We start from the raw sequence: 56,390 nt of genomic DNA on the forward strand, positions 1-56,390 counted from the left end.
TAAAGTCATCCCATGTAGTAATGGGTGGTGGTAATGGTGGTGGTAATGGCATAAAATTTAATTTTTAAGTTAATAATTAATTATTCTAGAATAGAAATGAACATGTTCCGGATTTATAGGTCTGTTTTTAAAGAGGGAAAAGCAGATTAATTTTGTTAAAAAAGAATATGTTTTATAAAAGTTTGATACCTAACTTTGATAGTAATAAAAGCTAGTTTTGCTCTTCTGATCGGGGAAATATGCTCTTTTTAGGAGCTCTTTTTTAATTGTTTACCAGATTTGAATGAGAGATAAATCCGGTAGTTTTTTCAGGGAATAATTAGATAACGATAGGGAGAATTTTAGGTTATGAGGTGTTTTAACCGAATTCAAATTCATTTTAAAATTAATCTAATTTAATAATGGTTATCACTTTTCGAATGGAATTGGCCTGATCATAAAATAATTTGTCTTTTCTATGATAGTCGGTTTTTAGGGTTCCTGTTTTTTGATTTTTATGACATTAATACAGATCGAAAGGTTACAGGGTGTATGATGTTCAATGAAGATCAAAATTCAATCACAAGGGAAAGCGAAGGATGGTAAAAGTGGCTGTTGATGGCGTGTTATTGGGTGGGAGAAAAAAATAGAAAACGATAAAAGTTGATTAACTTTATGTAGTGGTAAAAATAACTATTTATCAATGCAATACTTGTTAATCAATAATATATGCCAAAATGAAAGTCGTAAGTTACATTCCAATCAGAAACTGGGCAACCGCAGATAAACCCAGAGAAAAACTAATCGAGAAAGGAAAAACAATCTTAAGCGATACCGAATTATTAACTATTTTAATAGGTTCCGGAAGCCCAAGAGAAAGTGCTTTGGATCTGTCTAAAAAAATCCTGGGCAGTTTAGATAATAATTTAAATGCCTTAGGGAAATTATCCATTAAACAGTTAATGTCCTTTAAAGGTATAGGAGAAGCAAAAGCCGTTACAATAGTAGCCGCCTTGGAATTGGGTAAACGGAGGAAAATAGAATCGAATCACGACAATGTTGAATTTATACTTTCCAGTAAGGCCGTTTTTACAATCATGAATCCGATTATAGGGGAATTGGAACACGAAGAGTTTTGGATTCTGCTTTTAAATAATTCCAATAAAGTAGTGTGTAAATATCAGATCAGTAAAGGAGGGTTGGTAGCTACTGTTGTCGATCCGAGATTAATTTTTAAAACAGCACTTGAATATAATGCAACTGGGGTAATTTTATGCCATAATCATCCTTCGGGCTCTTTAAAACCAAGTGAATCCGATCGAAATATTACATCGAAACTTAAAGAAGCAGGAGATTGCCTGGATATTAAAATTTTAGACCATGTTATTATAACGGAGAACGATTATCTTAGTTTTTTAGACGAAGGATTACTGTAAATCGTTACATATAGGGCAGATGCCGGTTATCAAAATCTGCTGTTCCTCAACAGTATAGCCGGACGGTAGATTTATTTTAATTGCAATGGAATCAATACAGGTGATTTTTCTACATTTTTGGCAACTGAAATGAACATGTTCATGATTGTGGAGCGATTGGTCTTTTGACTCACATTCCTTACAAAGTGCATATTGAATAACGCCGTCCCAATTGGTGATTTTGTGAATCCGTCCTTCATCTACAAGGCGATCGAGTGCTCTGTATATCGTAACCCTGTCACATGTGTCGCCAAAATGATTTTGAAAATCTTTATGAGCTAAAGCTGTATTACACATGGTCAATAATTCCAGAATTACTGTTTTCGTGTTTGAATTACGCGTTCTTTTAATCTTTTTTTCGATCATTTGAATTGCTCATTATTATAGGTTAATTGCAACCTAAGAGGTTGAATACAAAAATATAAAAAATGAAATAAACCGTTTACGACCGGAAAAGAGTATAAGCGAAATATTTTCAGATTGAATGATCGTCTTATAACAATGATAACCACCTTTTTCGTTATAATATTCATAATAAAAAGAGTGGACAATATTTTTTTGCTAATTTTGATCGAGTCATTAAAATAGCGCTTTAAATAAGGGCTATTTTTCTTTTTAAGAAAGCTCTTTTTATCTGTATACTAAAAGCATTTGAAATGATTATTACAAAAAATATTACTTTTTCATATGGAAAAGGGACTTCTTTCACGTTTCCCGATATCCATTGTTCCGATGGAGAAACAATACTGATAACCGGTGGATCCGGAAAAGGGAAAACAACATTGTTACATCTTTTAGGAGGACTCTTACGACCTCAGGAAGGCGAAATTCTAATTAATAATACAGATATTAAAACGTTGTCTGAAAAGAAATTGGATCATTTCAGAGGTAAAAATATCGGTTTGGTTTTACAGCAATCTCATTTTATTGCATCGTTTTCGGTTTTGGAAAATGTAATACTGGCTTCCTGGCTTGCTACGGGCAAGCATCTTACGGAAAAAGCAAAATTACTATTGGAGCATCTGGATCTGAAAGATCATATTCATAAATTGCCGACTCAGCTTAGTATCGGTCAGCAACAACGAGTTTCTATTGCAAGAGCATTGATCAATGAACCAAAAGTGTTATTGGCAGATGAACCGACATCGAGTCTGGATGACGAAAATGCTTTTAAAGTAGCGGATTTGCTGGATAATCTGGCTAAAGAATATCGATCGGCTTTGGTAATCGTTACACATGATTCCCGATTAAAGCAACGTTTTACCAATCAAATCGCCTTATCATGATCACAAAATTAGCTTGGAAAAATACTTGGTTTAAGCCATTAAATACAACATTAAGTATTATTTTGTTAACGGCGAGTGTGGCTATTATTACGGTTTTGATCTTGCTACAAAAACAATTTGAAGAGAAATTTTCCAGTAACGCAGATGGTATCGATCTGGTTTTAGGGGCGCAGGGAAGTCCGTTACAATTGATATTGTCTTCGGTGTATCAGGTGGATGCGCCTACAGGTAATATTGATTATCAGGAAGCGCATAAGTGGATGACGAATCCGTTTGTAAAAACAGCTATACCACTAGCTTTCGGAGATAATTACCACGGTTTTAAAATCGTAGGTACGACTGTGAATTTTATTGAACACTATGAGGCAATATTACGAACCGGCCGACCTTTTTCTGATAATTTTGAAGTAGTAATAGGTAGTGCGGTGGCAAAAAAAATGAATCTGAAAACCGGAGATAAATTTTTTGGTTCTCATGGTGATGCTGAAGAAGGTGAGGTGCACGAAGAGCATGCGTATCATGTGGTAGGAGTGTTGTCGGAAACCGGAAAAGTGATCGATAATCTGATTCTTTCCGATATTCCGAGCGTTTGGGCCATGCATGATTCACATGAACATGGAGAAGGCGAAATGCACGATCACGATCACGAAGGACATGACCATGATCATTCGGAGGCACATGAGCATCATCACGAAGAAGAAGGGCAAAATCTGGAAGGAAAAGAGATTACAGCCGTTTTCTTAAAATTCAGAAATAAAATGGGTATTGTAACCTGGCCGAGGATGATACCGCAAAATACCAAAATGCAGGCGGCCTCACCGGCTATCGAAATCAACCGACTTTTTACGCTGTTTGGCGTTGGACTTCAGGCATTGCAATATCTGGCTTATGGTATTATGCTGATATCAGGAATCAGTATTTTTATTGCGCTATACAATACACTGAAAGAAAGAAAATATGAATTTGCATTACTTCGGGTTAACGGAGCCACACGATTTCAGTTGTTGTATCTGGTTGTTGTGGAGAGTTTGATTTTATGTGTTCTGGGATTTCTTTTTGGTACTATTGTTGGTAGAATTGCGCTGATGTATATCTCGGGATCTTCCGAAGATGAATTTAAAATGACGTTTAACCCTTTTGAGTTTGTTTGGGAAAAAGAGGGATTTTTATTTTTACTAACTATATTTGTTGGAATTTTAGCCGCTGTTATTCCGGCGGTTAAGGCTTACCGACTTAATATTTCAAAAACTTTAGCTAATGCGTAAAAAATCAATATTATTAATAGCCCTGGCGGCGATATTACTGGTTCTGGAATATTTTTATACACCGGATAAAAAACAAAGTAATACAACATTTCCAACTGCTAAAGTTGAACAAGCCGGATTTATTCATTTTAACGGTAATGATAAAAATACGCTGATTCTGAGTAATCCGGATACGTTGAGCTGGAAATTACTTGGAGACATTAAATATGTGAAAAAACAGCATAAAACTTATGGAGAAGTGATGTTTCCACAGGTGAACGCTAAATTAAAATTAACCAATAAAAAACGTATTGTGATGAGCGGATTTATTATTCCGATCGATAACAAATCCTATGCGTTGAGTAAAAATGTATTTGCATCGTGCTTCTTTTGCGGTAAATCCGGTCCGGAAACCATTATGGGGTTAAAATTTAAAGGAGATACGCCGAAATTAAAAACAGATCAATATGTTACTGTGGAAGGTGATTTCCGATACAATGATACTGATGTGGAAGATTGGGTTTACCATGTAGATAATGTAGTAATCGTTAAAGGAGCTAAATAGATTAAAAGAATGAAGTTTACGAATAAAACCGATATTTTTTTCGACCTGGATCATACGCTATGGGATTTCGAGAAAAATTCAGCCTTAGCTTTTGATGCCATTTTTAAGAAACATGCAATGGCTATTTCGTTAGAAAATTTTCTGGAATACTATATACCGGTAAATTTTAAGTATTGGAAATTGTATCAGGAGGAAAAAATAACACAACAAGAATTACGTTATTCCCGTTTTAAAGAAGTTTTCGATTTATTGGATTATCCGATCGATGATGAACAGATTAACTTTTTAGCACAGGAATATATCCATTATCTACCAACGTTTAACCATCTGTTTGAAGGTGCGATTGAAATTTTAGATTATTTAAAATCAAAGTACAATCTGCATATTATTACAAATGGATTTCATGAAGTACAGGAAGGGAAACTGCGCAATGCTAATATTGCTCATTATTTTATAACGGTTACTAATTCAGAAAAAGCAGGTGTTAAAAAGCCGAACCCGATAATTTTTGAGTACGCATTAGATATTGCAAAAGCCGAAAAAGATAAAAGTATCATGATAGGAGATAGTATGGAAGCCGATATTCAAGGGGCTTTAAATGTAGGTCTTGATGCTATATTTTTTAGCGAATCGGATTATGGAGATGCTTTAAAAGTACCGCAGATACGCCATTTATTGGAACTAAAAAAAATACTTTAAATAGTTAAACCGAACAAAATGAGAAAAACAGGTCTAATGTTGTCAGTTATATTGTTTACTGCAACAGCGTTTTCACAAAGTCTTACGGATTATAAATATGTAGTGGTTCCGGCCAAATTCTCTTTTTTTAAACAAGCCAATAAGTATAATCTGAACGCTTTAACAAAAATGGTTTTTGAAAGGAAAGGTTATACCGTATTATACGATACAGATGTTGTGCCGGATGATCTGGCTCGGGATCGCTGTAAAGCATTGTATGCTAATTTAGTGGAAGATAATACAGTGTTTAGTACCAAAATTAAACTGGAACTGACAGATTGTAAAAATCAAACAGTATTCATTTCGAATGAAGGCTCCAGCAGAATAAAAGAATTGGAGCAAGCTTATATTCAGGCATTTCGTGTTGTCGGAAAATCAGTGGAAGAAACTTTACAGGTAGCCAAACCAATCCCAACTCCTTCCATACCGCCTACTACAAGTGTCGTGAAAACAACACCGGCAACCCCGAATAATCCCGAAACGGTAAAAGCACCGGAAGTACCGCCAACACCAATTTCCGGTCAGTTGTTTGCCCAACCTATTACTAATGGTTATCAATTAGTAGACAGTACTCCGAAAATAGTTTTAAAAATATTTAAAACCAGTAATCCGGAACTGTTTACCGCCAAAAATGATACCGCTGAAGGCGTGTTGATCAAAAAAAATAACGGATGGGTATTCGAATACTATTATAACGATAAACTAGTATCAGAGAAACTGGATATCAAGTTTTAGTATTTGTATTTATCTTTCCAACGATTCTTTAAAAATTCCCGGGTACCATTCTCCCGGGAATTATTTCCCGGTTCATAGAATACCGTATGTTGCAGTTCATCCGGAAGAAATTCCTGCTCTACAAAATTATTGGTGTAATCATGAGCATATTTATATTCGTCGCCATACCCTAATTCTTTCATTAATTTGGTAGGCGCATTACGCAAATGTAGCGGAACCGGCAAATCTCCGGTTTGTTTTACCAATTGTTGTGCTTTTCCAATGGCCATATAGCTGGCATTGCTTTTGGGTGATGTTGCCAGATAAATAGCACACTGACTTAAGATAATTCGGCTTTCCGGATAACCAATAGTAGTTACAGCCTGAAAAGTATTGTTCGCCATAATTAAAGCGGTCGGGTTGGCATTGCCAATGTCTTCCGATGCCAGAATCAGCATACGTCGTGCAATAAATTTTACATCTTCACCGCCTTCAATCATTCGCGCCAGCCAATATACGGCACCATTCGGATCACTACCTCGAATGGATTTTATAAATGCCGAAACGATATCATAATGTTGCTCACCGGTTTTGTCATATAATACCGTGTTTTTTTGAACAAGCTGCATGACCTTTTCATTGGTGATCTCAATTGTATCTCCTTCTGATGCATTGATGACCAGTTCGAAAATATTCAGCAATTTACGACCGTCTCCACCGGATAACCGCAATAAAGCTTCCGTTTCCTGTAAGTGAATATTTTTTGATTTTAAAATAGTATCTTTTTCCAGTGCTCTGTGTAGTAAAGCTTCCAAATCTTCTTTAGAAAAGGCATTTAGGATATAAACCTGACATCTTGACAATAAAGCGGGAATAACCTCAAAACTCGGATTATCTGTCGTAGCACCTATTAATGTGACCCAGCCTTTTTCAACGGCAGCCAATAATGAATCCTGTTGCGACTTACTAAAACGATGGATCTCGTCAATAAATAATATAGGATTACGAGCTGTAAATAAACCGCCGCTTTGTTTGGCTTTGTCGATTACCTCGCGTATATCTTTAACTCCGGAATTAATCGCACTTAAAACATAAAACGGGCGTTTGCTTTCCTGAGCCATGATTTGAGCTAAGGTCGTTTTTCCGGTTCCGGGCGGTCCCCATAAAATTAAAGAAGGGATAATGCCACGTGCAATCTGGTTCGTTAAAGAACCTTGTTCTCCAACCAAATGTAACTGACTAATATATTCGGATAAGTGTTGCGGGCGTATGCGTTCTGCTAATGGTGCTTCCATGTTGTAAAATTACAAAAAAGTAACTCCGGAACATAAACGCTATTCAATTTTGAAAGAAAGACTGACAAAAAAGCACGAAATTCTTTTTGGTGATGTTTTTGATGTTTCTCCGACAAATAAATGATATGAAAGAAATAGACTTTAAATTTTCACCTTCCGTACTGGCCTGGCCACTGTACTTTGTGTTGGTGCTCTGGCTGGTCTTTTGGGTCGAGGTCAAGTTTAAAATAAGCCTTTCTGATTATGGGATTTATCCGAGAACGCTATCCGGTTTAAAAGGAATTATTTTCAGTCCTTTTCTACATGGTGACATCAAACATTTGTATAATAATTCGATACCATTAGTAATGTTGGTGGCTGCTTTACGATATTTTTATCGGAAGCAGGCATTGGAAGTCATTATTCTCGGAATTCTGCTTTCAGGATTCGGGACCTGGTTAATCGGGAGGGAGAGCTATCATATCGGAGCCAGCGGTTTGATTTATGTTTTGGTTAGTTTTATTTTTTTTAAGGGGATACAAACAAAATATTATCGATTAGTTGCTTTATCATTGACAATTATTGTATTGTATGGCGGAATGATTTGGTATGTCTTTCCAAGTCCGGAAGAAAATATATCCTGGGAGGGACATTTAGCCGGATTTATTACCGGTTACTTATTGTCGTTCTTTATGAAAACACCCGAATATCAAAAGCCGATTCGTTATGAATGGGAACGCCCGGATTTTGATCCGTCACAGGATCCGTTTATGAAACATTTTGATGAAAACGGCAACTTTGTCAACTTACCGAAAGAAGAAGTTCCGGAAAAAAATGAAGCGGATCAATTTTTTGAGAATTATTTTAAATCGGATATGCCGGTCTATTACCGGATTATTTACAAACAGGATTCCGATGATAAGCCAACAGATGAAACACAAAAAAAGGATTAAGTAATTTTACTTAATCCTTTTTTATTATTGTTAAGGGATATATTAACCTCTTTGGCGAACGGTTTCATATAAAAAAGCACCGCAAGCAACCGAAACATTCAATGATGAGATAGTTCCGAACATCGGTAATTTTGCTTTTTCATCTACAATTTTAAGGACAGACGGATTTACACCTTTATCCTCGCTACCCATTATAATTGCCACAGGCTGATTAAGATCGATGTCATATAAAAGATTTTCTGTCTTTTCTGTTGCGGCTACTGTTTTTACACCGGAACCTTGCAGGTAAAAAATGGCATCTTTAATATGATCTACTTTGCAGATGGGAACATTAAATACGGCACCGGCCGAAGTCTTTACAGTATCACCGTTTACAGGAGCTGAACCTTGTTTCTGAATAATAATACCATCAACACCGGTACACTCGGCTGTTCTGATAATAGCGCCGAAATTTCGGGCATCAGACAACTGATCTAAAATAAGGAAAAGCGGATTTTTTTTGTTTTCCATTACCGATTCTATAAGCGTTTCCAGATTATAAAAAGAAACCGGTGCTATACTGGCAACAGCACCCTGATGATTATTTGATGTTAATCGGTTCAGTTTTTCAATTGGAACATATGAGAAATTGATACTGTTTTTTTTCAATGTTTTCATTAGTTCCTGCATAAGATCGCCTTGAGCCTCTTTCTGAATAAAAACTTTGTCGATTTCTTTTCCTGCGTTTACGGCTTCAATAACTGCTCTGATACCGAAAATTAGATGTTCTTTTTCCATAACGGCAAAGATAGAAAAAACATCAGATAAATCAGGATACTGCTTTGTAAACGAAATTAAATAAAGAGATTACCTAGTTCGTATCCCATATTAACTTTGTCTCTAAAGTATCACCACCTATATTTTGCGCAGCTGCCCGACAGTTTTCCGGATTCAGATCATATTGATTCACCGGATAGGGTAGTCGCGCAGGTAGTTCTGTCAACGGAACTAAAGGGGTAAAGGTATAGGTCAAACTACCGCCAATCGGATTGATCAAAGTTCCGGTTCCTTCCGGTTTAATCAGGATATTTGGAAAACCGGTTCTTCTCCATTCTGCCCAGGCTTCGTAAGGTTGCATAAATAAAGCAATATATTTTTGAGTCATTACAGTTGCTTCATTAGCATTTGGTAAATCACTAATGTAAGAGTTTATAGTAGCCTGTGGAATATTCCATTTCGTCATCGAGGCACGTACTCCTTTTTCATAGTGATTCTGATTCCAGCCATTTATTTCCGATAATATAAATTCTACTTCAGCATATTCCATTAGATATTCGGTATAGTCGGGTTTTAAAATAGCGTGAGATAATAGCGATACACTATTTACCTGACTAGTCGTTTGACCGGAAGTAAGACCATATGGCATGCCTTGATACTGAGTTAGATCATCGGTTTCCGTATATTGCTTATTGAGGATGTTAAATTTCGAGGTTCCAACCGGAGCTATCATTTTTTGTAATCTGGGATCAACAGCGAACGGACCGGTCTGACCTTTTAAAAGATCAATAAATGTTTTTGATGCTGTGTAATCTGTTCTGTTGTCTATAAAAAAGGCAACATAAGTTGGTGCCGGATTAACGCTATTAGCTTCGAATGTAACTCCAACACTGTCATCGGCAGATTCCATTACTCCGGAAACTATTGCTTCCTGTATGTGTGTATTAGCACCCGGAATAACGTGTTTCACTCTATTGGCAATTCGTAAGCGTAATGAATTCCCGAATCGTTTTAACTTTTCGGCACTACCGAAGTAATTATCCTGATTATCATAAAAAAGCTTGTCATTTGAATCAATAGATTCGACCGCTTCTTTCAGTTCTTTCAATAAATCGGTATAAATTTTCTCCTGAGAAGCAAATTTAGGAGTGGGATTATCTTTGTTTAATGCTTCAAAATCGGGATCGTCACTGCCAAAAGAGTAATAAGGTATATCACCGTAGACGTCAACCAGTTTATTAAAAATGTAAGCTAACATGATACGGGAAGCTGCAATCTGATTGGCTTGATTGCCATAAGCAGTCATCTCTGAAGCGGTTTCCGGAGCGGTGTTGAGATCGAGCACTGATTTAAAATTCTGAGCCTGTAGATAATATATGTTAAATAAAGCACTATTGGTTGTTTCTCTAAAAGCAAAACGGTCTTCATCCGTGTAGTTTAGCTGTGCAGAATATTGTATCCATGGTAATGCTAATCTTGCCGATCCGCTCATGCTTCTAGGGTAGGTGATAACAGCTCTCATAGCATTGTTAAACAAACCCGGTGTGGTAACCTTACCGGGTGCATTAGGATTCGTATTAATTTCGTCGAATCGATCAGTACAACTAAAGAAAGTTGTAGTTACTATTGTTAGTAAAGCTGCGAATAATGGTATCTTTTTTAATTTGTTTTTCATAATGTAATAACTTGAGTAAATCAGATTTTAATTTCTATGTTTAGGCCGTAAGATCGTGTAGAAGGAAGTGATCCGCTTTCAAGTCCCTGAATGTTTCCACTTGAATAGCTTGCATTTTCGGGGTCAAGTCCGTTCCATTTCAGACCCCAGGCGAAAATATTTCGGGCAAAAGCTGAAAAAGTTATCTGATTGACCTTTTTTGAGATGACTTTGCCGGGTAGACGGTAGTTTAAAGTGATTTCTCTCATTTTGATATAACTGGCATCAAAGACATTTTGAGCATCTACCCCTTTGGAATGTAATCGGGCCCATCTATAAGCAGAAATAACCTTAGTGTTTGGAGTTCCGTCTTCCTGAACACCTTCCAGAACAATTCCGTTTTCCCGGATGCCATTGGCAGCAGTTTCTTCAAAAAGACCGGAATAATGACCGTATACATGGGTAACGGAATGATAAGTACCTCCTTTTTGAATGTCAATTAAAAATCCGACATTAAGTCTTTTGTAGTTAAAAGAGTTTCGGATGCCTATATTGTAATCCGGTAGAATAGAACCTAATGCTTTTCGTTCGCCTATTTTATAGGTTCCGTCTGCAAGAATTATTTTATTACCATTTGCGTCATATGCAAAATCAGTTCCGTATATCTGACCGTATTTTTCACCTACAGTAGCTAATAATCCTATTCCTCCTATGGAAGAAGTAGCTAGCTGTTGTGACTTGGTGTCTTTGTATAAAGAAAGTAATCGGTTGTCGTTTTTTGAAAAGTTACCAATAATGTCCCATGTGAAATCATTAGATTTTACCGGAGTTAAAGAAAGAGATACTTCAATACCTCTGTTACGCATTTTACCGGAATTGATATATTTAGAGTAAAAACCGGTTGCAGATGTTACTTGTAAGGATGTAATAAGGTCTCTGGTGGTGTCTTCATAAAGAGCAATGTCAAAACCTAGACGACTATTTAAAAAGCGGGCTTCAAGACCTATTTCCTTACTGATTTTGGTTTCAGGAGTTAGGTTGGGATTGTTTACAATTGTATTGTTGCTGTAAGAAGGAACATTTTGGAACGGCTTCAAAATACGATAATAATTCTCTATAGAATATGGGCTTGCTCCGTTACTGACTTGTGCCCATCCGCTTCTGATTTTTCCATACGATAACCACGGAGTTGATTTTAGTAATTCGGAAAAAACAAAGCTACCGGTTACGGAAGGATAATTTGCCGGTTGATTAATCGTAGAAAACCAATCCTTTCTATTTGTCGCTTCCAGATATAACATATTAGCGTATCCCAATGATAACATAAGATAAGCACTGTTAATTCTTACTTCAGAAAATGCGTTAGAAGAGGTGGAAAGGTTTTTTGAGTTGGAAAGATTATATAGATTAGGAATGATTAGCCCGCCGGAAGTACTGCCGGATAAGGAATGATGATTGGTATTTCTGCGGTTCACTCCTATAAAGGAGTTGAAACTAAAGTTATTCCAACGTTTGTCGAAATGTAGCCTTCCTTCATAGTTTATTTCTGAAAATCGTTTTGTAGATTCTCCGTAACGTGAAATGTCTTGTGAATAAACCGCTTTTCTGTTTTGGATTAAAAAGTTATACTGGTCGCCGTATATATTTCCGATAGCATACAGATTTTTCGAAAAATTGTATTTAAGCTTGATACTTCCGATATAGCGATTACGTTGATCATTGGATGTGTTTTCATTGATGGTCCAATATGGATTGTCCGTATAAAGTGGAGTAGCATCAGACCAGGATGTTCGGTTCCATGTACGTTGTCTCCCGTTGGCTAGCTTATAATTTTTTAAGTTATCAAAATCCAGTTGTCTTTGACCCCATTGGAAAAATGAGGAAGCAACAGAATTACCGTATCCTTGTTCAGGTCTGTTAAAACCATTGGTACTGGTGTATGTTAGCATTCCGTCGAATCGCAACTTTTCATGAAGTAAAGCACCTCCGTTAATTGAAAATGAATTTTTCTTCAAACTGGAATTAGGAACAATACCGGTTGTATATTGATTGGATAATGAAACCCTTATGTTGTTTGTTTTAGTGCTGTGACTCAAGGATAAATTTGTAGTTGAAGTATAACCTGTATTAAAAAAAGAAGTAACATCTTTTTTAGGTGCTACCCAAGGTCGGGTAACTAAATAATCGTTTGCAAACTCCGGATCAAATGCACTCCATGGCAAATATCTGAGGTTAGGGTCGTATCTCGGTCCCCAGCTTTCGTCTGTTCGATAATCGGCAAGATTGTAGAGTTGCCCGTTGATTGTAGCAGTTGGTAGTTGGTTGGATGCGCCACCTCCGTATTCTCGTTGTAATTTAGGCATGATGTAAATATTCTCCAATGTCATTCCGGTTTTAAAAGAAATTTCAGATCTTCCTTTTTGACCGGATTTTGTAGTGTACATGATGACACCGTTTGCAGCTCTGGAACCATACAAAGCAGCAGCCGGCCCTCCTTTTAGAACTGAGACGGATTCGATGTCGTCCGGATTGATATCAGCAGAAGCATCACCATAATCTCTTCCTCCTGAAGAGCTGCTATAATTGTTGTTATTCATGGGAATGCCGTCAATGACAATAAGGGGGCGATTGTCTCGTGTTACTGAGCCTACTCCTCTAATCACGATTCTGGAAGAACCTCCCATGGATGAAGGTGCGGTTACCTGTACACCGGCAATGTTTCCGGACAATGCACTGATTGCATTGGTTTGGCCCGACCGGTTAATAACATCACCTTTTATTTCCTGTACGGAATACCCCACGGCCTTCTTTTCTCTTTTAATACCTAATGCGGTAACAACAATATCTTTCATTTGGGATGCCTCCGTTTCCAATACTATATTGAGTGTTGTGGAGACTACCTTGATTTCCTGTGTTTTCATCCCAATAAAAGAGAATGTCAGAATAGTTCCTTGTGGCACTTTTATAGAATAATTACCATTAATATCGGATTGAGTTCCGTTAGTAGTTCCTTTTTCAATAATGCTTACTCCCGGTATAGGAAAGCTGTTTAAATCTGTAATTCTGCCACTGACTTTTTGCTCTTGTGAAAACAAGGACTTAAAGGTTAACAGAAAGAGTAATGTGATAGTAAACGATATTCTCATAAATCGACTTTTTTTAAGTTACTGTTGCCAATTTAGAGTTTGTGATTGTGGTAGCCAATAAAACAGGATTGAGGTGAAATGATTGGTTTATTGTTTGTTTTGTGTGTGTTTGTGTGTGTTTGTGTGCGTATTTTGTATTTTTTTGTTGATGATAATTTAATGTTTGTGTTAAAAATGTTTTTTGAATTGTGTGTGCTTTTTTTGTTTCAAGTAGTTTTGAGTGTTATTAAGTAGCTTTTGAGTATTCTTAAGGATAAGGAGGCAAGTTTGTAGTGTATGGGATATTACGATAAGGTTGTCTTTTTGGAAAATAAAAAAAACCATCACAGAAAAGCTGTGATGGTTTTTCAATAAATAACTCAAATAAAGAACTAAGTTTTTCTAATTTACATCCCAGAATACTTTGCTGGTCAGTTTATCACCTCCTATAGCGGCTGATGCACTAACCCAGTTGGCATTATTAACTGTTTGCTCGTTTACTGGATATGTCATACGTTTTGGCACTTGTCCTTCGGCAGCTGTAACAGCATTTGTCGGAGCGACAAGATTCGGGAAGTCAAGTCTTCTATAACTCGTCCAGGCTTCGAAACCTCTATTGAAGAATGCGATCCAGGCCTGTCGGCCAATTTTTTCTTTATAAGTACCGGAAGCTGTTGCATAGTTAACACTTGGATTGGCCAGATAGGTAGTTGCATCACCTGCGGAAAGTCCCCAACTAAGAAACGAAGCTGTAATAGCATTTTGATAATAAGTGTCTGCCGTACCACCAACTGAATAACCTCTGGCGGCTGCCTCGGCTAAATAGAAATTAACTTCTGAAGCCTCCATTAAATAACTTGGGAAGTTATCTGCTTTTAAAGTGTTTCCAATCGGAGAGAAATTTTGGTATACGTTTGCAGCACCGTTAATTCCTCCGATATAGTTTCCGTTTTTAAGTTCAAAGTACACTGTTCTGCGCTGATCTCCCAAAGTATTCATTTCATCAACAATGGTTTTTGAAGCAACAAAATCGTTACGGTTACTGGCAACTAAATTAGCATAAATAGGATTGTACATCGGAGCGGCACCCGGATATGCAAATTTTGCATTATCACCATTATTTAAAATAACTCCGGCGTTAAAAGCATCTTGTATTGTTGATTGCGCCAAAGAGGAATTAACATCAGCAAGATTGATCGCAAGTTTTACTTTCAATGAATTAGCAAACGTTTTCCATTTGGTAACGTCACCTTCATAAATAAAATCACCGGTACTGAATGATATCTCAGAAGTATCCAGATTTGCAATGGCTGCATTTAGTCGGGTAATTAAAGCTGGGTATATGTCTAAATCATTGTCATATTTCGGCAAAACGATAGCAGCTTGTAATGATTCGGAATAGGGGATATCACCAAATGAATCTACCAGAATCTGGAACGTGTATACCTGAAGGATTTCAATAACTGCTTTTTTGTTTTTTTGCTGGATTTCCCATTGTGCCGTAGGTATTGTAGCCGGTTTTACTTCGGTGTCAATTACTTGTTTGGCTGTTTCCAGATTACCTAAAACGGTTCTGTATAAAGCATTCCAGTGGTTATTCGAAACATTTCGGGTTCTTAAATCATATCTTGATTCTTCCGGATATTGCGTAGCAGCCCAAAACTGAGAGAAAAAGCGGAAAGGATTTAAGTTAACACTTGGAGTTGTCATCTGATCGACCAACGCTTTTTGAGCATTCGTGAAAAGATTTTCCGCAGGAACGTCATATGACTTGTCTTTGTCATAATTGTAGGTTGAATCATCACTAATACATCCAACAGTAAGTAATGATACAAGTATCGAGGTATAAAATATCTTTTTCATCTTAGAAACTTGCTTTAATATTTAATGAATATACTCTTGTAGTTGGCATCACCCCGGATTGATATCCTTGTATGTTACCTGATGATGTACCGGCTTCCGGATCAGCATATGGAACGTTTTTGTCGATAATCCATAAGTTATTTCCAAGAAGACTTAATGATAGTGATTTGAAAAATGTTCTTTCAAGAAGTTTTGTATTGAAATTATAGGATAATCCAACTTCTCTCAGCTTAACATAAGAAGCATCATAAACAAATGCTCTTGCCGGAGCTGATTGTGTTCCAAAGGCAGATCCTACGTAGTTCGCTTCAATTCGTGTTGTATTCGGTGTTCCGTCTGCATAAACGCCTTCTAAAATAACACCACCACCATTTGCAATTGAATTACGAACCGGATTGCCCAGATCATTAAGACCGGCAGTTTCCGGATAAATACCGCTATATAGACCATAGGCCATGTCTAAGGAATATAAGTCACCGCCATGTTTTACATCGATAAGGAAATTCAAGGATACATTTTTATAGGTGAATCGGTTGGAAACTCCTCCGATCCAGTCGGCCTGAATATTACCAATTACTTTATTACTTGCCGTTAAATAGTATCCGTCACTGTCTACTACTTTGTTTCCATTGGCATCATATACGAAATCTGTTCCTCTAAGTGTACCGTATGGTTCTCCAACGGTAGCATTTAAACTTACACCACTTTGGAAAGTCGCTAACTGTAAGTTGTCTCTTCCCTGATTTAAGGAAACTACCTCATTTTTGTTTTTTGACCAGTTAACAGCAATCTGCCATTCAAAGTCTTGTGTTTTAATTGGTGACCCAAATACAGAAGCTTCGATACCTCTGTTACGCATTTCACCGGCGTTGATTCGCGATGTTGCATAACTGGTTGATGTAGATTGCGGTACGTTGTAAATCTGATCTGTTGTGTTACTCTGATATAAGGAAACATCAAAGTTTAAACGATTTTTAAACATAGCAGCTTCAATACCAAACTCCCAGCTTTTTAGCTTTTCTGCTTTTAAAGAGTTGAAGTCGGAATAAACTGTTCCGTTTGAAAACATCAGATTACCGCCAATGATTCCGTTATTTACTTTTGATCCGATTAATCCCGGCGTAGGGTCATTACCAACAACAGCATAGTTTCCTCTAAGTTTTAAATTGTTCAACCATGTTGCATTGATGAATTCTGAGGCGATTAAACTGGCACCAACGGAATAATAGTTGTATTTGTTGTTGTTTGTCGGTAATGCCGTTGACTGATCTCTTCGGAAGGAACCTTCAACAAAAATGGTTCTCTTGTAATCGAAAGATGCCTGTGCATATAGACCTAATTTCTGATAATCGATTTCGCTTTCAATTGGAGCTACAAACGATTTTGAGTTGGCCAATGTATAAAGATTCGGTGCTACTAATCCTCCGATAGTTGAACTTTCAAAAGAGTCGGCATTTGACTTGATGAACGTTGAACCGGCTAATAATTTTCCGGAGTAGTTATCACCCATGTTGAAATTATAAGTGGCAATGAAATCATAGGTTTGTTGAGTGAAATTTCGGGTATACAGGTTATATCCGGAAGTTTCATCAAGGTTTTGGATTCCGAATTCTTCCGCGTGGCTACCGATAGCTTTTCGTATTTCCTGACGGTCAAAAGAGTTATCAACGGTTACACGTGCCAAAACGTTTACATTTCGAACTACGTCGGCTGTAATAGATGCACCAGTAAGGAAACGCGTTCTTCTGTCGCTTGAATAGTTTTCATATCGGTCCCAATATGGATTGTTCCAATAGGCCGGAGAAAAATCACCATCAACGGGACCGTTCATATTCCAGGTAGAGTTTGTCATGTTTCTGAAATACGATTCTCTTAATTCTGCGATGTCAACATTCGTTGGCCACCATTGTCTGAATCCTGTGATGATGTTGTCGTTATATCCAATACTGTTACGACCTGTAGTATTTTGGTTAACATAGGTAAAGAAAGCCGTGGTTTTGATTTTATCATTCAGGTCACGACCGAAATTACCATTGATAATATTACGATTCAGAATACTGTTTGGTAGAATACCGGTTTCATTGTTGTTGGTATAGCTGAAGTTGTAGGTGCTCTTCTCGTCACCACCGTTGATGTTAATACTATTTACGGTACTGAAAGAGTTTTTAAAGAAACTACCTGGGTCATTTGCGCCGGCTACCCATGGTGTTGGTTTGCCAAAATTGGGATTTCCCTGGTCGAATGCACTCCATTGATAAACCATTAAACTTGGATTAAAAGCATTACCATAAGAGGCATCTGCCGTCATGTCTAATAGTAAGTCGGGTATACCGTCGCCGTTAACATCAGTTGTAATGAAGCTGTCATTGGCTCCGGAATAACCACCTGCTCCGTATCCTTTTTGATATTTAGCAAACGTTTTTTTGTCGTATGAACCGATAGAGGTAGTCGAGCTGATGCTAACTCCCAAAGCATTATTCTTTTTACCTTTTTTAGTGGTGATCATAATCGCACCATTAGCAGCCTGGCTACCATATAATGCAGTTGCAGCGGCCCCTTTTAAAACGGTAATGGATTCAATGTTGTTCGGGTCGATATCCGAAGCGGAGTTACCGAAGTCAAAACCTCTTCTTCCGCTTTGCGTATAATCTGAATTTAAGTTGGAGTTACTAACAGGAACACCATCAACAACCATTAAAGCCTGGTTGTTCCCGGTTAAACTTTTTGATCCTCTTAATACAATGTTTGTTGAACCTCCAAAATTTGAGTTAGTTTTTACTTCCAAACCGGAAACTTTTCCGGATAAATTGTTTAGGAAATTGGTTGTTGGTGAGGAATTTACGGTTCTGTCATCTAATTTTTGAGAAGAATATCCTAAAGATTTTTTATCTCTTGAGATACCTAAAGCTGTTACAACAACACCTTCCAGTACTTTGGCTTCATCTTCCAATTTTACATTTAACACAGTAGTGCTGGCTTTTGCTTCTTGGGTTCTCATGCCAATGAAGGTATATACCAGAGTTGCTGTCGGACCGACTTTGATTTTGTAATTACCGTCAAAATCGGTTTGGGTTCCGTTTGAAGTTCCCTTTTCTACTACGCTAACGCCTGGTAGTGGCAATCCGTTCGAGTCAGTCACCTTACCGGAAACGTTTCTTTCCTGTGCAATCAGATTTTGCACTAATAACACTAAAAAAAGTGTTAAAAAAGATTTGAATTTTACTCTCATTTTGGTTTTTAATTACGGTTATGCAATCAAATTTCTTAAAAAAATCATAACAAACCAAGTAAAGTGTAAAAAAAATGCTAAAATCTTGCTTTCTCGTTAGTGTGAATTATTTTATAAAAAAGTCATATTTCGTTATTTTTCGGGCGCTAACAGCGATTTTTTATGTTAAAATAGGAGTTGTTTGTTAGTAATTTAAATTAATGCTTGTTTTGTGTGAATTGATGTGTTTCCTTGTGATTTTATGCTATAAATGAATGAATTCTGTTATAGGGGAAACAAGGAGTTGGGGCTAATATGGGTGAGGTTGCAAGAAGGGATTCGTAATGTAGATTGGATTACGAGTTGTTTTTGTTGTGTCTTTTATGAGGCTGATTGCGTTGAAACGTGTGGTTCGTTTGTGGTGTGTTGGTGCTTTTGGAGGTAAAAAAAGCCTGACTTTGTAATTGGAATTATTTAACCGGTTGCGATGATGGTTGGTGTATGTTAAATAAATGAAATACGAATTGTTTTAAAAGTGTGAGAAAGCTAGAATCGTGCTTTTACACTAATGTGGATTATTGAATTTGAAAGCTGTATTTCGTTGTTTTTTGAACTTCCGTTAGCGTAAATTATGTTGAAAAGTCCGGTCTTTGTTAATAATCCGAAACCAAAGCCTAGTCCGAGTAAATTGTCTCGCATATTTGTGATTTTGTCTTCGAAATAAGCAAAATCAGTTATGGAATAAACGTAGATATTCGAGGCTAATATGTAGCGATATTCGAAAAGTAGTCCGGAATATAAATTGGCTTGCAGACTATTTTCGTTAAATCCTCTTATGGAATTGATTCCGCCGAAACGGTACAGTTCGTTTATGATGTAGTGATCGCTTTGGAGGTAGAAAGCTTGGCTTCGCAAGTTGAAAATATTGCGCCTGTTGAGGTAAATGTTGTGTGAAGCATTGAGCTGGATGAAATACTGATCGCTGCTTTCTATTTTTGATTTTCGACTACCGATACCGGATTTTAAGAAAAAACTGGTTTTTTCAGGAAATAAGAGATCTTCCGGATTGTAATGCGTGTATTCATAGGCTCCGGTTGTAAAAGAATTGTTGTAGTTGCTTAAAGTATTGGAATTGGCTTTTTGGATATCAACGGATTCTGTTTGCTGATAGCCTAAGAATACTTTTGAATTGTAATTGAAATAATAACCGAGGTTGATGTCGGATGAGGTGTTCTGGAAAGTACTGTCTTGTTTGAATATTTTTAGATTTCCTTTAAGGCCAAGCGGGCTTTTGAATAAATAGGGAAGTTCAGTACCTATAGTAAAGGTAGTCTGTTCTTTTCCGTCGTTTTTCCAGTAGAGGTTGAATTTTTCACCGGAATTCAGAATATTGTTTAATAATAAGTCAAGATAACCGTTGAATTTTACTGATCCGTTATCGTCGTTTGAAAAGCCGACAAATCCGTCAAAGCGATTCGGTTTGGCTTTTTCGAGATATACATAGACTTTGGTACTGTCGGTTGTGAATAGGATTTCAGGATATTTGATCTGATTGACAAACGGTAGAGCGTTGAAATTGCTGTGAATTTGTTTAAGATTGTCCTGATTGAAAATTCTTTTTCGATTTTGGCGTACAATGTTTCGGCGTATGCCTTCAGGGAATTTTGAGTATCCGGCAATGATGATATCATCAAGAATACGCTTCTTTTCGGAATCGATTTTTAGTTCAGCGTAAAGTTCGTTGTGAAGTTTTTTATGATTGGTTAGTTGAATGCTGCTTAAAGAGTATCCTTTTTTTTCGAGTAGCTGAATGTTGGTGTTCATGAAATCTTCTACATCGGAGAGGTTAATGAGGATGGTGTCATTTTTTATATTGAGTAATTCCCGAATGGAGGAAGCGGTTTTTCCTGTATATATATGTATGCGATTGGTTTTCTTTCCAATGTTGTAATGGAAGGTAAAAGTGCTGTCGTTGCTCTTTTTTTGCTCGGTAAGGTTGTTTTCTAAATAGCCGATTTTTAGAAGTTTGCTTGAAAAAGAGGTGCTTTCTTCTAAAATTGACTTCGTGTTGGAATGTTTGGTTTGGTAGCCGATACTGTCAATCACGGCGTTTTGTGAAGGGGTGTCTCCTTCGATTTTTAAATAAAGGTTCTGTGCCTTTCCTTGTGAGGAAAGAAGCAGGAAAAAGAGGAATAAAAATAGCTTTTTCAAAGACTAAATTGTTTTGGTAAAAATAACGTAAAATTTACAAAAAAGTATGTTGAAGTTATTTGTGGATTAATGTGGTTGAAAATTAATGTTTTATGATTTGATTTGTTGAAAATAATTTATACATTTGCAACCCCGTAAAAAGCGGGAATTTAATAACGTTAGAAATTTTATTAAACATTATGCCAACAATTCAACAATTAGTAAGAACAGGGAGAGCCCAGATAACTAAGAAGAGTAAATCGGCTGCTTTAGATTCTTGTCCTCAAAGAAGAGGGGTTTGTACGCGTGTTTACACTACTACACCAAAGAAACCAAACTCTGCAATGCGTAAAGTTGCGCGTGTACGTTTGACAAATGGTAATGAGGTGAATGCTTACATCCCAGGAGAAGGACACAATCTACAAGAGCACTCGATAGTATTAGTTAGAGGTGGAAGGGTAAAAGATTTACCAGGAGTTAGATACCACATCGTTCGTGGTGCTTTGGATACTGCCGGTGTTAACGGTAGAACTCAAAGAAGATCTAAGTATGGTGCTAAACGCCCTAAAGACAAAAAGTAATTTTTAAAAACTTTTAAAGAAAAGACATGAGAAAAAGACAGGCCAAAAAAAGACCTCTTTTACCAGATCCGAAATTTAACGATCAGTTAGTAACGCGTTTTGTGAATAACTTAATGTGGGATGGTAAAAAATCGACTGCTTTCAAAGTATTCTATGATGCTTTAGAGATCGTTGAAACTAAAAAGCAAGATGCAGAAAAATCCTCATTGGAAATCTGGAAAGATGCATTGACAAATGTTATGCCTCACGTTGAAGTTCGTTCTCGTCGTGTAGGTGGAGCTACTTTCCAAATCCCTATGCAGATTCGTCCGGACAGAAAAATCTCTATGGCGATGAAATGGATGATTCTTTACGCTAGAAAAAGAAATGAGAAATCTATGGCAGGGAAACTTGCTTCTGAAATCTTAGCTGCTGCCAAAGAAGAAGGTGCTGCTGTTAAGAAAAGAATGGATACTCACAAAATGGCGGAAGCAAACAAAGCATTCTCTCACTTTAGATTTTAATTCATAAGAAACATTAGAAATGGCTAGAGATTTAAAATATACTAGAAATATCGGGATTGCTGCTCACATTGATGCTGGTAAAACAACAACAACTGAGCGTATCTTATTTTACACCGGGAAAACACATAAAATTGGTGAAGTACACGAAGGTGCTGCAACAATGGACTGGATGGAACAAGAGGCTGAAAGAGGTATTACCATTACTTCTGCTGCTACTACTTGTACTTGGAATTTCCCTACTGAGCAAGGTAAAGCAACTGCTGATACTAAAGATTACCACTTTAATATTATCGATACTCCGGGTCACGTTGACTTTACAGTAGAGGTAAACCGTTCTCTACGTGTATTGGATGGATTAGTGTTCTTGTTTTCTGCGGTAGACGGAGTTGAGCCTCAGTCGGAAACGAACTGGAGACTTGCTGATAACTATAAAGTTCCTCGTATGGGATTTGTTAACAAGATGGACCGTCAAGGGTCTAACTTCTTAGCAGTTTGCCAACAGGTTAAAGATATGTTGAAATCGAATGCAGTGCCGTTGGTATTGCCAATCGGTGATGAAGCAGACTTTAGAGGAGTAGTAGACTTGATCAAAAACCAGGCTATTGTTTGGCATGATGATACTCAGGGAGCTACTTTTGATATTATTCCAATTCCTGAAGATATGGTTGCTGATGCGAAACAATACAGAGCTCAGTTAATCGAGGAAGTGGCTGCATATGATGAAAACCTTTTAGAGAAATTCATGGAAGATGAAAGCTCTATTACAGAGGAGGAAATCAACAATGCATTAAGAAGAGCAACTATTGATATGGCTATCATTCCAATGTTGTGTGGTTCTTCATTCAAAAATAAAGGGGTTCAGTTCATGTTGGATTCAGTTTGTAAATTCTTGCCTTCTCCGTTGGATAAAGAAGCTATCGAAGGTACAAATCCTGATACTGACGAGCCGATCTCTCGTAAACCATCCGTAAGTGAGCCGTTTGCTGCTTTAGCATTTAAAATTGCTACTGACCCTTATGTAGGTCGTTTGGCATTCTTTAGAGCTTACTCTGGACGTTTAGATGCAGGTTCTTACGTGTTGAACAACCGTTCTGGTAACAAAGAGCGTATCTCTCGTATTTACCAAATGCACGCTAACAAACAAAATCCAATTGAATATATTGAGGCTGGAGATATCGGAGCTGCTGTAGGATTTAAAGATATCAAGACTGGAGATACATTATCTGATGAGAAACATCCGATTGTATTGGAGTCTATGGTATTCCCTGATCCTGTAATTGGTATCGCTGTTGAGCCGAAAACTAAAGCTGACGTTGATAAAATGGGTATGGCTTTAGCTAAATTGGCTGAAGAGGATCCGACGTTTACAGTTAGAACTGACCATGCTTCAGGACAAACTATTATCTCTGGTATGGGTGAGCTTCACTTAGATATCATTGTAGATCGTATGCGTCGTGAGTTTAAAGTTGAGGTAAACCAAGGTGAGCCGCAAGTTGAGTACAAAGAGGCATTTACAAGATCTGCACAACACAGAGAAACGTATAAAAAACAATCTGGTGGACGTGGTAAATTCGGTGATATCGTATTTAGAATCGAGCCTGCTGATGAAGTTGATGGAAAAGTGCCTGTAGGGTTACAATTCGTTAACGAAGTTAAAGGTGGTAACGTTCCTAAAGAATATATCCCTGCTGTTGAAAAAGGATTTAGAGAGGCTATGAAGTCTGGTCCTTTAGCTGGATATGAAGTTGATAGTTTAAAAGTTACTTTATTGGATGGATCTTTCCACCCTGTGGATTCCGATGCGCTTTCATTCGAATTGGCTGCTAAGATGGGATATAAAGAATCTGCTAAAGCTGCAGGTGCTGTAATCCTTGAGCCGATCATGAAGTTAGAAGTATTGACTCCGGAAGAGAATATGGGTGACATCGTTGGGGATTTGAACCGTCGTAGAGGTCAGATCAACAACATGGACGACAGAAATGGTGCTAAAGTTGTTAAAGCTAGTGTGCCGCTTTCTGAAATGTTTGGATATGTTACAACATTGAGAACATTATCTTCTGGTAGAGCAACATCTACAATGGAGTTCTCTCACTATGCAGAGACGCCAAGCAACATCTCTGATGATGTAATCAAAAAAGCAAAAGGTAACGCTTAATTTTTAGGAAAATGAGTCAAAAAATCAGAATAAAATTAAAGTCTTACGATCACAACTTGGTAGATAAATCTGCTGAGAAAATCGTAAAAACTGTAAAAAGTACAGGAGCTGTGGTAACTGGTCCAATTCCGTTGCCTACGCACAAAAAGATTTTCACTGTATTACGTTCTCCACACGTAAACAAAAAATCAAGAGAGCAATTCGAAGTTAGTTCATACAAAAGATTATTAGATATCTATTCTTCGTCTTCTAAAACAATTGATGCTCTAATGAAATTAGAGTTACCAAGCGGAGTAGAAGTAGAGATCAAAGTGTGATAAAATTCGCATTCTAAAGTATTTAAGCATTAAGTTTTTTTATTTAAAACTTAATGCTTACTTTTGCGCACTCAAAAAAGAAATATTTTAAATAAGTAATTAATAATTAGTTTTATATGTCTGGGTTAATTGGTAGAAAAATCGGCATGACTAGTATTTTCGACGAGAACGGGAAAAATATTCCTTGTACTGTAATCGAAGCTGGTCCATGCGTTGTTACCCAAGTCAGAACCAAAGAGGTTGACGGGTATGAAGCGTTACAACTTGGTTTCGATGACAAAACAGAAAAACACGCTACTAAAGCTGAGTTAGGTCACTTTAAAAAAGCGGGAACTGTTGCGAAAAAGAAAGTCGTTGAATTCCAGGATTTTGTAACGGAACACAAATTAGGTGATGTGATCACTGTAGATTTGTTTGGTGAAGGTGAGTTTGTGGACGTGGTAGGCGTTTCAAAAGGTAAAGGTTTCCAAGGGGTTGTTAAACGTCACGGTTTTGGTGGTGTTGGACAGGCTACACATGGTCAGCACAACCGTTTGAGAGCACCAGGTTCTGTTGGAGCATCATCTTATCCATCTAGAGTATTCAAAGGAATGCGTATGGCTGGAAGAACAGGAGGAGAAAATGTAACAGTTCAAAACCTTAGAGTTTTAAAAGTAGTTGCTGAAAAGAACTTGCTTTTAGTTAAAGGAGCTATTCCTGGACACAAAAACTCTTACGTAATCATTCAAAAGTAATGGAAGTAAAAGTATTAGATATCAACGGAAAAGATACAGGTCGTAAAGTGCAACTTGCTGACTCTGTATTCGCAATTGAGCCTAATAACCATGCGGTATATCTTGATGTTAAACAATATTTAGCAAATCAAAGACAAGGTACTCATAAAGCTAAAGAAAGAGCTGAAGTGACTGGAAGTACTCGTAAGGTTAAAAAACAAAAAGGGACAGGTACTGCTCGTGCAGGAAGTGTTAAGTCTCCTTTGTTCAAAGGTGGAGGTACAGTTTTCGGTCCTAGACAAAGAAGCTACTCTTTTAAATTGAACAAAACTTTAAAGAGATTAGCTAGAAAATCAGCTTTCTCAATTAAAGCAAAAGAGTCAAATTTAGTAGTTCTTGAAGACTTTACTTTTGAAGCACCAAACACTAAAAATTTCATTAACGTATTGAAAGCTTTAGGGTTAGAGAATAAAAAATCTTTATTTGTGTTGGGTGAATCAAATAAAAATGTATATTTGTCGTCACGCAATTTAAAGGCTTCTAGTGTTGTAACTACTTCAGAATTAAGTACTTATGCTATTTTAAATGCAAATAGTTTAGTGCTTTTGGAGAGTTCTTTAGGAGGAATTGAAGAAAATTTAAGCAAATAATAGGGCTATGAGTATCATAATTAAACCTATCATTACTGAAAAAATTACCAAAGACGGAGAAGTTTTCAACCGCTTTGGTTTCGTTGTTGATAAAAAAGCGAACAAAATTCAAATCAAAAATGCTGTTGAAGCTGCTTATGGTGTGAATGTGGTTGCTGTAAACACAATGAATTACAGAGCTGATAGAACGGTTAAATACACTAAGAGTGGTTTGATCAGTGGAAAGACTAATGCTTACAAAAAAGCAGTTGTTCAAGTACAAGAAGGAGAAACAATAGATTTTTATAATAATATCTAATAGAAAATGTCAGTTAGAAAATTAAAACCTATTACCCCGGGTCAGCGTTTTAGAGTTGTAAATAGCTTTGACACTATTACAACTGATAAGCCGGAGCGTTCTTTGATCGCACCGAAAAAAAACTCTGGAGGTAGAAATAGTCAAGGAAAGATGACCATGCGCTACACAGGTGGTGGTCACAAACAAAAATATCGTATTGTTGATTTCAAAAGAACTAAAGTAGGGATTCCTGCTACAGTGAAAACAATTGAGTACGATCCGAATCGTTCAGCGTTTATTTCGTTATTGTACTATGCAGATGGTGCTAAAACGTATATCATCGCTCAAAATGGTTTACAAGTAGGACAAACTGTAGTTTCTGGTCCTGAAGCGGCTCCAGAAATTGGTAATACTTTACCTTTAAGTAAAATTCCTCTAGGAACTGTTATTTCTTGTATTGAGTTAAGACCAGGACAAGGTGCGGTTATCGCTCGTTCAGCTGGTACTTTTGCTCAGTTAATGGCGAGAGACGGTAAATATGCTACAATTAAAATGCCTTCAGGTGAGACAAGATTAATCTTGTTAACTTGTTCTGCAACAATTGGAGCAGTATCTAACTCAGATCATCAGTTAGTTGTATCTGGTAAAGCAGGTAGATCTAGATGGTTAGGAAGAAGACCGAGAACAAGACCGGTAGCTATGAACCCAGTAGATCACCCAATGGGTGGTGGAGAAGGACGTTCTTCTGGAGGACATCCACGTTCAAGAAAAGGTTTACCTGCTAAAGGTTATAGAACTCGTTCTAAAGTTAATCCGAGTAATAAGTATATCGTAGAACGTAGAAAGAAATAATAAGTAAGACATGGCACGTTCATTAAAAAAAGGACCTTTTGTACACTATAAATTAGATAAAAAAGTTCAGGAAAATATCGAGAAAGGAAACAAAGGAGTTGTTAAGACTTGGTCTAGAGCTTCAATGATTACTCCGGATTTTGTTGGGCAAACTATCGCAGTTCACAACGGTCGTCAATTTGTACCTGTTTACGTAACAGAAAACATGGTAGGTCATAAATTAGGAGAGTTTTCGCCAACAAGATCTTTTAGAGGTCATGCTGGAGCTAAAAATAAAGGTAAAAAATAATAAGAAGCTATGGGAGTTCGTAAAAGAGAAAGAGCCGAGCAGATTAAAGAAGCTAATAAGCAAATCGCATTTGCTAAGCTGAATAACTGCCCTACTTCACCTAGAAAAATGCGCTTAGTGGCAGATTTAGTTAGAGGTCAGAAGGTAGAAAAAGCTCTTAATATATTAAGATTTAGTTCAAAAGAAGCTTCTCGTAAATTAGAGAAACTGTTGTTATCAGCTATCGCTAACTGGCAAGCTAAAAACGCAGACGCTAATATGGAAGAAGCAGGCTTATTCGTAAAAGAGATCCGTGTTGACGGCGGTATGATGTTGAAAAGACTTCGTCCGGCTCCACAAGGTCGCGCGCACAGAATCAGAAAACGTTCTAATCACGTAACAATCGTGTTAGGAGATATTAATAACACACAAAGCAATTAATAAAGATGGGACAAAAGACAAATCCAATCGGAAATCGCCTTGGTATCATCAGAGGATGGGATTCTAACTGGTATGGTGGAAATGACTACGGTGATAAACTTGCCGAAGACCACAAAATCAGAAAGTATATACATGCTCGTTTATCAAAAGCTAGTGTATCAAAAGTAATCATCGAGAGAACTTTGAAACTTGTAACCGTTACTATCACTACTGCTCGTCCTGGTATCATTATCGGGAAAGGTGGACAAGAGGTAGACAAGTTAAAAGAAGAACTTAAGAAAATTACTGACAAAGAGGTTCAAATTAACATCTTTGAAATTAAAAGACCGGAACTTGATGCTTACTTAGTAGGTACAAGTATCGCTCGTCAGATCGAAAGTCGTATTTCGTACAGACGTGCAATCAAAATGGCTATCGCAGCTGCAATGCGTATGAATGCAGAAGGTGTGAAAGTAATGATTTCTGGTCGTTTGAACGGAGCTGAAATGGCACGTTCGGAAATGTTCAAAGAAGGACGTATTCCTCTATCAACTTTCAGAGCTGACATCGATTACTCACTTGCTGAAGCGCATACTACTTACGGTAGAATGGGTATCAAAGTGTGGATCATGAAAGGTGAAGTTTACGGTAAGAGAGATCTTTCTCCGTTAGTAGGTATGGACAAAAAACAGTCTAAATCTACAGGATCTTCTCCTGCAAAAGGAAATGGTAGACCAAACCAACGCAAAAGAAAGTAATTTTTAAACTAAAGAAAAATGTTACAGCCTAAAAGAACAAAATACCGTAAGGTACAGAAAGGTAAAATGAAAGGCATTTCTCAAAGAGGACATGAACTTTCTAATGGAATGTTTGGTATCAAATCTTTAGATTCAACTTTCATCACTTCTCGTCAAATCGAAGCTGCACGTATCGCTGCAACTCGTTATATGAAAAGAGAAGGTCAGTTATGGATTAAAATTTTCCCAGACAAACCTATCACCAAGAAACCTCTTGAAGTACGTATGGGTAAAGGTAAAGGTGCAGTTGAATATTGGGCTGCAGTTGTTAAACCTGGAAGAATTATGTTTGAAGTTGGAGGAGTGCCTCTATCTGTAGCAAAAGAGGCTTTACGTCTTGCTGCACAAAAACTTCCTGTTAAAACTAAGTTTATCGTTGCTAGAGATTTCGAAGCATAATCAATTTTTATTATGAAACAATCAGAAATTAAAAATCTATCTGCAGCTGAGTTACAAGGACAACTTAGTCAGTTAAAGAAGACATATGCCGACCTAAAAACAGCTCACGCTATTTCTCCAATTGAAAACCCATTACAGTTAAGAACTGTAAGAAGATCAATTGCAAGAGTAGCTACTGAGTTAAGCAAAAGAGAGTTACAATAATTGTATTCTGCTGAAAGATGGAAAAAAGAAATTTAAGAAAAGAAAGAATTGGTGTTGTTACTAGTAACAAAATGGAAAAATCTATTGTTGTTTCTGAAACAAGAAAAGTAAAACACCCATTATATGGTAAGTTCGTGTTAAAAACGAAAAAATACGTTGCACACGACGAAACAAACGATTGCAACATCGGAGATACTGTACGAATCATGGAGACTCGTCCGTTAAGTAAATCTAAATGTTGGAGATTAGTTGAAATCATTGAAAGAGCGAAATAATTATGGTACAACAGGAATCTAGATTAAAAGTAGCAGATAACACGGGAGCTAAAGAAGTTTTAACTATCCGTGTTTTAGGAGGAACGAAACGTCGTTATGCCTCTGTTGGAGATAAAATTGTAGTGTCTATTAAAGACGCAACACCTAACGGAAACGTTAAAAAAGGTGCTGTTTCTACTGCAGTTGTTGTACGTACCAAAAAAGAAGTGAGAAGAGCCGATGGTTCATACATCAGATTTGACGATAACGCTTGCGTATTGTTAAATGCTGCTGGTGAAATGAGAGGTACTCGTGTTTTTGGTCCGGTAGCCAGAGAACTTCGTGAAAAACAATTCATGAAAATTGTATCATTAGCACCAGAAGTGCTTTAATTCGTTGTAAAGATGATGAAGCTAAAAATAAAATCAGGAGATATCGTAAAAGTAATCGCCGGTGACCATAAAGGTGCTGAAGGCAAAGTTTTACGTGTACTTCGCGAGAAAAACAAAGCGGTAGTAGAAGGTGTTAACTTAGTATCTAAGCATACTAAACCAAGCGCTAAAAACCCTCAGGGTGGTATCGTTAAAAAAGAAGCTCCAATTCATATCTCTAACATCGCTTTAATCGATCCTAAAACTAAGTCTGCGACTAAAGTTGGGGTGAAAGTTGAAGGAGATAAGAAAGTGAGAATTTCTAAAAAATCTAATCAAGTATTATAGTGATGGCTTATATACCTAGACTAAAAGAAGAATATAAGAGCAGAGTAATTGCTGCTCTTACAGAAGAGTACGGTTACAAAAACGTTATGATGGTTCCTAAACTTGAAAAAATCGTTATTAGCCGTGGTGTTGGTGCAGCTGTGTCGGATAAGAAATTAGTAGATCATGCAGTTGAAGAGTTAACAAAAATTACTGGTCAAAAAGCGGTTTCTACTATTTCTAAGAAAGACGTTGCTTCTTTCAAATTAAGAAAAGGAATGCCAATTGGTGCTAAAGTAACTTTACGTGGAGAAAGAATGTATGAATTCCTTGATCGTTTGATCACGTCTTCATTACCACGTGTAAGAGATTTCGGTGGTATCAAAGCAACTGGATTTGATGGTAGAGGTAATTACAACTTAGGTGTTTTGGAACAAATCATTTTCCCTGAAATTGATATTGATAAAGTAAACAAAATTGCCGGATTTGATATTACTTTCGTAACTTCGGCGTCGACAGACAAAGAAGCGAAGTCATTATTAACACAATTAGGATTACCTTTTAAAAAGAATTAAGTTATGGCTAAAGAATCAATGAAAGCCCGTGAGGTGAAAAGACAGGCTTTGGTAGACAAGTATGCTGAAAAAAGAAAGGCTTTATTAGAAGCTGGAGATTATGAAGGCTTACAAAAATTACCAAAAAACGCTTCACCTGTACGTTTACACAATCGTTGTAAATTAACAGGAAGACCAAGAGGGTATATGCGTCAATTCGGTATTTCACGTGTAACTTTCCGTGAAATGGCTAATAGCGGATTAATCCCAGGGGTTAAAAAAGCTAGCTGGTAATATAAAAGAATTATAAATTGATTAAAGGTTCGGTAAATGAAAATTTACCGAAAACCATAATCGCAAATTAATAAACATGTATACAGATCCTATCGCAGATTTCTTAACAAGAATCAGAAATGCCGTAAGAGCTAACCACAAAGTGGTAGAAATCCCGGCTTCTAACATGAAAAAAGAAATCACAAAAATTTTATTCGATCAAGGATATATTTTAAGTTACAAGTTTGATGACAGTACTGTTCAAGGTACCATCAAAATCGCTCTTAAGTATGACAAAGAAACTAAAGAGGCTGTAATTAAAGATATCCAAAGAATTAGTAAACCAGGTTTACGTAAGTACGCAGGTGCTGCCAAACTACCTAGAATCTTAAATGGTTTAGGTATCGCTATCGTTTCTACATCAAAAGGTCTTATGACTGGGAAACAAGCGAAACAATTGAATGTTGGTGGTGAAGTTATTTGTTACGTATACTAATAAAAAGACTAAGCAATGTCAAGAATAGGAAAAAGTCCAATTGCAATTCCAGCTGGAGTAACTGTAGAGGTTAAAGATGCTGTAGTTACAGTAAAAGGAAAATTAGGAGAACTTTCTCAAGAGTTTTCAGATGTATCTGTTAAAATTGAGGAAGGACAAGTAATCGTAGAAAGATCTTCTGATGATAAAGGTCACAGATCAAAACACGGTTTATACAGAGCTTTAATCAATAACATGATTGTTGGTGTAGCAGAAGGTTTTACTAAAGAATTAGAATTAGTTGGAGTAGGATACAGAGCTTCTAACCAAGGTCAAAAATTGGATGTCGCTTTAGGTTTTTCGCACAACATCGTTCTTGAAGTTGTTTCAGAAGTAAAAGTTGAAACAGTTTCTGAGAAAGGTAAAAACCCAATCATTAAGTTATCTTCATATGACAAACAACTATTAGGGCAAGTAGCGGCTAAAATCCGTTCTTTCCGTAAGCCTGAGCCTTACAAAGGAAAAGGAGTTAAGTTTGTAGGTGAAGTATTAAGAAGAAAAGCAGGTAAATCAGCTTAAAAATTAAGACTATGTCATTAACAAAATCTGAAAGAAGACAAAGAATCAAGTTCAGAATCAGAAAGATTGTAAGCGGAACTGCTGCGAAACCAAGACTTTCTGTTTTTAGATCGAATAAAGAAATCTATGCGCAAATCATAGATGACGTAAATGGTGTGACACTAGCTGCCGCTTCTTCAAGAGAAGCTGGTGCAACTGGAACAAAAATCGAAATTGCAGCTGCTGTAGGTAAGTTAATTGCCGATAAAGCTAAAAATGCAGGTGTAGAGATTGTTTCTTTTGACAGAGGTGGTTATTTATATCACGGAAGAGTTAAATCATTGGCAGACGGCGCTAGAGAAGCTGGACTTAAATTCTAAGAATTATGTATCATAATTATAAAAACGTAGAACTGGTAAAACCAAGTGGTCTTGAATTAAAAGACCGTTTGGTAAGTGTTAATCGTGTTACTAAAGTTACAAAAGGTGGTAGAGCTTTCGGTTTTTCTGCTATTGTAGTAGTAGGAGACGAAAACGGTGTAGTAGGTCATGGTCTTGGAAAATCTAAGGATGTGTCTGAAGCTATTGCTAAAGCAGTAGAAGATGCTAAAAAGAACTTAGTGAGAATTCCTTTGGTTGGACACACTATCCCTCACGAGCAAAAAGGTAAATTTGGTGGAGCACGCGTATTCTTGATGCCTGCTTCTCACGGTACCGGAGTTATTGCCGGTGGTTCTGTGAGAGCCGTTGTGGAGTCTTTAGGAATCCATGATGTATTGTCAAAATCGCAAGGTTCATCAAACCCACACAATGTTGTTAAAGCTACTTTTGATGCTTTATTACAAATGAGAAGTGCACACACTGTTGCAAAACAAAGAGGTGTTTCTTTAGAAAAAGTATTCAAAGGTTAATTCAAGGAAATTATGGCAAAAATATTAGTAAAACAAGTTAAAAGTCAAATCAATTGTCCTCTTATTCAAAAGAGAACTCTTGAAGCTTTAGGTCTTCGTAAACTAGGGCAAGTTGTTGAGCACGATGCGAATTCTGCTATCCTTGGAATGGTAAATAAAGTTAAACACTTGGTTTCTGTAGAAGAAACTAAATAATAACAATAACAGTTATGAATTTAAGTAACTTACAGCCAGCTGAAGGTTCAGTACACAACCAAAATAAAAGATTAGGTAGAGGAGAAGGTTCTGGTAAAGGTGGTACAGCCGCTAGAGGACACAAAGGAGCTAAGTCTCGTTCTGGTTATTCTAAGAAAATTGGTTTCGAAGGAGGTCAGATGCCTTTACAGAGACGTGTACCTAAGTTTGGTTTTAAAAACATAAACAGAGTTGAATATCAAGGTATCAACCTGGATACACTTCAGTTATTAGTAGATAACGGAGTTGTAACCGATACAGTTGATTTCGCTGTTTTGGTAGATAATCGTTTAGCAACAAAAAATAGCTTAGTAAAGATTTTAGGAAGAGGAGAGCTTAAAGCAAAACTAAAAGTAACTGCTCACAAATTTACTGCTACTGCAAAAGCGGCTATTGAAGCTGCAGGAGGAGAAGCTGTAACTTTATAATCTTTATAGACAGATGAAGAAATTTATAGAATCATTAGTAAATGTTTGGAAGATCGAGGAATTAAAAAATAAAATTTTAATTACTCTTGGTTTATTGTTAGTTTACCGTTTAGGTGCTCAGGTAACCCTTCCAGGTATTGATGCTACTAAATTGCAAAGTTTATCTAGTCAAACAGATCAAGGAATTGGATGGTTAATCAATGTATTTACAGGTGGTGCGTTTTCGCAGGCATCTGTATTTGCATTGGGTATCATGCCGTATATTTCAGCGTCTATCGTAGTTCAGTTAATGGGAATCGCTATTCCTTATTTACAGAAATTACAAAAAGACGGTGAAAGCGGTAGAAGAAAAATCAACCAAATCACTAGATGGTTAACTATTGGTATTACCCTATTGCAAGGTCCAGGTTATATTTATAACTTGTATAAACAATTACCTGCAGATGCCTTTTTATTAGGATTTAGTTCATTCTCATTCTTATTCTCATCTGTAATCATCCTAGTTACAGGTACGATTTTTGCAATGTGGTTAGGTGAAAAAATTACTGATAAAGGTATCGGAAACGGTATTTCGTTGTTGATCATGGTAGGTATTCTTGCTCGATTGCCACAGGCTTTCATCCAGGAATTCTCTTCCCGTGTAACAGAAAATAACGGAGGGCCTATGCTTATCGTTTTAGAAGTAATTATTTGGTTGTTGATCATTATTGCTTGTATTTTATTAACCATGGCCGTTAGAAAAATTCCGGTTCAGTACGCTCGTCGTACAACTGCCGGAGATTTCGAACAGGACATGATGGGAGGTAACAGACAATGGATTCCGTTAAAGCTTAATGCTTCCGGAGTTATGCCGATTATCTTCGCTCAGGCAATTATGTTTATTCCTGCTGCTGTTGCTGGTTTATCGACATCAGATACAGCTCAAACTATTACTACCAGCTTCCAGAATATCTTTGGATGGCAGTATAATTTAGTTTTTGCTTTATTAATCATTATTTTTACTTACTTTTACACCGCAATTACAGTACCTACAAATAAAATGGCTGACGATTTGAAACGTAGTGGAGGTTTTATCCCGGGCATTCGTCCAGGAGTTGAGACCGGAGACTATCTTGATAAAATCATGTCGTTAATCACTTTCCCTGGTTCGTTATTCTTAGCATTGATCGCTGTGTTCCCAGCTATCGCGGTAAGTTTACTTGGCGTTCAACAGGGGTGGGCTATGTTTTATGGCGGAACATCGTTACTAATTATGGTGGGAGTTGCAATTGATACTATTCAGCAAATAAATTCTTATTTATTGAATAAACACTATGACGGTTTGATGAAAAGTGGTAAAAATAGAAAAGCAGTAGCTTAATTTTTATGGCAAAACAATCAGCAATAGAACAAGACGGATCCATCATTGAAGCATTATCAAATGCGATGTTCCGTGTAGAATTAGAAAACGGACACGTTGTAATCGCTCATATCTCTGGTAAAATGCGTATGCATTATATCAAATTATTACCTGGTGATAAAGTGAAGTTAGAGATGAGCCCTTACGATTTGTCTAAAGCAAGAATTACTTATAGATACTAAAGGCTATTAAAATGAAAGTAAGAGCATCAGTTAAAAAAAGAAGTGCCGAGTGCATTATTGTGCGTAGAAAAGGAAGATTATACGTTATTAATAAAAAGAATCCTAGATTTAAACAAAGACAAGGATAGTTATGGCAAGAATTGCAGGGGTAGATATACCTAAAAATAAAAGAGGAATCATCGCGCTAACCTATATCTTCGGAATTGGGAACAGCAGAGCGAAAGAGATTTTAGAAAAAGCTAACGTAAGCGAAGATAAAAAAGTTCAAGACTGGAATGATGATGAGATCGGAGCTATCCGTGAAGCAGTATCTTATTTCAAGATTGAAGGAGAACTACGTTCTGAGATTTCATTAAACATCAAACGTTTAATGGATATCGGATGCTACAGAGGAATTCGTCATAGAGCTGGACTTCCATTAAGAGGTCAAAGAACTAAGAACAATTCTAGAACAAGAAAAGGTAAAAGAAAAACTGTTGCTAACAAGAAAAAAGCAACTAAATAATAAGTAGTAGTATGGCTAAGGCAAATACAAAAAAACGTAAAGTTATCGTTGAGTCAACAGGCGAAGCTCATATTAATGCAACTTTTAACAACATCATTATTTCTTTAACAAACAAGAAAGGTGAAGTTATTTCTTGGTCTTCAGCTGGTAAAATGGGTTTCAGAGGTTCTAAAAAGAACACTCCTTACGCAGCTCAGATGGCAGCAGAAGATTGTAGCAAAGTTGCTTTGGAAGCAGGACTTAAAAAAGTAAAAGTTTACGTTAAAGGTCCTGGAAATGGTAGAGAATCTGCCATCAGATCACTTCACAACGGAGGAATTGAAGTTACTGAAATTATCGATGTAACTCCAATGCCGCACAACGGATGTCGTCCTCCAAAAAGAAGAAGAGTTTAATTTTATATAGTATAACCTAAGGTAGGAACAAGATTATCGGAGGAAAGACCTGAATTCATAATCCCTACCTTTTTTTAATTTTTAGCAATGGCAAGATATACTGGTCCACAAACTAAAATCGCTCGTAAATTTGGTGAAGCGATCTTCGGAGATGATAAATCTTTCGAAAAAAGAAACTACCCTCCAGGGCAACATGGTTTAGCAAAAAAAAGAGGTAAAAAATCGGAGTACGCTATCCAGTTGATGGAAAAACAAAAAGCTAAGTACACTTACGGAATCTTAGAGCGTCAATTCAGAAACTTATTCGAAAAAGCATCTGCTTCTCGTGGAGTAACTGGTGAAGTTCTTATCCAATTATGTGAAGCAAGATTAGATAACGTTGTATACAGAATGGGTATTGCTCCTTCTCGTCGTGCAGCTCGTCAAATCGTTTCTCACCGTCACATCACGGTTAACGGAGAAGTGGTTAATATCCCTTCTTACCACTTAAAACCAGGTGACAAAGTTGCTGTTCGTGAAAAATCAAAATCTCTTGAAGCTATCGAACGCTCGTTATCTAATTCTAGTACTGTTTACGAATGGATTACTTGGAACAATGATACTAAAGAAGGTACTTTCGTTTCTGTACCGGCTAGAATCCAAGTTCCAGAAAACATCAAAGAACAGTTAATCGTAGAGTTGTACAACAAATAATAATTAGACATCAGTCGAAATAAATATGGCAATATTTAATTTTCAAAAGCCCGATAAAGTTATCATGATCGATTCAACCGATTTTGAAGGTAAATTTGAATTCAGACCTTTAGAACCGGGATATGGATTGACTGTTGGTAACGCATTAAGACGTGTTTTGCTTTCTTCTTTGGAAGGATATGCAATCACATCGGTTCGTATTGAAGGTGTTGACCACGAATTCTCTACGATCGCAGGTGTGGTTGAAGATGTAACAGAAATCATCCTGAACCTGAAACAAGTTCGTTTCAAACGTCAGATCGAAGATATCGATAATGAATCTGTTTCTATCTCTTTTTCTGGTAAAGAGCAGCTTACTGCAGGTGATTTTCAAAAATTCATCTCCGGTTTCCAAGTGCTTAACCCGGAATTAGTTATCTGTAACCTTGATAGCAAAATTACCATTAACATGGAATTAACTATCGAAAAAGGTCGCGGTTACGTTCCTGCTGAAGAAAACAAAAAACCAAACGCACCTATAGGAACTATCTTTACAGACTCTATTTACACTCCTGTAAAAAATGTAAAGTATTCGATAGAAAACTTCCGTGTTGAACAAAAAACTGACTACGAAAAATTAGTTTTTGAGATCATTACTGATGGTTCTATTCACCCTAAAGATGCCTTAACAGAAGCAGCTAAAACGTTGATTCATCACTTTATGTTGTTCTCTGATGAAAGAATTACACTTGAGGCTGATGAAATTGCTCAAACAGAGTCTTATGACGAAGAGTCTTTACATATGAGACAATTGCTTAAAACCAAGCTTGTTGATATGGATCTTTCTGTTAGAGCACTAAATTGTTTAAAAGCGGCTGAAGTTGATACACTAGGCGATTTAGTATCATTTAATAAAAATGATCTGATGAAGTTCCGTAACTTCGGTAAGAAATCCTTAACGGAGCTTGACGAATTAGTAGCCGTTAAAGGCCTTACTTTCGGAATGGATCTGACTAAATATAAATTAGATAAAGAATAATCTAGTCCGCCCTGAAAAGCGCGATTAAATTGTATAGCAATGAGACACGGAAAAAAAATAAATCATTTAAGCAGACAGTCTGGACATAGAAAATCTATGTTGGCTAATATGGCTTGTTCTCTTATCGAGCACAAGCGTATCAATACTACTGTTGCTAAAGCTAAAGCTTTAAAGCAATTTGTAGAACCATTGGTAACAAAATCGAAAGAAGATACTACTCACAACCGTCGTATTGTTTTCGCTTACTTAAGAAACAAATACGCTGTTACTGAGTTATTCAGAGAAGTAGCTGCTAAAGTTGGTGATCGTCCAGGTGGATATACTCGTATTATCAAATTGGGTAACCGTCTTGGGGATAACGCTGATATGGCTATGATCGAATTAGTAGATTTCAACGAACTTTACAACGGAGGTAAAAAAGAAGTTAAAAAAGCAACTACTCGTCGTGGTAGAGCTAAAAAAACGGAAGCGGCTCCTGCTGCTGAAGCCCCTGCTGCTGAAACTACTGAGAATACAGAAGCTACTGAATAATCATGAAACAATTGATTCTTCAATAAAAATTAAGGATAAACTTTTAAAGTTTGTCCTTTTTTTTTACCCATTTTTCTGAAATCAATCAGCTTATCCCGGCTGTAACCGAAAAACTTCGGCTGATTTTAAGGAATAGTTTTCAGAAGAAAGAAATTAGATTAAATTTGCAAAATTCTACAACACAACAAAAATGAAATATTCAAATCGAAATCAAGCCATCCTTTTACTAAGTGACGGAACTGTTTTTTATGGAAAATCCATAGGAATCGAAGGAACTACCTTTGGAGAGGTTTGTTTTAACACCGGAATGACAGGATATCAGGAAATCTTTACTGATCCGTCTTATTTCGGACAAATCATGGTGGCAACCAATGCACATATCGGAAATTATGGTGTACATGAAGATGAAGTGGACTCCGATGGAATTAAAATCGCCGGCCTGGTATGTAAAAACTTTAGCTTTAATTATTCACGTCCCGATGCTTCTGAAAGCCTTTTGGAATACTTTGAAAAAGTAAATCTGGTAGCAATTTCAGATGTTGATACCCGTGCTTTGGTAAGTTATATTCGTGATAACGGAGCTATGAATGCAGTGATCTGTACTGACGGAACACCAATTGAAGAATTGAAAAAACAATTGGCAGCTGTTCCGGATATGAAAGGATTGGAACTGGCTTCTACAGTGTCGACTAAGGAACCGTATTATTTTGGTGATGAAAATGCAGCATATCGTATTGCTGCGTTGGATTTGGGAATCAAAACAAACATTCTGAGATGTCTGGCTGAAAGAGATTGTTATATAAAAGTATTCCCTTATAATGCATCCTTTGAAGCGCTATCAGCTTTTAATCCGGATGGTTATTTTTTATCTAACGGACCTGGTGATCCGGATCCGTTAAAAGAGGTGCAGGAAGTAGCACGACAAATTCTGGCAACAGATGTGCCGGTATTTGGAATTTGTCTTGGACATCAGATCATCGCCTTAGCTAATGGTATTTCAACTTATAAAATGTTTAACGGACACAGAGGAATTAATCACCCGGTAATGAATGTAATTACAAACAGAGGTGAAATTACTTCTCAAAACCACGGTTTTGCAGTTGTTCGTGAAGAATTGGAAAAACATCCCGATTTTGAAATCACACATGTACACTTAAATGACGGAACTGTAGCAGGAATGCGTATGAAAAACAAAAGCTGTTTTTCTGTACAGTATCACCCGGAAGCAAGTCCCGGACCGCATGACGCCCGTTATTTATTTGACCAATTCGTTGAAAATATTAAATTAGCTAAAAATTAATCTGTCCTTTAATAAAGGAAATCAAAAAGTATCAATTATGAGCATGATTATTAAAGTTCACGCAAGACAAATATTAGACTCAAGAGGTAATCCAACTGTAGAAGTAGATGTTTTTACAGAAAACGGTATCATGGGAAGAGCGGCAGTTCCGTCAGGAGCTTCAACCGGTGAACATGAAGCAGTTGAATTAAGAGACGGAGGAAAAGCCTATATGGGTAAAGGAGTTTTAAAAGCGGTTGAAAATGTAAACACAATTATCGCTTCTGAAATCGTAGGAATGTCTGTTTTTGAACAAAATGCCATCGATAAAGTGATGATCGAGTTGGATGGTACACCTAATAAATCCAACTTAGGAGCAAATGCTATTTTAGGAGTTTCGTTGGCAGTTGCTAAAGCTGCGGCAAATGAGTTAGGTATGCCTTTGTATCGTTATGTGGGTGGAGTATCGGCGAATACACTTCCGGTTCCAATGATGAACATTATTAACGGAGGTTCGCATTCAGATGCGCCTATCGCTTTCCAGGAATTTATGATCATGCCGGTAAAAGCACAAAACTTTACGCATGCCATGCAAATGGGAACTGAAATTTTTCACAACCTGAAAAAAGTATTGCACGATAGAAATTTAAGTACAGCAGTAGGGGATGAAGGAGGTTTTGCTCCTAATTTGGCCGGAGGAACTGAAGATGCTTTGGATTCCATCAAGTTAGCAGTGGAAAATGCAGGATATACATTCGGTGATGACGTAATGATTGCATTGGATTGTGCAGCGTCTGAGTTTTATATTGACGGAAAATACGATTATACAAAATTTGAAGGAGCTTCAGGTAAAGTGAGAACTTCTGAAGAGCAAGCGCAATATTTAGCTGATTTAGCAGCGAAATATCCGATTATTTCAATCGAAGACGGAATGTATGAAGACGATTGGAACGGATGGAAATTATTAACGGAAAAAATTGGCGATAAAGTACAATTGGTTGGAGATGATTTATTCGTGACGAATGTTCAGCGTTTGTCAAAAGGAATTCAGGAAAATATCGCAAATTCAATTCTTATTAAGGTAAATCAGATCGGAACTTTAACCGAAACGATTGCGGCAGTAAATATGGCACATAATGCCGGATATACTTCAGTAATGTCGCACCGTTCAGGAGAAACCGAAGACAATACGATTGCAGATCTTGCGGTAGCGTTAAACTGCGGTCAGATCAAAACAGGATCAGCTTCCCGTTCCGATCGTATGGCAAAATACAATCAATTATTAAGAATTGAAGAAGAATTGGTAGAAGTGGCTTATTTTCCGCAGGAAAGAGCTTTTAAGGTGAAATAAAAAACCTGACAGGTATTTTTGATAAAAAAAAGGCTATCCGAACCCGGATAGCCTTTTTTATGTAATATCACGGCAATTTTCTGTAACGAAATAAAGCCGGGGAAAATGCCGGAAAATAATCGGTTTTTTCTTTTTGAAAAAAATGTGAAATATGTAATTTTTATACCGGATTTTTACGGAATAATTAACGATTTCCTTGCGTGATTTTCTTTCCATTTCGGTTGGAATTGCTTAAATTCGCAGATAACAAAAATATTTTACATTTAATTCCTAATACAAACATGTCAAAAACTGCAATATTAGAAATTGATGGCAACAAATATGAATTCCCGGTAATAGTAGGAAGCGAGAACGAAGTTGCTATCGATATAGAAAAATTACGTGCTGCAACTGGCGCGATTACGCTTGACCCGGGGTATAAAAATTCAGGATCTTGTAAAAGTGATATCACTTTTCTGGATGGAGAACAAGGTATTCTTCGCTACAGAGGATACGCAATCGAAGACCTTGCGGAAAAAGCAAACTTTTTAGAAGTGTCTTATTTAGTTATTTTCGGAGAATTGCCAACTGCAGCGCAATTGGAGAAATTCGAGAATGATATCCGTAAATACACATTGGTTAATGAGGAAATGAAAAACATTATTGATGGTTTTCCTAAAACGGCACACCCGATGGGCGTTTTGTCTTCATTAACAAGTGCACTTACAGCTTTTAATCCGAAAGTAGTCAATGTGGAAAACGAAGACGAAATGTATACAGCTGTTTGTAAAACAATGGGTAAATTCCTTGTTTTAGCAACCTGGACATTCCGTAAAACTTCCGGTTTCCCGTTAAATTACTATGACAATACGAAAGGTTATGTGGAGAACTTCCTTCGTTTAATGTTCGAATTGCCTACAGGACCTTACACAGTCAATCCGGTTATCGTAGATGCATTGGATAAATTATTTATCTTACATGCTGATCACGAACAAAACTGTTCAACTTCAACGGTGCGAATGGTAGGATCGTCTCATGCCGGTCTTTTTGCTTCAATTTCTGCCGGAGTTTCCGCTTTATGGGGACCATTACACGGAGGAGCAAATCAGGCTGTATTGGAAATGTTAGAAGAAATCCAGAAAGACGGTGGAGATGCTGATAAGTATCTGGCTAAAGCGAAAGATAAAAACGATCCTTTCCGTTTAATGGGATTCGGACACCGTGTTTATAAAAACTTTGACCCGCGTGCGAAAATCATCAAAAAAGCAGCTGATGAAGTATTGGCTACTTTAGGTGTAAATGATCCGATTCTGAACATTGCTAAAAAATTAGAAGAATCTGCTTTACAGGATGAGTACTTCAAATCAAGAAATTTATATCCGAACGTAGATTTCTATTCCGGGATTATTTACCGTGCTTTAGGAATTCCAACGGATATGTTCACTGTATTATTTGCAATCGGACGTCTTCCGGGATGGATTGCACAATGGAAAGAAATGCGTGTTAACAAAGAACCGATCGGACGTCCGCGTCAGGTATACACCGGTTATGCGTTACGTACTTTCAAACCGATGAACGAAAGATAAAATTGTTGTCAACAATAAAAAAAAAATCCCGAAATGAACTTTCGGGATTTTTTTATTATTCAGGATGTCTCGTCCTGAAATAACGATACAAAAAAAAGCGTTATTATGGAAAAACAAACCACTTATGTTAAACGTACCCAAAAAGACTACTCCTTAAGTTTAAAGATTCAGATTACAAAGGAAATTGAATCGGGAGAATTGTCAACTTATGCAGCCCAGAAGAAATATGGTATCCAGGCACGGTCCACAGTTGTGAATTGGCTCAGAAAATATGGTAACTTTGATTGGGAGAACCAAACACCATCAAATATGCCAAAGACACCAGAACAACGAATTATGGAGCTTGAAGCCAAGGTAAAACTTTTGGAAAAGCAGAAAGCTCAGCTTGAAAAACAAAACCATATTTCTGATTCTAAAGCTATTATTTTTGATATGATGATAGACCTTGCGGAAAAGGAATACAATATCGATATTCGAAAAAACTTACCTCCCGGACAATCCAATCCTTTAGTCAAAAAAGGCAGGAAAACATAAGTTTTACCTGTGGTTTGTTCGGGATAAACAGGCAGGTTTATTATCGAAGTATTAAGCGCGCTAAATTCAGAAGAACCTTGGCAGAACAGGTTGTAACACTTGTAAAAGAGCAACGTATAGCTCAACCTCGGTTAGGAACACGTAAACTGTATCATATTCTTATAACTGAACTTAAAGCATTAAAAGTAGGCCGAGATAAGTTTTTTTCTATTTTAAAAGCTAATCATTTATTGATACACCCCAAAAGGAGTTATCATCTTACCACATGGTCACACCATCGTTTTAGAAAACATCCTAACTTGATAAAAGAGCTGGATATTACAAGCCCGGAACAAGTGTGGGTATCAGATATCACCTATATTGGAAAACGAGAAAAGCCTTGTTATCTGAGTTTAATAACTGATGCCTATTCAAAAAAGATAATGGGATATGATGTATCTGATTCTCTCAGTACACAAGGCTGTATCAGAGCCTTAAAAATGGCTCGTAAGAATAGGATATTTAAGTCTGAATCATTGATACATCATTCAGACAGGGGAATACAATATTGTTCGGATGAGTATCAGTATTTATTAAAGAAATACAGTCTAAAATGCAGTATGACACAAAACTCAGATCCGTATGAAAACGCAGTGGCTGAAAGAATAAACGGAATATTAAAACAAGAGTTTAGAATTGATACCTATCATCTTGAACTATATTTAATGAAGAAACTCATAGATGAGATTATTAAAAAATATAACCAGATTAGACCACATTGGTCAAACTATATGCTAACACCTAATCAAATGCATTTACAAAGAAGTATTAAAATAAAAACTTATAAAACAAAAAACAGAAGTAACTCGGAAGCTACTTCTGTCTAAAAAAGCTATTTTTACTAGTATTAATCCTGTATCGTTATTTTAGGACTAGTCAGGAGTCTTCCCGGTTTCATTTTCTCCGGAAAGATCATCAGCTTTATTTTCGGCTTTGTCAACCAGATCGGAAATCGATTCTTTAGCATCGGAAGCCTTTTCTTCCAGCCATTCTCCGGCATCCGTTATTTTTTCTTTTGCCTTATCGAGAAAATCGGAAACGGATTCGGATACGCCCATTTCATCGAGCTTTCCGGAAACGGTATCTCCAATTTCAGTAACAGTCTCGGCTACCTCTTTCGAAAAAGATTCAATTTTTTCAGAGGCGGCTTCTGAAGTGCTGTTCAAAGCATCTCCAACGTTTTCGGTAGTCTGTTTAGCTTTTCCGAAAAGTGAATTAAAAAAGCTTGATAATCCCATATTTTATATTTTTTTAAGTAAATGTATTAAAAAAATGCCATATGTTAACTTGTAAGAACTTTATTTTTAGGTTGTTATATTTTGAAATAATAATTGATCATTGAGAGTATATTTGATCGGGAGTTTTTTTATTATCAAAGCCCTTTGTTTATATTTGCCAAAAGCCAAAAGCTATGTTGAGTCTAAATGTAAAAAATGAAACGTCGCGGCTTAGAGCCGTTGTTTTAGGAACTGCAGTAAGTAACGGGCCTACGCCAACTCTTGATGAGGCCTATGATCCCAAATCGTTGGAACATATTAAAGCGGGAACCTATCCCGTAGAACCGGACATGATCAAGGAAATGGATGCTTTTAATGCCGTTTTTGAAAAATACGATGTTAAAGTATACCGCCCGGAAATAATTAACAATTATAATCAGATCTTTTCTCGTGATATCGGTTTTGTTATCGATGACACGTTTGTAAAAGCGAATATCTTACCGGATCGGGAACGCGAATTGGAAGCGATTCAGTATATAATTGATCAAATGAACCCGGCTAAAGTGGTTCGACCGCCACAGGAAGTGCATATTGAAGGGGGAGACGTGATGGTTTGGAATGATCATGTTTTTATCGGAACATATAAAGGAAGTGATTATAAAGAATATATTACCGCTCGAACCAATATGGAAGGGGTTGACTATATTAAAAAACTTTTCCCTCATAAAATTGTAAAAGAATTTGATCTGGTAAAGTCTAAAATTGAACCGAGAGATAATGCTTTGCACCTGGATTGTTGTTTTCAGCCGGTTGGAACCGATAAAGGAATCATCTATAAAAGCGGTTTTCGCGAAGAAGCGGATTATATGTATCTGGTGAACCTTTTCGGGATGGATAATCTGTTTCATATTGAAAGAGAGGAAATGTATCATATGAATTCGAATGTTTTTTCAATCGCACCGGATGTGGTCGTTTCGGAACGTAATTTTACACGTTTGAACAACTGGTTAAGAAGCAAAGGAATAACGGTTGAGGAAATTCCTTATGCTGAAATTGCGAAACAAGAAGGACTTTTAAGATGTTCAACCTTACCTTTGATCAGAGATTAACAATTTATGGAATAATGATATGAGACAAACAACAAATACCATTTTAATGATTCGCCCGGTTGCCTTTCGTATGAACGAGCAAACGGCTGTAAATAATTACTACCAAAAAGTATTGGATAACCTGTTGCCGGCTACGGTAAATGCAAAAGCACAGGAAGAGTTTGATGCTTTTGTTGAGAAACTGAAGAATGTAGGTGTTAATGTGATTGTAGTGGAGGACACTGTTAATCCGGATACACCGGATAGTATTTTTCCGAATAACTGGATTTCATTCCATGAAAACGGTGATGTTGCATTATATCCGATGTTTGCTGAAAATCGTCGTTTAGAGCGTCGTGAAGACATTTTGGATCTTTTGGAGGAAAAAGGGTTTCAGATTGAAAATATTGTGGATTATACTTCGGCTGAAGAAGATAATATCTTTTTAGAGGGAACCGGAAGTTTATTACTGGATCGTGAAAACGGTAAAGCGTATTGCGCCTTGTCACCGCGTGCAGATGAGGAACTGATGATTGAATTTTGTGAAGATTTCGAATTGAATCCGGTTATCTTTGAAGCTTTTCAAACGGTAAATGGAGAGCGTAAGCATATCTATCATACGAATGTGATGATGTGTCTAGGTGAAACATTTGCGGTGATTTGTGCAGATTGTATCGATGATAGCAAAGAACGTAAAATGGTTTTGGATTGTCTGAAATCGGATGGAAAAGAAATTATCCTGATCACAGAAGACCAGGTGAATAACTTTGCAGGAAACATGTTGCAGGTTCGCGGAGCAGATGATAAGCGCTATTTGATTATGAGTGCATCGGCACATCAGAGTCTGACTAAAGATCAAATTGCTAAAATTGAAAAACACTGTGAAATATTGAGTTCCAGTCTGGATACAATTGAAGCTTGTGGTGGAGGAAGTGCCCGTTGTATGATGGCAGAAGTTTTCTTGCCGGAAGCCGAGTAATATTTTGCTATGGCATATAAAAAAAACCCGCTTTAAGCGGGTTTTTCTGTTCTTGGTGTATTAGTTTTTCACGAAGCTGTCGATGATTTTGTCTGTTTCAGCTTTCGGAGTATCTCCTTTTAAGTCGAATAAATAACCGAATAAAGATTTACGGTTTACTTTTTCTTCTAAGTTTAAATCTTTATTTCTGTCGAAAATAGTTTGCCATTTATCACGAACGTTTTTCCACATTGCTTTGTTTTCTTTCCAGTATTTGTGAGCTGTAGCACATTTAGAATCGGCTACTTTAGTGTAGATGTCAATTCCTTTTTCTTGTGCTAATACTACGTCTTTACCGCTGTTGTCACGTTGGATCTTTTTGTTGTCCTGATTGTGAATCCATCCGAATTTAGTGATTTCATGTTCGTTTCTTCTGTTTAAAACATTGTAATCGTTACGGATAGTGTGCTCTCTTCTTGGAAGCGGAGCATCAGTATAGTTTCTCCAGTATGAAGTTCCGTCTACGTGAACCCAGGTAGCAGTTCCTTCGTAACGCGGACTATCATCTACTTGGAATACACGTTGTGTCCACTGACCTTTCACATCAGCTTTAGAAAGTGTTTTGTATTTCCACGTAGTATCTTTGAAGAAATCGTATAATCTTGTGTTTTCGAATTCCCAATCTTGTCTCCAGTGTTTTACAATCATAGTGTCTCCTACAATTAGTAAATGCTGCATTACGATTTTGTTTGGCTTGTCTTCTACTAACTCAACCCACTCTAATCCTTTGTCGTATTTCGTAGGAGATGGTTTGTAATTTTCGTCTTTTGTTGTTTTGAAAGTTTCCGCGAAATTAAACTCTACTTCATAACATCCGCACATTGATTTGATCGCGTCGATGTCTTGTTTTTTCTTATTGCCCTGAGCATGTCCTAAAAAGGCTGCGAACAATAAAGCAACAGTTACTTTTTGTTTTAGATTTTTCATTATGATGTATTAATTAAAAAATTTCCTGTGCAAAAATATTAAATTTATTTAGAACGAATAAAAATTATCACTTACATTTGCGGAAAATTATTAAGAATAAGTCTAAATTAAAATCAAAAAGCTTGTTTGAGATGTTTATTTGGATGATCATCAGTTCTTAAAGAAAAAAAACGCATAAAAAAATACTAATGGGTTTAAAACTAAAAATATGTAGCGGTTTGTTTGTGTTGGGAACTTTTTCCGGCTTTTCACAAGAAACAGATAGTCTTGCTACTAAGGTAAACAAGTTAGATGAAGTCGTAGTAACCGGACAATATAATCCGCAATCGGTGAAAAAATCGGTTTTTGAGGTGAAAGTAATCACCAGAGCCGATATCGACAGACAAGCCGGTAACAACCTGGCAGATATATTAAATCAAACCTTAAATATTAATATTATACCAAATGCTTCAACCGGAAAATCAGGTGTACAGTTGTTTGGTCTGGATGCGCAATATTTTAAAATATTGGTAGATAATATTCCGGTAGTAAACGATGAAGGTTTAGGGAATAATACTGACTTGACTCAAATCAATCTGGATGATATTCAGCAGATCGAAATCGTCGAAGGTTCTATGGGAGTTGATTACGGAGCTAATGCCGTTTCGGGTATTATTAATATAATCACCAAAAAATCATCGCAACACAAATGGGAAGTAACTCCTTATATTCAAGAAGAAACCGTTGGAAAGGAATATAATTTTAAAGATAAAGGCAGACATATCCAGTCGATAAAAATCGGACACAACTTTACCGATAAATTTTATGCCAATGCGATGTTTACGCGAAATGATTTTAAAGGTTTCTGGAACGATCGTATGGGAGAAAACTATGTTTTTAACGATGGTTTAAGAGGGTACGAATGGTTGCCGAAAGAGCAGTTAAATGCAAAATCTTTATTGGCTTATACAACCAAAAATTATCGTTTGTTCTATAAGTTTGAATTCTTTAAAGAAACAACCGATCGTTATAGTGCCGACGTACAACAAAATTTTGATCCGGTTACAGCAACGGATAACCCGATAGCGAAAGATGAAATTTACTCTTCAACACGTTACTATCATCACTTAAATGCTTCCGGAAAGCTAAGCGAAAACGGATTGAATTATGATGTGTCGTTCTCGTATCAGGAACAAACCCGTGATCTGGAAAAATACAATTACAGAATCCGTCAGCAAGAGCACTTCGGTACAGAAAATCTGGAATACGAATCCCGAAAAGTGTACTATTCTAAAGGATTTTTCTCCAACTTCCTTAAAAACGAAACATTTAATCTACAGGCCGGATATGAGGTAAGTAGTGTGAATGGTTATATTACCAGTTTGGCGGGATTATTCAACGGTGAAAACATCGAACGTGAACTTAACTCGTATGATGTTTATGCCTCTTCAGAAATTAACTTCAATAAAAAATTCTCAATCAGACCGGGTGTACGTATGTTGATGTCTTCGAAATTCGATACACAGGCAGCATTGTCTTTAAGTGCTAAGTATGCATTTGACAACGGTTACGAATTACGCGCTATCGTCGGAACGGCTCCGAGACTTCCTAATTTCGACGAATTGTATACCTATATGGTCGATGTAAATCACAATATTCAAGGAAACCCGGATCTAAACCCGGAACAGGGAAAATCAATTTTCCTGCACTTGAAAAAGGATACAAAATTTAATGAAGCTTTTACAATGCAAAACAAACTATCCGGTTGGTTTATGGATGTAAAAGACAGAATTGAAATGATCATTATTCAACAGTCACCTTTAGTATACCAATACAATAATATTGATGTGTATAAAACTTGGGGTCTGTCTTTAACGAATACTGCACAATACAAAAATTTCACGGGTAACTTCGGTGTTACTTTTGCCGGAATTTCAAAAGTGTTGGATAGTAGTGTATTGTCAAATGATGATTTCTTATACGGATTCCAGATCAACGCTAATACCTCTTATACGCTTCCGAAATGGGGGACTGTTTTCTCAGCCTATGTAAAATATAACGGTCCGCAATATCAGTTTGTTGAAAGAGGCGGTGTGTTGGAAAGAGGAAAACAAAATCCGTTTACCTGGTTAGATGCAACCATCAAAAAAACATTTTTGGATAAAAAACTGGAAGCAACTATCGGAGCGAGAAACCTTTTGGATATCACCACGATCAATACTACTGCTACAGAAGCAGGAGCGCATTCAAGTGCCGGAACCAATATCCTGATGGGATACGGAAGATCCTACTTTTTAAAACTATTGTATAAGTTAAATATGTAATCAACATGAAATCTAAAATACTACAAATAGCATTATTCCTTGTCCTGTTCGTAACAGCATCATGTGAAAAAGATTATACTGTTGAACAAAATCCTTTTGTAATCGCTTTCGAAAGACAATCAATTGATTTTTCTTCGATTCCGGATCAAAGAGAAATGAAACTGGTTTTCTCAGAACCGGCTAAGAACGACGGAAAAGTAACGGTTAAATTAACCGGAACTCAGGCGAGTTACGGAGTTGACTTTAGCACATTGCCGGAAGCGCAAAACAATATTCTTGAACTTCCTTTTACAAAAGGACAAAGCGAATTGTTTTTCACATTTAAAAATCTAATCTACCCTTTTGATAACGATGAAAAGTCTATTTTAATGGAAGTAGTAGCGATTAATTATACAGGTGAAGCTTCAATTCAGGGATATACAAGCTCGTTAGTGTCGTTTCAACGTTCATTGGGTGCTACCTTATTACCGGAAATCGGCGGACCAAATCAAGGAAACCAGATTTTTGTTGATTTAAGTAAAGAGACGATGACCAGTTCACGAAGAGATATTTGGGATCTTGGATTTTATTCCGGTAACCAATTCCGTGTAACAATCAACGGTTCGCTATATATGGCGGTTAAAAAATTAGATGCAACTAATATTGATGCTGTAACCGAAGCGAGTGTAAGTGCTTTCTTCCCTCAGGTTGCTGTTGGTACTTTTGATCCGACCAATACAAATTATGTAGATGCGCCAAATGGTATGATTAACCAAACAGCGATTGCAGAAATTTCGGCAAACGATGCTGAAAATAATGTATATCTGGTTAATATGGGGTACTCGATCGGAACAACAACACCGCCACAAGGAAGTGTAGCAATCGCAGGAGATGCAAGAGGATGGAGAAAAATCAGAATCTTACGTGACGGAGATAACTATGTATTGCAATATGCTAATCTGAATAGTACGACACACCAACAAGTGACGATTGCTAAAAAGCCGGATTATAACTTTACTTTCTTTAGTCTGGCAACACAAAATGTTGTAAACGTTGAGCCTCAAAAAGGGTTATGGGATTTATGTTTCACTGTATTTACCAATGAAATTGCAGGTTCCGGTTCTTATGGATATTCTGACTTCGTATTAAACAATTTGAAAGCGGGTGTTAGAGGATACAGGGTTGCAGTAACTTCGGCAGTGACTTATAATAACTTTTCAATGCAGAATGTAGTGGAAAGCAATTTTATAGATGATCAACGTGTGATTGGAGCAGAATGGAGAGATGTATTTACCGGTAGTGCTTATACCGATCGTTTCTATGTGATTAAAGATGCGGAAGGAAACTATTATAAAATCCGAATGCTGGAATTTTTAAATCAAGGTGGTGTAAGAGGATATCCGAAATTTGAATATAAACTGATACAATAAATATAATTAAATCTATTACTATGAAAAAAAGATTACTACTTTTAGCTGCAATGCTGGTCGGCTCATTCATGAGTGCCCAGACAGTTCAGGAAGGGATTGTAACAATGGGACCGAGTTATGGTAACCAGGTATATTTTAAGTTTGGTACTTCAGGTACAACTAATGCGTATCCGCACAGTTCTTGGGATCTTGCATTCTACAGAAAAAGTGCTTTCTCTTTTGCTACACGTGTTAATGATGCTAAAGGTGTTGAAGTTTACCAGGCATCAAATACAATCAGTAACTGGGCTTCTATCGATGTAAGTCAGGTAGCAAACTGGACAAGATTGTACAACAGTGATATCGAATGGACTAAAGGAGCTTTCGATTTCGGTACGGCTACTTATGGATGGGGCGAATATAACCCGGCTAACCACCACGTAACAGCTGCGATCATTTTTGTATTGAAGTATCCGAACGGTACATACAGAAAATTCAAAATTGATGATTTCTTCTCCGGATATACATTCACCTATTCTACATGGAATGCAGGAACAAGTACTTGGAGTGCAGATCAGACAAAAGTGGTGGCGAACTCAGCTAACCCGAACAATATCTTCAATTATTTCTCTTTAGAAACGGATGCTGCTGTAATTGCTGAACCGGCTTCTACTGACTGGGATTTGATCTTTACTAAATTTACTACTGATTACCCAATGGGTGGTTCTACAACTAAATATCAGGTTACAGGTGCATTACATCACCCTGATGTAAAAGTGGCTAAAAACGTAGAACCGGGAGGTGTTATGAATACATCTAACCTGAATTTTGCTGCGGCAATCAATACAATCGGGTACGACTGGAAAGCGTTTACAGGTACGGCTTATACAATCGACGGATCGAAAGCTTACTATGTGAAATTGTTAAACGGAACAGTATACAGAGTAGTATTCACAACTTTCGAAGGAAGTTCAACAGGAGTGATCAAATTTAACTACCAGGATGTAACCAGTGCTTTAGGTACTGAATCATTTGAAGATAAAATCGCATTTGGAATTTATCCGAATCCGTCTTTAGATAAAAAAATTAATCTGATCTATGATGTAAAAGATAATATGGATGCTAATAGCAAAGTGCGTATCTACTCGATGACCGGAGCGAAAGTTTTCGAAACGGCTATCGATAATACACAAGGTTTCTATAGCAGAGAATTGGACCTTTCTGCTTTAGGAAGCGGCATCTATATGTTGAATCTTGAGTCGGGAAATCAAACGATTACTAAAAAAGTAATCTTAAAGTAAGATTTCCTAATTGAGTAGTTAGTTTAAATGTTTGTTTTTGTTTTTGGAAAGAGATCTCACCTGAGATCTCTTTCTCTTTTTATAGTATTAGGCTACGGTTTTTAAAATGTTTACCACCGCACTGCTGATGTATTGTATTCCGATTGCAATTACAATAAAACCGATGATTCTCGAAATTGCAACAATTCCGGATGCTCCGAGAATACGGGAAAGATAATGCGCGCTTTTTAAAATAATAAAAATGGTGAGTGCAACTGCCAGAATAGCCGAGCATACAATGGCTTTTTCGGAAACTTCTGTAAAATCCTGATAAAAGGCGATTAATAATGAAATGGAACCCGGACCGGCTAACATCGGAATGGCTAAGGGAGTTAAAGCAATATCACTTCTTTTCTGAGCATCACTGGCTACTTTTTTGTTGACACCGCGGGTCTTGTTGAATTTTCCCGATAATAAGGCAAAACCGGAATTTACGATAACCAAACCACCGGCAATACGCAAAGCATCAATGCTGATACCAAAAAACTTCAATACATATTCACCGATAAAAAACGAAATGATTAAAATAATAAATACGTTTAAAGCGGTCCATAACGATATCCTCGATCGTTCAGCGCTACTTTCATGATGGGTTAAGCCTACGAAAATAGGAATAACGCCCAAAGGGTTTAATACCGAAAAAAGAGCGGCGAAAATGTAAATGAATAATTCCATAGTTTTTTTTGCAAAATAAAACGTTAATATTCCTTTTGACTTTAGGGAAGTGTTATTTCAAAGTTATGATAAAACAATGTTATAATGGAATTGAAATGTAAGAAAAGAAAGGATAAATATGTAATTTTATAGAGCAAATATCTTTTTTTATGAAAACATTACTTATAGGTGCATCATCAAACCCGGAACGTTATGCGAATATGGTACTTAAAAGTCTTTTAAGACATGGACATGAGGTTGAGGCAATCGGTCTTAAAAAGGAAGTGATTGAGGGTGTGTCAGTCGGAACGGAAAAAATACCGTTCGAAGCGATTCATACCGTTACACTATACCTGAATCCGGTACGCCAACAGGAATACTATGACTATATCATTAGTCTGAAACCGGAAAGAGTGATCTTTAATCCGGGCACGGAAAATCCGGAATTTTACCGATTATTGACCGCAAACGGAATAGGATACGAAGAAGCTTGTACGTTGGTTTTATTAACGACTAATCAGTTTTAACCGTATTGCCTTTTTTGCTGATACACAATAGCAATAAGAAGGTTATTAATCCATTTATGATGATTAGTTCGTTGTCGAATACATAATCTCCGAAAAACAGTTTGGAATGCTGACTTAAATAAAAAGTAAGTCCCGGAGCCAGAATACAAATAAAAGGAACCAGTTTGTCGTGTACGCTTCGGCTCTTCACAAACAAGCCGAATGCATAAAGGCCTAATAAGGGACCGTAGGTGTAGGATGCGATTTTAAAAATCATACTAACCACAGAAGCATCGTTAATCTCATTAAAGATGATGATCACCAGAAACATTAATAACGAAAACGAAATATGAACCAAATGACGGGTTCTTACAATATTAGGTTTATTCGCATTTTCTGCTTTGTCCATTCCTAAAAAGTCGACACAAAATGAAGTCGTTAAAGCGGTCAGTGCCGAATCGGTTGTGGCAAAAGTGGCAGCCGTCAATCCTAAAAGAAATACGATAGAAGGAATTATTGTTAAATGATTAAAAGCAATTTCCGGGAACAGTAAATCAGTTCTTGGTTTTCCGGTTACAGCATCTAAAGGAACATCAATACCGTTTTTGGAAGCATAGAGATATAGTAGCGCTCCGACACTTAAAAAGAAGAGGTTGATAATAACAAAAATAGCAGTGAAGGAAAACATATTCTTTTGCGCTTCTCCGATATTTTTACAACTCAGGTTTTTCTGCATTAAATCCTGATCCAGTCCAACCATGGCTATGGTCACAAAAATTCCGCCCAATATTTGTTTTACAAAATGATAGCGACTTCCGATAAAATCATCAAAGAAAAAAATCTTGGAATAATTACTTTCTTTAATCGCTTCAAATGCTTGTACAGCGTTATAGTCAAGGCTATCACAGATAAAATAAATGGTAAAGAAAACGGATGAAACTAAAAATAAGGTCTGAAGAGTATCGGTGATAATAATTGTTTTAAGTCCTCCTTTATAGGTGTAGGCAAAAATCAAAGCCAGAGAAATTAAGACAGTAAAAGAAAACGGGACACCATAGTAGTCAAAAACATAACGTTGTAAGACAATAACAACCAAATAAAGACGAAAAGCGGATCCGATTGTACGACTTAACAGGAAAATAGAAGCTGCCGATTTGTAGCTATAATAACCCAGCCGTTTTTCCATATATTCATAAATGGACGTCAGATTCATACGGTAATAGAGCGGGAGCAGTACTTTAGCAACGATAATAAAACCGATGGCATTACCGAGAACAAACTGAAAATACTTAAACTGTTCGCCATTAGGAGAGCCAACTTCACCCGGCACAGAGATAAAGGTAACACCGGAAAGTGCCGTACCAATCATTCCAAAAGCAACCAAATACCATTTCGAGTTTTTATTCGCTTTAAAAAAAGCATCGTTACTGTGATCTTTTTTACTAACCAGATTCGATATTAAAATCAGTAAACCAAAGTATACAACAATAATAGATAGTATGGTAAATGGTGTCATTTATGAAAATTTAGCAGGAGCCAAAATACAAAAAAATGTTATAGCGGAAACTACTTTTTCAAGCAACTGTCAGCTAATGAAATCCAATTAAAAAGAGTAATTTTGTGTTCATGGAATTCTCTTCAAAATTATTAGAAAAAGCAGTTAACGAAATGGCGCAGTTACCGGGTATCGGAAAACGAACGGCATTGCGTTTAGTGCTACATTTATTAAAGCAGCCTAAGGAGCAAACTCAGTTATTAGCAACGGCTTTATTGCAGCTACGGGAAGATATTCGTTTTTGTTCCCGATGTCATAATATTTCGGATGAAGAAATTTGTGATATCTGTTCCAATACGAGCAGAGAACAAGCTGTAGTTTGTGTAGTAGAAGATATTCGGGATGTTATGGCATTGGAGAATACAGGGCTTTACAAAGGACTTTATCATGTTTTAGGAGGGAAAATTTCACCGATTGACGGTGTAGGTCCGGGACAGTTAAATATTACTTCATTGGTCGAAAAAGTAAAATCCGGACAAGTAAAAGAGATTATTTTTGCTTTGAGTTCGACTATGGAAGGGGATACAACCAATTTTTATATTTACAAACAAATCAAGGACAATTCGGTCATTATCTCGGCCATTGCAAGAGGGATTGCAATTGGTGATGAACTGGAATATGCTGATGAAATCACACTTGGACGTAGTATTTTGCATCGAATTCCTTTTGAAAATGCTATTAAAAATTCCTAAAACTTTAAAAAATTAACGTTTCTTTGTGGTTGCTATTTGTTGTTTTCAAAGTAGTATTTGATAAAGTAAAAGTAGCATTTCATAAACTATATTTGTTTATTTGTGGTTCAAAAAAGCATAAGAATGGGAAAAGCATTTTTAATGGTATTATTGATCGGAATCCTTTCCGTTTCATGTGTCCCTAATAAAGATTTGTTGTATTTGCAAAATTATAGCAAAGACACACTGGCCGTTGCAGTTAGTCCAGTTTTGGCTAAACCTTATCGTATCCAGACAAATGATGTTTTAAGTATTAAAATCAAAGCATTGGACCAAAAACTGGTCGATATGTTTAATCCCATGGCTGCATCGGGTAGTACTCCGGTTAGCGAAACGGATCAGAGTTTGTATTTTAACGGGTTCTCAGTAAATGATCACGGAAACATAAGGATTCCGGTTTTGGGAGAAGTTAATGTACTTGGCTATACACTTGATGAAGTGAGAGTCAGTATCGAAAAACAATTACTTCAGGAATATTTCAGAAAAGAAGCGAATATTTTTGTAGATGTCCGGTTGGCTGGTTTCCGTTATACAATTAACGGTGAAATCAATACTCCGGGAACAAAAACACTGTATCAGGATAGAGTTACGATTATGCAGGCAATTGCCAATTCCGGAGATATTACGA

At 36.8% G+C, this 56,390-nt stretch carries 65 protein-coding genes (2 of these 65 only partly in view); 52 read left to right on the forward strand and 13 right to left on the reverse strand.

The window, feature by feature from the left end; genetic code table 11:
• Nucleotides 1-52, reverse strand: partial view of a TcdA/TcdB catalytic glycosyltransferase domain-containing protein gene (locus NOX80_RS07040; RefSeq protein WP_256552601.1) — the 5' end (the start) only. Its footprint begins 5,750 nt before the window's first position; only the first 52 of its 5,802 coding nucleotides appear in the window; the start codon lies at nt 50-52; the stop codon falls past the left edge of the window.
• 664 nt (nt 53-716) lie between these two features.
• Here NOX80_RS07040 and radC point away from each other — a divergent pair.
• The gene (gene radC, locus NOX80_RS07045) at nt 717-1,415 is read left to right on the forward strand and encodes a RadC family protein (RefSeq protein WP_256552602.1); all 699 of its coding nucleotides are present in this window, start codon (nt 717-719) and stop codon (nt 1,413-1,415) included.
• On the opposite strand, the gene NOX80_RS07050 is transcribed toward radC, so the two are convergent.
• Nucleotides 1,407-1,820, reverse strand: coding sequence for a Fur family transcriptional regulator (locus tag NOX80_RS07050; RefSeq protein WP_256552603.1), 414 nt, complete (start codon nt 1,818-1,820; stop codon nt 1,407-1,409). The two genes, radC and NOX80_RS07050, sit on opposite strands and share 9 nt — an antisense overlap.
• Before the next feature lie 290 nt (nt 1,821-2,110).
• On the opposite strand from NOX80_RS07050, the gene NOX80_RS07055 reads away from it, so the two are divergent.
• From NOX80_RS07055 to NOX80_RS07075, 5 genes are read left to right on the forward strand one after another with little or no spacing between them, the layout of a single operon-like run.
• Complete coding sequence (locus NOX80_RS07055) at nt 2,111-2,740, forward strand: ABC transporter ATP-binding protein (protein ID WP_256552604.1); 630 nt, start codon at nt 2,111-2,113, stop codon at nt 2,738-2,740.
• Entirely contained in the window at nt 2,737-4,005 is a 1,269-nt protein-coding gene (locus NOX80_RS07060; RefSeq protein ID WP_256552605.1) for an ABC transporter permease, read from the forward strand. Before NOX80_RS07055 ends, NOX80_RS07060 begins: the two co-directional genes overlap by 4 nt.
• Nucleotides 3,998-4,549, forward strand: coding sequence for a hypothetical protein (locus NOX80_RS07065; protein ID WP_256552606.1), 552 nt, complete (start codon nt 3,998-4,000; stop codon nt 4,547-4,549). Before NOX80_RS07060 ends, NOX80_RS07065 begins: the two co-directional genes overlap by 8 nt.
• 9 nt (nt 4,550-4,558) lie before the next feature.
• Nucleotides 4,559-5,248: a YjjG family noncanonical pyrimidine nucleotidase gene (locus NOX80_RS07070; RefSeq protein ID WP_256552607.1), complete on the forward strand. Its 690-nt coding sequence runs from the start codon at nt 4,559-4,561 to the stop codon at nt 5,246-5,248.
• 18 nt (nt 5,249-5,266) lie between these two features.
• Entirely contained in the window at nt 5,267-6,022 is a 756-nt protein-coding gene (locus NOX80_RS07075) for a hypothetical protein (RefSeq protein ID WP_256552608.1), read from the forward strand.
• On the opposite strand, the gene NOX80_RS07080 is transcribed toward NOX80_RS07075, so the two are convergent.
• Nucleotides 6,019-7,296 (reverse strand): replication-associated recombination protein A, encoded by a 1,278-nt coding sequence (locus NOX80_RS07080; protein WP_256552609.1) that lies wholly within the window; start codon nt 7,294-7,296, stop codon nt 6,019-6,021. The two genes, NOX80_RS07075 and NOX80_RS07080, sit on opposite strands and share 4 nt — an antisense overlap.
• 125 nt (nt 7,297-7,421) lie before the next feature.
• Between NOX80_RS07080 and NOX80_RS07085 the strand changes: the two genes are divergently transcribed.
• Nucleotides 7,422-8,228: a rhomboid family intramembrane serine protease gene (locus tag NOX80_RS07085; RefSeq protein ID WP_256552610.1), complete on the forward strand. Its 807-nt coding sequence runs from the start codon at nt 7,422-7,424 to the stop codon at nt 8,226-8,228.
• A gap of 42 nt (nt 8,229-8,270) precedes the next feature.
• On the opposite strand, the gene rlmB is transcribed toward NOX80_RS07085, so the two are convergent.
• The 6 genes from rlmB to NOX80_RS07115 all read right to left on the reverse strand — a co-directional run bounded on the left by rlmB (nt 8,271) and on the right by NOX80_RS07115 (nt 21,045).
• Nucleotides 8,271-9,005 (reverse strand): 23S rRNA (guanosine(2251)-2'-O)-methyltransferase RlmB, encoded by a 735-nt coding sequence (rlmB, locus tag NOX80_RS07090; RefSeq protein WP_256552611.1) that lies wholly within the window; start codon nt 9,003-9,005, stop codon nt 8,271-8,273.
• Between the two features lie 73 nt (nt 9,006-9,078).
• Entirely contained in the window at nt 9,079-10,659 is a 1,581-nt protein-coding gene (locus NOX80_RS07095; protein WP_256552612.1) for a SusD/RagB family nutrient-binding outer membrane lipoprotein, read from the reverse strand.
• Between the two features lie 20 nt (nt 10,660-10,679).
• Nucleotides 10,680-13,784 carry a SusC/RagA family TonB-linked outer membrane protein gene (locus NOX80_RS07100; RefSeq protein ID WP_256552613.1) on the reverse strand — a complete coding sequence of 1,035 codons (3,105 nt, stop codon included), beginning with the start codon at nt 13,782-13,784 and terminating at the stop codon, nt 10,680-10,682.
• A gap of 381 nt (nt 13,785-14,165) precedes the next feature.
• A complete protein-coding gene (locus NOX80_RS07105) occupies nt 14,166-15,626 on the reverse strand; it encodes a SusD/RagB family nutrient-binding outer membrane lipoprotein (protein ID WP_256552614.1) in 1,461 nt (486 codons plus the stop codon).
• A gap of 1 nt (nt 15,627) precedes the next feature.
• Entirely contained in the window at nt 15,628-18,855 is a 3,228-nt protein-coding gene (locus tag NOX80_RS07110; RefSeq protein ID WP_256552615.1) for a SusC/RagA family TonB-linked outer membrane protein, read from the reverse strand.
• A 525-nt stretch (nt 18,856-19,380) separates the two neighbouring features.
• Nucleotides 19,381-21,045, reverse strand: coding sequence for a hypothetical protein (locus NOX80_RS07115; RefSeq protein ID WP_256552616.1), 1,665 nt, complete (start codon nt 21,043-21,045; stop codon nt 19,381-19,383).
• A gap of 179 nt (nt 21,046-21,224) precedes the next feature.
• Here NOX80_RS07115 and rpsL point away from each other — a divergent pair, with 179 nt between their 5' ends.
• From rpsL to NOX80_RS07300, 37 genes are all read left to right on the forward strand, one after another.
• Nucleotides 21,225-21,605: a 30S ribosomal protein S12 gene (gene rpsL / locus NOX80_RS07120; RefSeq protein ID WP_114757561.1), complete on the forward strand. Its 381-nt coding sequence runs from the start codon at nt 21,225-21,227 to the stop codon at nt 21,603-21,605.
• A 26-nt stretch (nt 21,606-21,631) separates the two neighbouring features.
• Nucleotides 21,632-22,108 (forward strand): 30S ribosomal protein S7, encoded by a 477-nt coding sequence (gene rpsG / locus NOX80_RS07125; RefSeq protein ID WP_136403042.1) that lies wholly within the window; start codon nt 21,632-21,634, stop codon nt 22,106-22,108.
• 19 nt (nt 22,109-22,127) lie between these two features.
• Nucleotides 22,128-24,263, forward strand: a complete 2,136-nt coding sequence (gene fusA, locus NOX80_RS07130) for an elongation factor G (protein ID WP_256552617.1) — start codon at nt 22,128-22,130, stop codon at nt 24,261-24,263.
• A gap of 11 nt (nt 24,264-24,274) precedes the next feature.
• Nucleotides 24,275-24,580 (forward strand): 30S ribosomal protein S10, encoded by a 306-nt coding sequence (gene rpsJ, locus NOX80_RS07135; RefSeq protein WP_136403044.1) that lies wholly within the window; start codon nt 24,275-24,277, stop codon nt 24,578-24,580.
• A gap of 116 nt (nt 24,581-24,696) precedes the next feature.
• A complete protein-coding gene (rplC, locus tag NOX80_RS07140; protein ID WP_256552618.1) occupies nt 24,697-25,314 on the forward strand; it encodes a 50S ribosomal protein L3 in 618 nt (205 codons plus the stop codon).
• Nucleotides 25,314-25,943 (forward strand): 50S ribosomal protein L4, encoded by a 630-nt coding sequence (rplD, locus tag NOX80_RS07145; protein WP_256552619.1) that lies wholly within the window; start codon nt 25,314-25,316, stop codon nt 25,941-25,943. Before rplC ends, rplD begins: the two co-directional genes overlap by 1 nt.
• Before the next feature lie 7 nt (nt 25,944-25,950).
• The gene (rplW, locus tag NOX80_RS07150) at nt 25,951-26,241 is read left to right on the forward strand and encodes a 50S ribosomal protein L23 (protein WP_136403047.1); all 291 of its coding nucleotides are present in this window, start codon (nt 25,951-25,953) and stop codon (nt 26,239-26,241) included.
• 6 nt (nt 26,242-26,247) lie between these two features.
• The gene (gene rplB, locus NOX80_RS07155; protein WP_177732445.1) at nt 26,248-27,072 is read left to right on the forward strand and encodes a 50S ribosomal protein L2; all 825 of its coding nucleotides are present in this window, start codon (nt 26,248-26,250) and stop codon (nt 27,070-27,072) included.
• A 10-nt stretch (nt 27,073-27,082) separates the two neighbouring features.
• Nucleotides 27,083-27,361, forward strand: coding sequence for a 30S ribosomal protein S19 (gene rpsS / locus NOX80_RS07160; RefSeq protein WP_014085019.1), 279 nt, complete (start codon nt 27,083-27,085; stop codon nt 27,359-27,361).
• A gap of 9 nt (nt 27,362-27,370) precedes the next feature.
• Nucleotides 27,371-27,781 carry a 50S ribosomal protein L22 gene (gene rplV / locus NOX80_RS07165; RefSeq protein WP_256552620.1) on the forward strand — a complete coding sequence of 137 codons (411 nt, stop codon included), beginning with the start codon at nt 27,371-27,373 and terminating at the stop codon, nt 27,779-27,781.
• 5 nt (nt 27,782-27,786) lie between these two features.
• A complete protein-coding gene (gene rpsC / locus NOX80_RS07170) occupies nt 27,787-28,518 on the forward strand; it encodes a 30S ribosomal protein S3 (RefSeq protein ID WP_256552621.1) in 732 nt (243 codons plus the stop codon).
• A gap of 18 nt (nt 28,519-28,536) precedes the next feature.
• Entirely contained in the window at nt 28,537-28,956 is a 420-nt protein-coding gene (gene rplP / locus NOX80_RS07175) for a 50S ribosomal protein L16 (protein ID WP_136403051.1), read from the forward strand.
• A gap of 12 nt (nt 28,957-28,968) precedes the next feature.
• Nucleotides 28,969-29,160 carry a 50S ribosomal protein L29 gene (rpmC, locus tag NOX80_RS07180; RefSeq protein WP_136403052.1) on the forward strand — a complete coding sequence of 64 codons (192 nt, stop codon included), beginning with the start codon at nt 28,969-28,971 and terminating at the stop codon, nt 29,158-29,160.
• A 17-nt stretch (nt 29,161-29,177) separates the two neighbouring features.
• Nucleotides 29,178-29,435 (forward strand): 30S ribosomal protein S17, encoded by a 258-nt coding sequence (rpsQ, locus tag NOX80_RS07185; protein WP_136403053.1) that lies wholly within the window; start codon nt 29,178-29,180, stop codon nt 29,433-29,435.
• Between the two features lie 2 nt (nt 29,436-29,437).
• Nucleotides 29,438-29,806, forward strand: coding sequence for a 50S ribosomal protein L14 (gene rplN, locus NOX80_RS07190; RefSeq protein WP_007803649.1), 369 nt, complete (start codon nt 29,438-29,440; stop codon nt 29,804-29,806).
• A gap of 12 nt (nt 29,807-29,818) precedes the next feature.
• The gene (rplX, locus tag NOX80_RS07195; protein WP_256552622.1) at nt 29,819-30,133 is read left to right on the forward strand and encodes a 50S ribosomal protein L24; all 315 of its coding nucleotides are present in this window, start codon (nt 29,819-29,821) and stop codon (nt 30,131-30,133) included.
• A gap of 2 nt (nt 30,134-30,135) precedes the next feature.
• Nucleotides 30,136-30,687: a 50S ribosomal protein L5 gene (gene rplE, locus NOX80_RS07200; RefSeq protein WP_256552623.1), complete on the forward strand. Its 552-nt coding sequence runs from the start codon at nt 30,136-30,138 to the stop codon at nt 30,685-30,687.
• A 3-nt stretch (nt 30,688-30,690) separates the two neighbouring features.
• On the forward strand, nt 30,691-30,960 hold the full coding sequence (gene rpsN / locus NOX80_RS07205) for a 30S ribosomal protein S14 (protein ID WP_256552624.1): 270 nt from the start codon (nt 30,691-30,693) through the stop codon (nt 30,958-30,960).
• A 76-nt stretch (nt 30,961-31,036) separates the two neighbouring features.
• Entirely contained in the window at nt 31,037-31,435 is a 399-nt protein-coding gene (gene rpsH, locus NOX80_RS07210) for a 30S ribosomal protein S8 (RefSeq protein WP_256552625.1), read from the forward strand.
• 15 nt (nt 31,436-31,450) lie between these two features.
• Nucleotides 31,451-31,993 carry a 50S ribosomal protein L6 gene (rplF, locus tag NOX80_RS07215; protein WP_256552626.1) on the forward strand — a complete coding sequence of 181 codons (543 nt, stop codon included), beginning with the start codon at nt 31,451-31,453 and terminating at the stop codon, nt 31,991-31,993.
• An 11-nt stretch (nt 31,994-32,004) separates the two neighbouring features.
• On the forward strand, nt 32,005-32,352 hold the full coding sequence (rplR, locus tag NOX80_RS07220) for a 50S ribosomal protein L18 (protein WP_256552627.1): 348 nt from the start codon (nt 32,005-32,007) through the stop codon (nt 32,350-32,352).
• Nucleotides 32,353-32,357: 5 nt separating this feature from the next.
• Nucleotides 32,358-32,882, forward strand: coding sequence for a 30S ribosomal protein S5 (rpsE, locus tag NOX80_RS07225; RefSeq protein ID WP_136403060.1), 525 nt, complete (start codon nt 32,358-32,360; stop codon nt 32,880-32,882).
• 12 nt (nt 32,883-32,894) lie between these two features.
• Nucleotides 32,895-33,077, forward strand: a complete 183-nt coding sequence (rpmD, locus tag NOX80_RS07230) for a 50S ribosomal protein L30 (RefSeq protein WP_256552628.1) — start codon at nt 32,895-32,897, stop codon at nt 33,075-33,077.
• Nucleotides 33,078-33,091: 14 nt separating this feature from the next.
• The gene (gene rplO, locus NOX80_RS07235; protein ID WP_136403062.1) at nt 33,092-33,544 is read left to right on the forward strand and encodes a 50S ribosomal protein L15; all 453 of its coding nucleotides are present in this window, start codon (nt 33,092-33,094) and stop codon (nt 33,542-33,544) included.
• 13 nt (nt 33,545-33,557) lie between these two features.
• On the forward strand, nt 33,558-34,904 hold the full coding sequence (secY, locus tag NOX80_RS07240; RefSeq protein ID WP_136403063.1) for a preprotein translocase subunit SecY: 1,347 nt from the start codon (nt 33,558-33,560) through the stop codon (nt 34,902-34,904).
• 5 nt (nt 34,905-34,909) lie between these two features.
• Complete coding sequence (infA, locus tag NOX80_RS07245) at nt 34,910-35,125, forward strand: translation initiation factor IF-1 (RefSeq protein WP_026714631.1); 216 nt, start codon at nt 34,910-34,912, stop codon at nt 35,123-35,125.
• Nucleotides 35,126-35,136: 11 nt separating this feature from the next.
• Nucleotides 35,137-35,253: a type B 50S ribosomal protein L36 gene (gene ykgO, locus NOX80_RS07250; RefSeq protein WP_002987490.1), complete on the forward strand. Its 117-nt coding sequence runs from the start codon at nt 35,137-35,139 to the stop codon at nt 35,251-35,253.
• A 2-nt stretch (nt 35,254-35,255) separates the two neighbouring features.
• Nucleotides 35,256-35,630: a 30S ribosomal protein S13 gene (gene rpsM / locus NOX80_RS07255; RefSeq protein WP_177732487.1), complete on the forward strand. Its 375-nt coding sequence runs from the start codon at nt 35,256-35,258 to the stop codon at nt 35,628-35,630.
• 11 nt (nt 35,631-35,641) lie between these two features.
• Nucleotides 35,642-36,025: a 30S ribosomal protein S11 gene (gene rpsK, locus NOX80_RS07260; RefSeq protein ID WP_136403065.1), complete on the forward strand. Its 384-nt coding sequence runs from the start codon at nt 35,642-35,644 to the stop codon at nt 36,023-36,025.
• An 87-nt stretch (nt 36,026-36,112) separates the two neighbouring features.
• Nucleotides 36,113-36,718, forward strand: coding sequence for a 30S ribosomal protein S4 (gene rpsD / locus NOX80_RS07265; protein ID WP_256552629.1), 606 nt, complete (start codon nt 36,113-36,115; stop codon nt 36,716-36,718).
• A 25-nt stretch (nt 36,719-36,743) separates the two neighbouring features.
• Nucleotides 36,744-37,736 (forward strand): DNA-directed RNA polymerase subunit alpha, encoded by a 993-nt coding sequence (locus NOX80_RS07270; RefSeq protein WP_256552630.1) that lies wholly within the window; start codon nt 36,744-36,746, stop codon nt 37,734-37,736.
• A 39-nt stretch (nt 37,737-37,775) separates the two neighbouring features.
• Entirely contained in the window at nt 37,776-38,267 is a 492-nt protein-coding gene (gene rplQ, locus NOX80_RS07275) for a 50S ribosomal protein L17 (protein WP_256552631.1), read from the forward strand.
• 190 nt (nt 38,268-38,457) lie between these two features.
• Nucleotides 38,458-39,567 carry a glutamine-hydrolyzing carbamoyl-phosphate synthase small subunit gene (gene carA / locus NOX80_RS07280; RefSeq protein WP_256552632.1) on the forward strand — a complete coding sequence of 370 codons (1,110 nt, stop codon included), beginning with the start codon at nt 38,458-38,460 and terminating at the stop codon, nt 39,565-39,567.
• A 37-nt stretch (nt 39,568-39,604) separates the two neighbouring features.
• Entirely contained in the window at nt 39,605-40,897 is a 1,293-nt protein-coding gene (gene eno / locus NOX80_RS07285) for a phosphopyruvate hydratase (protein ID WP_256552633.1), read from the forward strand.
• 281 nt (nt 40,898-41,178) lie between these two features.
• Nucleotides 41,179-42,462, forward strand: coding sequence for a citrate synthase (locus NOX80_RS07290; protein WP_256552634.1), 1,284 nt, complete (start codon nt 41,179-41,181; stop codon nt 42,460-42,462).
• A gap of 105 nt (nt 42,463-42,567) precedes the next feature.
• Nucleotides 42,568-42,996: a hypothetical protein gene (locus NOX80_RS07295; protein ID WP_256549711.1), complete on the forward strand. Its 429-nt coding sequence runs from the start codon at nt 42,568-42,570 to the stop codon at nt 42,994-42,996.
• 14 nt (nt 42,997-43,010) lie between these two features.
• Complete coding sequence (locus NOX80_RS07300; RefSeq protein WP_256549712.1) at nt 43,011-43,862, forward strand: IS3 family transposase; 852 nt, start codon at nt 43,011-43,013, stop codon at nt 43,860-43,862.
• A gap of 45 nt (nt 43,863-43,907) precedes the next feature.
• Here NOX80_RS07300 and NOX80_RS07305 read toward each other — a convergent pair whose 3' ends face one another.
• Nucleotides 43,908-44,273: a hypothetical protein gene (locus tag NOX80_RS07305; RefSeq protein WP_256552635.1), complete on the reverse strand. Its 366-nt coding sequence runs from the start codon at nt 44,271-44,273 to the stop codon at nt 43,908-43,910.
• A gap of 173 nt (nt 44,274-44,446) precedes the next feature.
• Between NOX80_RS07305 and NOX80_RS07310 the strand changes: the two genes are divergently transcribed.
• The gene (locus tag NOX80_RS07310; protein WP_256552636.1) at nt 44,447-45,361 is read left to right on the forward strand and encodes a dimethylarginine dimethylaminohydrolase family protein; all 915 of its coding nucleotides are present in this window, start codon (nt 44,447-44,449) and stop codon (nt 45,359-45,361) included.
• A gap of 19 nt (nt 45,362-45,380) precedes the next feature.
• On the forward strand, nt 45,381-46,319 hold the full coding sequence (gene ctlX, locus NOX80_RS07315) for a citrulline utilization hydrolase CtlX (protein ID WP_256552637.1): 939 nt from the start codon (nt 45,381-45,383) through the stop codon (nt 46,317-46,319).
• Between the two features lie 60 nt (nt 46,320-46,379).
• Here ctlX and NOX80_RS07320 read toward each other — a convergent pair whose 3' ends face one another.
• A complete protein-coding gene (locus NOX80_RS07320) occupies nt 46,380-47,285 on the reverse strand; it encodes a DUF6607 family protein (protein ID WP_256552638.1) in 906 nt (301 codons plus the stop codon).
• Nucleotides 47,286-47,473: 188 nt separating this feature from the next.
• Between NOX80_RS07320 and NOX80_RS07325 the strand changes: the two genes are divergently transcribed.
• From NOX80_RS07325 to NOX80_RS07335, 3 genes are read left to right on the forward strand one after another with little or no spacing between them, the layout of a single operon-like run.
• Nucleotides 47,474-49,588 carry a TonB-dependent receptor plug domain-containing protein gene (locus tag NOX80_RS07325; protein WP_256552639.1) on the forward strand — a complete coding sequence of 705 codons (2,115 nt, stop codon included), beginning with the start codon at nt 47,474-47,476 and terminating at the stop codon, nt 49,586-49,588.
• Between the two features lie 5 nt (nt 49,589-49,593).
• On the forward strand, nt 49,594-50,997 hold the full coding sequence (locus tag NOX80_RS07330) for an HmuY family protein (RefSeq protein ID WP_256552640.1): 1,404 nt from the start codon (nt 49,594-49,596) through the stop codon (nt 50,995-50,997).
• Nucleotides 50,998-51,017: 20 nt separating this feature from the next.
• A complete protein-coding gene (locus NOX80_RS07335) occupies nt 51,018-52,277 on the forward strand; it encodes a T9SS type A sorting domain-containing protein (protein WP_256552641.1) in 1,260 nt (419 codons plus the stop codon).
• Between the two features lie 87 nt (nt 52,278-52,364).
• Here the strand turns inward: NOX80_RS07335 and NOX80_RS07340 are convergent, their stop codons facing one another.
• Nucleotides 52,365-52,991 (reverse strand): MarC family protein, encoded by a 627-nt coding sequence (locus NOX80_RS07340; protein WP_256552642.1) that lies wholly within the window; start codon nt 52,989-52,991, stop codon nt 52,365-52,367.
• 149 nt (nt 52,992-53,140) lie between these two features.
• Between NOX80_RS07340 and NOX80_RS07345 the strand changes: the two genes are divergently transcribed.
• Nucleotides 53,141-53,497, forward strand: coding sequence for a CoA-binding protein (locus NOX80_RS07345; protein ID WP_256552643.1), 357 nt, complete (start codon nt 53,141-53,143; stop codon nt 53,495-53,497).
• On the opposite strand, the gene NOX80_RS07350 is transcribed toward NOX80_RS07345, so the two are convergent.
• Complete coding sequence (locus NOX80_RS07350; protein ID WP_256552644.1) at nt 53,484-54,992, reverse strand: sodium:solute symporter; 1,509 nt, start codon at nt 54,990-54,992, stop codon at nt 53,484-53,486. The two genes, NOX80_RS07345 and NOX80_RS07350, sit on opposite strands and share 14 nt — an antisense overlap.
• 110 nt (nt 54,993-55,102) lie before the next feature.
• Between NOX80_RS07350 and recR the strand changes: the two genes are divergently transcribed.
• Both recR and NOX80_RS07360 read left to right on the forward strand, forming a co-directional pair.
• Nucleotides 55,103-55,723 (forward strand): recombination mediator RecR, encoded by a 621-nt coding sequence (gene recR / locus NOX80_RS07355; RefSeq protein ID WP_256552645.1) that lies wholly within the window; start codon nt 55,103-55,105, stop codon nt 55,721-55,723.
• A gap of 123 nt (nt 55,724-55,846) precedes the next feature.
• Nucleotides 55,847-56,390 carry the 5' portion of a polysaccharide biosynthesis/export family protein gene (locus tag NOX80_RS07360; protein WP_256552646.1) on the forward strand. It continues 254 nt past the right edge of the window, so 544 of the gene's 798 nt are visible here — the first part of the coding sequence; the start codon lies at nt 55,847-55,849; its stop codon lies beyond the right edge, outside the window.

The sequence above is a fragment of the Flavobacterium cerinum genome, assembly GCF_024496085.1.
Taxonomy (GTDB): domain Bacteria; phylum Bacteroidota; class Bacteroidia; order Flavobacteriales; family Flavobacteriaceae; genus Flavobacterium; species Flavobacterium cerinum_A.

What these genes read in the sequence shown, in the direction of transcription:
- rplC (WP_256552618.1), top strand. Translation starts at nt 24,697, where the DNA reads ATGTCTGGGTTAATTGGTAGAAAAATCGGCATGACTAGTATTTTCGAC.
- NOX80_RS07105 (WP_256552614.1), bottom strand. Translation starts at nt 15,626, where the DNA reads ATGAAAAAGATATTTTATACCTCGATACTTGTATCATTACTTACTGTT.
- NOX80_RS07290 (WP_256552634.1), top strand. Translation starts at nt 41,179, where the DNA reads ATGTCAAAAACTGCAATATTAGAAATTGATGGCAACAAATATGAATTC.
- carA (WP_256552632.1), top strand. Translation starts at nt 38,458, where the DNA reads ATGAAATATTCAAATCGAAATCAAGCCATCCTTTTACTAAGTGACGGA.
- NOX80_RS07110 (WP_256552615.1), bottom strand. Translation starts at nt 18,855, where the DNA reads ATGAGAGTAAAATTCAAATCTTTTTTAACACTTTTTTTAGTGTTATTA.
- rplN (WP_007803649.1), top strand. Translation starts at nt 29,438, where the DNA reads ATGGTACAACAGGAATCTAGATTAAAAGTAGCAGATAACACGGGAGCT.
- rpsC (WP_256552621.1), top strand. Translation starts at nt 27,787, where the DNA reads ATGGGACAAAAGACAAATCCAATCGGAAATCGCCTTGGTATCATCAGA.
- rplE (WP_256552623.1), top strand. Translation starts at nt 30,136, where the DNA reads ATGGCTTATATACCTAGACTAAAAGAAGAATATAAGAGCAGAGTAATT.
- NOX80_RS07080 (WP_256552609.1), bottom strand. Translation starts at nt 7,296, where the DNA reads ATGGAAGCACCATTAGCAGAACGCATACGCCCGCAACACTTATCCGAA.
- NOX80_RS07060 (WP_256552605.1), top strand. Translation starts at nt 2,737, where the DNA reads ATGATCACAAAATTAGCTTGGAAAAATACTTGGTTTAAGCCATTAAAT.
- rlmB (WP_256552611.1), bottom strand. Translation starts at nt 9,005, where the DNA reads ATGGAAAAAGAACATCTAATTTTCGGTATCAGAGCAGTTATTGAAGCC.
- radC (WP_256552602.1), top strand. Translation starts at nt 717, where the DNA reads ATGAAAGTCGTAAGTTACATTCCAATCAGAAACTGGGCAACCGCAGAT.
- NOX80_RS07350 (WP_256552644.1), bottom strand. Translation starts at nt 54,992, where the DNA reads ATGACACCATTTACCATACTATCTATTATTGTTGTATACTTTGGTTTA.
- eno (WP_256552633.1), top strand. Translation starts at nt 39,605, where the DNA reads ATGAGCATGATTATTAAAGTTCACGCAAGACAAATATTAGACTCAAGA.
- rpsM (WP_177732487.1), top strand. Translation starts at nt 35,256, where the DNA reads ATGGCAAGAATTGCAGGGGTAGATATACCTAAAAATAAAAGAGGAATC.
- NOX80_RS07100 (WP_256552613.1), bottom strand. Translation starts at nt 13,784, where the DNA reads ATGAGAATATCGTTTACTATCACATTACTCTTTCTGTTAACCTTTAAG.
- rplP (WP_136403051.1), top strand. Translation starts at nt 28,537, where the DNA reads ATGTTACAGCCTAAAAGAACAAAATACCGTAAGGTACAGAAAGGTAAA.
- rpmC (WP_136403052.1), top strand. Translation starts at nt 28,969, where the DNA reads ATGAAACAATCAGAAATTAAAAATCTATCTGCAGCTGAGTTACAAGGA.
- secY (WP_136403063.1), top strand. Translation starts at nt 33,558, where the DNA reads ATGAAGAAATTTATAGAATCATTAGTAAATGTTTGGAAGATCGAGGAA.
- NOX80_RS07340 (WP_256552642.1), bottom strand. Translation starts at nt 52,991, where the DNA reads ATGGAATTATTCATTTACATTTTCGCCGCTCTTTTTTCGGTATTAAAC.
- rpsJ (WP_136403044.1), top strand. Translation starts at nt 24,275, where the DNA reads ATGAGTCAAAAAATCAGAATAAAATTAAAGTCTTACGATCACAACTTG.
- rplR (WP_256552627.1), top strand. Translation starts at nt 32,005, where the DNA reads ATGTCATTAACAAAATCTGAAAGAAGACAAAGAATCAAGTTCAGAATC.
- NOX80_RS07055 (WP_256552604.1), top strand. Translation starts at nt 2,111, where the DNA reads ATGATTATTACAAAAAATATTACTTTTTCATATGGAAAAGGGACTTCT.
- NOX80_RS07270 (WP_256552630.1), top strand. Translation starts at nt 36,744, where the DNA reads ATGGCAATATTTAATTTTCAAAAGCCCGATAAAGTTATCATGATCGAT.
- NOX80_RS07050 (WP_256552603.1), bottom strand. Translation starts at nt 1,820, where the DNA reads ATGATCGAAAAAAAGATTAAAAGAACGCGTAATTCAAACACGAAAACA.
- rplX (WP_256552622.1), top strand. Translation starts at nt 29,819, where the DNA reads ATGATGAAGCTAAAAATAAAATCAGGAGATATCGTAAAAGTAATCGCC.
- rplQ (WP_256552631.1), top strand. Translation starts at nt 37,776, where the DNA reads ATGAGACACGGAAAAAAAATAAATCATTTAAGCAGACAGTCTGGACAT.
- infA (WP_026714631.1), top strand. Translation starts at nt 34,910, where the DNA reads ATGGCAAAACAATCAGCAATAGAACAAGACGGATCCATCATTGAAGCA.
- rplF (WP_256552626.1), top strand. Translation starts at nt 31,451, where the DNA reads ATGTCAAGAATAGGAAAAAGTCCAATTGCAATTCCAGCTGGAGTAACT.
- NOX80_RS07325 (WP_256552639.1), top strand. Translation starts at nt 47,474, where the DNA reads ATGGGTTTAAAACTAAAAATATGTAGCGGTTTGTTTGTGTTGGGAACT.
- rpsG (WP_136403042.1), top strand. Translation starts at nt 21,632, where the DNA reads ATGAGAAAAAGACAGGCCAAAAAAAGACCTCTTTTACCAGATCCGAAA.
- ykgO (WP_002987490.1), top strand. Translation starts at nt 35,137, where the DNA reads ATGAAAGTAAGAGCATCAGTTAAAAAAAGAAGTGCCGAGTGCATTATT.
- rpsQ (WP_136403053.1), top strand. Translation starts at nt 29,178, where the DNA reads ATGGAAAAAAGAAATTTAAGAAAAGAAAGAATTGGTGTTGTTACTAGT.
- rplO (WP_136403062.1), top strand. Translation starts at nt 33,092, where the DNA reads ATGAATTTAAGTAACTTACAGCCAGCTGAAGGTTCAGTACACAACCAA.
- NOX80_RS07070 (WP_256552607.1), top strand. Translation starts at nt 4,559, where the DNA reads ATGAAGTTTACGAATAAAACCGATATTTTTTTCGACCTGGATCATACG.
- NOX80_RS07095 (WP_256552612.1), bottom strand. Translation starts at nt 10,659, where the DNA reads ATGAAAAACAAATTAAAAAAGATACCATTATTCGCAGCTTTACTAACA.
- rpsD (WP_256552629.1), top strand. Translation starts at nt 36,113, where the DNA reads ATGGCAAGATATACTGGTCCACAAACTAAAATCGCTCGTAAATTTGGT.
- rpsE (WP_136403060.1), top strand. Translation starts at nt 32,358, where the DNA reads ATGTATCATAATTATAAAAACGTAGAACTGGTAAAACCAAGTGGTCTT.
- rpsH (WP_256552625.1), top strand. Translation starts at nt 31,037, where the DNA reads ATGTATACAGATCCTATCGCAGATTTCTTAACAAGAATCAGAAATGCC.
- fusA (WP_256552617.1), top strand. Translation starts at nt 22,128, where the DNA reads ATGGCTAGAGATTTAAAATATACTAGAAATATCGGGATTGCTGCTCAC.
- rplB (WP_177732445.1), top strand. Translation starts at nt 26,248, where the DNA reads ATGTCAGTTAGAAAATTAAAACCTATTACCCCGGGTCAGCGTTTTAGA.
- NOX80_RS07320 (WP_256552638.1), bottom strand. Translation starts at nt 47,285, where the DNA reads ATGAAAAATCTAAAACAAAAAGTAACTGTTGCTTTATTGTTCGCAGCC.
- rpsS (WP_014085019.1), top strand. Translation starts at nt 27,083, where the DNA reads ATGGCACGTTCATTAAAAAAAGGACCTTTTGTACACTATAAATTAGAT.
- rplW (WP_136403047.1), top strand. Translation starts at nt 25,951, where the DNA reads ATGAGTATCATAATTAAACCTATCATTACTGAAAAAATTACCAAAGAC.
- rpsL (WP_114757561.1), top strand. Translation starts at nt 21,225, where the DNA reads ATGCCAACAATTCAACAATTAGTAAGAACAGGGAGAGCCCAGATAACT.
- NOX80_RS07335 (WP_256552641.1), top strand. Translation starts at nt 51,018, where the DNA reads ATGAAAAAAAGATTACTACTTTTAGCTGCAATGCTGGTCGGCTCATTC.
- rplV (WP_256552620.1), top strand. Translation starts at nt 27,371, where the DNA reads ATGGGAGTTCGTAAAAGAGAAAGAGCCGAGCAGATTAAAGAAGCTAAT.
- NOX80_RS07065 (WP_256552606.1), top strand. Translation starts at nt 3,998, where the DNA reads ATGCGTAAAAAATCAATATTATTAATAGCCCTGGCGGCGATATTACTG.
- recR (WP_256552645.1), top strand. Translation starts at nt 55,103, where the DNA reads ATGGAATTCTCTTCAAAATTATTAGAAAAAGCAGTTAACGAAATGGCG.
- NOX80_RS07330 (WP_256552640.1), top strand. Translation starts at nt 49,594, where the DNA reads ATGAAATCTAAAATACTACAAATAGCATTATTCCTTGTCCTGTTCGTA.
- NOX80_RS07310 (WP_256552636.1), top strand. Translation starts at nt 44,447, where the DNA reads ATGTTGAGTCTAAATGTAAAAAATGAAACGTCGCGGCTTAGAGCCGTT.
- rplD (WP_256552619.1), top strand. Translation starts at nt 25,314, where the DNA reads ATGGAAGTAAAAGTATTAGATATCAACGGAAAAGATACAGGTCGTAAA.
- rpsK (WP_136403065.1), top strand. Translation starts at nt 35,642, where the DNA reads ATGGCTAAGGCAAATACAAAAAAACGTAAAGTTATCGTTGAGTCAACA.
- NOX80_RS07085 (WP_256552610.1), top strand. Translation starts at nt 7,422, where the DNA reads ATGAAAGAAATAGACTTTAAATTTTCACCTTCCGTACTGGCCTGGCCA.
- rpmD (WP_256552628.1), top strand. Translation starts at nt 32,895, where the DNA reads ATGGCAAAAATATTAGTAAAACAAGTTAAAAGTCAAATCAATTGTCCT.
- NOX80_RS07075 (WP_256552608.1), top strand. Translation starts at nt 5,267, where the DNA reads ATGAGAAAAACAGGTCTAATGTTGTCAGTTATATTGTTTACTGCAACA.
- rpsN (WP_256552624.1), top strand. Translation starts at nt 30,691, where the DNA reads ATGGCTAAAGAATCAATGAAAGCCCGTGAGGTGAAAAGACAGGCTTTG.
- NOX80_RS07295 (WP_256549711.1), top strand. Translation starts at nt 42,568, where the DNA reads ATGGAAAAACAAACCACTTATGTTAAACGTACCCAAAAAGACTACTCC.
- NOX80_RS07345 (WP_256552643.1), top strand. Translation starts at nt 53,141, where the DNA reads ATGAAAACATTACTTATAGGTGCATCATCAAACCCGGAACGTTATGCG.
- NOX80_RS07305 (WP_256552635.1), bottom strand. Translation starts at nt 44,273, where the DNA reads ATGGGATTATCAAGCTTTTTTAATTCACTTTTCGGAAAAGCTAAACAG.
- ctlX (WP_256552637.1), top strand. Translation starts at nt 45,381, where the DNA reads ATGAGACAAACAACAAATACCATTTTAATGATTCGCCCGGTTGCCTTT.